Here is a 57,671-nt window from a genome sequence, read left to right as displayed (position 1 = left end):
AAATAGTGGTTATATTCACTACGACGATAGGCTACTACCCTAGCGCTTTTTAGGGGTGTACGCCTATTAGCGCTCGGTGTTGTGGCAGCTCCCGGCGGTTTCCAGATGGTTAAATTTTTAACAACTTCAGGTTCATCTTTTAATGTGTCGGCACTACCGCCTAGCACATACAGCAATAACAAAGGGAATGGAACACCTATTTTTGACGTTTTATCAACTGGTACTTCAACTACTAGCTTAGGTCCTAAGTGGGGTGATTTCGCTGTAGCAAGACCGCCTTTCCATCCTTTGACTGCGGCGGCATATGCTTCATTTAAAGGCATAATATTAGCTTCCTTTTTTCTAAATTATCTAAACTAGGGTAGGTAGAGTGATGATATTAACACCTACCCAATATCTATTAATCAACAAATAACTCAGTCGCTACCACGTCAATAGAACCGTCTGTAGGGTCTAAAAGATCATCGCTAGGGATTGACATGGAGACGCTAACAAGACCGGTAGCCATATTGCGAGTGTAACTCGTAATAACGGTTGCGCCATTGGGATTGTTTGCTGCGATAGATTGCATACGCTGAGTTTGCTCAACAAGTTCAAGTAGTTGATTTTCCATTGTGGTAGCGTTTAGTGTTTTGGGTGCAGCCATAGTTTTATTCTTACTCAAATCAATATTTAGACTATAGCAGTATATTCACTGATTGGGTGGCTTGTGTTTAATGAGTGAAATGCTACATATATGTAGCTTCTTTTATCTTAAATACAACAGCACGTTACCAGTACCAACATTACGCCCACAACATAGATAATCGCCATGGCGATCGCAGTATCGTTCCCCAATAGTTCCCGATAGTAGTGGCTCTCCCGGTAGGTGACTTAAAACCATTCTACCGAGTAAGTCTAAGTATGTAGGTAATGGTTTCCATTCCGGTCAATATCAGTTACCAACAATCATCAGATAATTAGGTTGACGTTGGGGGTTTGTTTCCTGTTTTCAGTTCTAATGACGTTCTAGTGGCTTTCTTTATAGCATCGTCAACCCAAGTCGGTTTTTTCTCAAAGTGTAGGGGTATTTTGGCTTTTGTTTTTCTGGGGTCCTGATACATTGCTAATGCACTATTTTCACCTAAATCAATTTTCGCTTGTTCAAATTTATCGATTAACTCCCAGTTAAGTATTTTAACCTCACTGATATACATTCTACTCTCTTTGATTCTTTTTGCATTTTCCCTACCGCCAAAGCCTTTTCTTTCCTCAAATGTAATAGGATAAACTATCTTAGCGTTAGTTAAATCAACCAATTCTTTACACAAAGCCTCAGCTTCATTTTTACTTGATTCATTAACAAAAAATGAGAATTTTCTGCCATTGCTCATGGTGCAAGTAACTTTAATATTGCCTTTAGTAAATGCTGATTTACTGGGTTGGGTAAATATCTTTTGCAGTCTATCCCAAGTGATTTTACTCCTATCAACTGATGGTAATTCTATTTGAATTTTTTGTAGTTTTGACCGCCTATCTTTAGTCCAATATGGCGGTTTTTTGTAGTTGTATAAAACCAAGGTTAATTGTATTTTAAGATTAGCTGATGTGCTAATTTCTTGGAAATCACCTGACCCCATAAATTGACCTATATCTCTATTTCCTAGTATTTCAGTTTGGGCTAATGTGGTTGCAATATTTTCCTGCAAATTCCTTAAAGATGATACGATTCTGAATCTCTCACCACCATTTTCTACCACAGCGTTAACTAATTGTTGCTGTCTATTTTCCTCTATTCTTTGCAGTGCAATATACTCATCTAAACCTTGAGCAACTAAGATGATAGATTCTTTGCAACTATCGCTAAATTCATCCCAGAATTCTTCGGAACTATCTTGATTCCAAATAGTGTTTATATTACCATCGTATTCTTCTGGTAATTTCTCTCTAGCTTCCCTTCTTTTTTTCCCGACACTCCATTCTTCACCTTTCTCATCACCCCCATATAGCAGTTTTTATGCGGTATTTGACCCGTTAGAACGGATAAAATGGTTCACTCTTTATTTTTGGATATTAACACAATGAATATAATAATTGCTGAATTAGCTTTATTGATAACTATAATTATATTTTCGACTTATGCGATACTTAGGGAAGATAAGATTATTGAGTCAAAACTTGACTATAACAGCGAGGTGTTGCGTATTTTACTTGATTTTATTAAAGGCTCTTTTGACAAAATCATCTGTAAATCAAGTAACAATCATCAGAACCCTAGCCGCAAAGATACCCCCAATGCTGATGATTGGCGTAAGCCCTAGTGACCCACCTAACCCATAACCCAATATCCTAAAATGACCCCCTATAGTTTCTGACTGTAGGGGGTGTCTATGTATTTTTCAATGGTAGACTACCACAGTAGACTACCACTGTTCACCCTAAATGATTTTTATGTTCATTTATGTTCAATGGTAGACTACCACAGTAGACTACCACTGTTCACCCTAAATGATTTTTATGTTCATTTATGTTCAATGGTAGACTACCACAGTAGACTACCACTGTTCACCCTAAATGATTTTTATGTTCATTTATGTTCAATGGTAGACTACCACAGTAGACTACCACTGTTCACCCTAAATGATTTTTATGTTCATTTATGTTCAATGGTAGACTACCACAGTAGACTACCACTGTTCACCCTAAATGATTTTTATGTTCATTTATGTTCAATGGTAGACTACCACAGTAGACTACCACTGTTCACCCTAAATGATTTTTATGTTCATTTATGTTCAATGGTAGACTACCACAGTAGACTACCACTGATTTATATGAATGCTCACCCTATCATGTCCACATAATACCCATAACTAAATTACCCCCAATAGGCGGCTAAGGTTTTTGGGTAAGGTGATTATGTTGGTATCGGTTTCCGCCCGATATGATTGCCAACATAGAATGGAGACTTGCTGAGGATTATGTGGGTATCGGTTCACATCTCGATAGTCTCCTCCAGCGGTAAATTTGTTTAGGGGTATCGGGTTAGTTCCGGTAGGAGATGATTCAGGTTTTGCGATCGCACTCCCAAGAATCTCCCCAGTAACAATCATGGCTTGACCCCATAGACAATCACTACAGCGATCGCACATAGGTTTACCTATAGGTCTAGTCCGCGAAAAATAACCTAACTATCAATGTACAAAGATAGATTGAGGGATTATCTACTACGGCTATCGTCTTGATTTTGAGAAACAATCCTCCCCCCAACCGGAACAGACATCTTGAGGGAAGTGACTGACGTGATAGCAGTCAATGGTGACGTTAGGAACCGATAGGCTTGCCATTGACGGGTATCACAAAGGAACTACCCTATCGCGTGTCCGGTTGGGGGGAGTGATGTGGCTATTTGACAGATTAATTAAGTTGTGCTTATTGATTAACCCGTCAATAATTAAGTTTTGTTGCTAGGGGATATGCGCTAATCGTCCCGTGTGCTAAGACTGAATGGAGTGCATATTAAGTGTAACGGTGCGACTATCGGGTTAAGTAAATCCCGGTAATCGCAGTTAGGGTAGGGGTATCGAGTTAGTAACCCTGACAGGATAGACACCACCAGGTTAGCTGATAAAAACCAATCAGTCAGCCTCACAGTAACCGTATTAGTCGCAGTCATAGCACAAAGAGACCTATGTACACCCAGGCTAATTTCCCCCTGAGTTCCCTGAGTATCCCGAAAAGGAACCATCCCAAACACCGCCCGCCCATCTGGTAAACTCGCCGCCAGGATAAACTGATCAAAAATGCCAGATCCTGTCACCCAGGGAACTGTTCCGTTAAGCTGAAACCCTCCCTCAACCTCTAATGCTGTCACCATTCGCTTTCCAGAATGTCTCAAATGAGAAAAACCAATTCCTACCCCAACGGTTCCGTATTTCATCTCAGGTAAATATTGCTCTCGGAGGGTAGAATTATCACTTAGGGATAGCATCCCCGCCGCGCTTTGATGTTGGGTCTGCAAAAATGCTAAAGCCCCAGAATAGCGGGCTATTTGTTCCGTGAATAGGGCGAAGGTTTCTGCTGTTACTGGGGCGGGTCCGACCCGTAAAGTCAGAACTCCTAGTTTCCCTAACCCCCGCCAAGCCGGCTTTAATGCTTCTGGTTGGCGATCTATTTCAGCCGCCACAGGGGCGACGGCAGTTTGTAAATAGGTGTTGGTGGTTTCCAGCAGGTCTGACGTGCTTGCTAGTAACAAAAAACTTCCTCAAACCTACACACAAACCAAAAACCTGTTACAATAGCAACCACCACAATAACCGGAGTTAAAGTGCCAAAATATGTTACACCCAGCGTTGCCACCTGGCGAAGATGGGAAAAACTCGGCGCAATTAAAGCCGTTCGTACCGTTGGCAACCAACGCAGATACATCATCGAAGAAGCCGAGAAACAAAAGCCCATTGTCTGTTATACAAGAGTCAGCACCCATTCCCAAAAGGATGACCTCATTAGACAGGCTGAATTTCTACGCAGGGCATACCCAACAGCATAAATTCTTACAGAAGTTGGCAGTGGACTCAATTTTAAACGGCGAAAATTCCTCGCTATATTGGAACGAATATACGAAGGAAATATCGGCACACTTGTCATCGCTCACGCCGATAGGCTTGTCCGTTTCGGATTTCCACTCATTGAATGGTTATGTGCAGAAAGTGGATGTTAATTCGTGGTTCTCAGGAAAAAGAGTCTCTCTCCAGAACAAGAACTCGTTAGCGATATCTTGTCCATCCTCCACTGTTTCTCTGCTCGGATTTACGGACTACGAAAGTACGAAAAACCAGCCCGTAAAGAACTTCAAAAAGAAACCCCGTCATCAGACAAGCAAGATGACTCCGAACAGATTGAGGAAGGTGAGATTGTATCCTGGTCAAGAATTACACGCTGTTTGGAAACGTTGGTTAGCTGCTTATCGGTGGATTTATAACTATACCATTGCCACTTTTAAACATGGCTATAAAGGGAGCTGTTTTGACTGCCAAAAGTTAGTCAGAGATAGTGACAAACCGGAATGGGTGAAATCTTTACCAGGACATCAATTACAGGAAGCAGTAGCCGATGCTTTCGATGCTTTTAAACAAGCTAATGCAGCCGGTGGTCAAGTCAAATTCAAGTCCTGTAGGGCACCATCTCAAATCATTAAATTCAAGGTGAATAACTTTAAAAATGGGGCTTGGTATCCCCGTTTAACTAAAGGTTTAACCTTTACTTCACCTCAAGCTATACCTAAGAATTGCCTTTATGGAACACAACTAAAATACGCAAGGGGTAAATGGTATGGTTGTTTTCCAGAGTATCAAGAGCGGGAAACAACAGAGCAAAAGCGAGTTATGGCTTTAGACCCTGGTGTGCGCTCCTTTTTGGTGGGTTATGATGGTGAATCCATTACTGATTTTGCCACTAATGATATTGGCAAAATCAATCGCCTTTGCTACCATTTAGACGTTTTAATGAGCCGGATTAGCCAATGTAAAATTAAACGAAAACGAGATCAAATGCGTAAAGCTTCTCATCGAATGCGGGAGCGGATTCGTAACCTAGTGGATGATTTACATAAGAAAGTCGCTCATTTCTTGGTTAATCACTATAAACTTATCTTTCTTCCTACTTTTAATTCTAGTCAAATGGTTTTAAAATCTCGTAGAAAGCTCAACTCTAAGTCAGTGAGAAACTTGTTAACTTGGAGTCACTACAGATTTGCTAAACATCTGATGCAACAGGCAGAAAGAAAAGGTGTTTTAGTGGTTCGTTGTAACGAAAGTTATACATCTAAAACCTGCCCCCATTGTGGTAAAATCCATGAGAAACTAGGGGGAAGTAAGGTTTTTAAATGTCCTAATTGCGGCTATACAGCACCCCGTGATTGGGTAGGCGCACGAAACATTATGCTTCGTGCTTTGCAGGCTACTGCCGTTGTCTTCCAAGACAATGCGATACTTTTTCAATCTGTGTAAAGCTTTCATAATTTTTGTACAGGTTTGAACAGGTTAAATGTAGCACACCGAACTGATTATCTACCATTGGTCAAGTCAAAATATAGCCTCAAACAATGTCTAATCCATCTGAACGCCCAGCTTTACCTGCGTCCGCCCAGCGAGTTGCTGTTGCCCTCCGTAGGGCGGGATGGATCTGTTTTTGGGCGCAGCTTGTCCTAGCTGTAATTTCTGCCATTATCCTATTTTTTGCGGCTGTAGCCGCCCAAACTACCGGCGGCGGCGGGAGTACAGCCGCCGTGACTAGCGGCGGTTTCTTTTTTGCCGTGGCTGGCTTGTTGGTGTTGGGGTTCAGTACCTATCAAGCCTATGCTTATACTCGCCTATCTAAACGCTTACGAGAGGGTAGACCGCAGCGACCTTCCCGCGCTGACACTATTAAGCAAATTCGCATTACCCTAATTAGTAATTTGGTGGGAATGACTCTCACCCTCATTGCGGCAGAGGCGATCGGTGGGATATTATTTGCTAAAGCCCTCTCTCAACCTACTTCCCAGTTAGTATTCGGAACCGGTACTGTTCGCGACTTTATCCAACCCCTAGATCTGATTGTCGTTCTCGCCAGCAATCACACCATTCTAGCCCACTTTGTCGGTATTGTTGCCTCAATTTGGTTAATTGACCAGATTTATAAGCAATAAGGGCGGGTGATATGATCGGGTGATTCCTTCGTCTCTACGGGTGGGGGAACATTTGCCAGAAACCACCCCTAGAGCATGATTTTAAATTTCTTCCATGTCAATATATAAAATTTCTTCTGGTTCAATTACTTTCGGTAAATGAGTTAAGCGATATTGGGTTCCTTTGGGAATTATGATTTCATTTTCGCTGTAAATTAAAAACTCTTTAATTGAAATGCCAGAAATATTATTTTTAATCCTGATGATTACTGGATAGGTAGAATAAGCATAATCTTCCGCTACTAACTCATCGGAGGTAAAGCTGGTCATATAGTCAATAGTATATCCGCCATTGCGTTGAATAAGTGTCAGAAAAGATTGCAGTTTTTCTAATTTACTAAAAGGGATACCACGATAAATAGTGCCTTGGTAGGGAGGCATACGGTTCACAAAATTATTAACCAGTTGAATGTCGGGGGTAGTTTTGCCTTCTCGCTCAAGGTTTTTGATGTTCATGAAGCCAGAGGGGGTTGATTTGGTGATTTTGTCGATCGCAACTTCTGCCTCAAATTGGCTCATTCCAGTAAGTTGCTGCACTTTTTGTAATAAGTTTATATTGGCTTCATTTAGAGTATTAATCATGGTAATGCTATCCTGATTTGTAATTTTAAATCAACGGAATTCCGGATTTTTTAGATAAAAAAAATCCCCCCTAATCATTGAGGATTAGTAAATGTCGCTGACTGGCAACAATTACGGAGTTGATTGAGAAGTTGATTGATAAAAAGTCAAAAGCAATCAGTCTAATTAATAAAAGAGAAGCAGACGAACTTTAAAGGGTTTTTTTTAAATTTATCAAAATCCCTAATCGGGTATTTGATGGGAAAAAGAGAGTTTGGGCTGATTACTTATACTCCTCTTTTACTAAGATACAACAATTTCTGTAGCTTATTTTACAAAAACACATTTTTTTACAAAACTTTACATGATCTCGGGGAGCCGAATTAGGGTGGTGAGATTTCTGGTGAAGCCGAGGAGAAGCAGGTTCTAAGGCTATTGGGGGAGATTTGGCGATCGAAGTATTTGACATGACACCAATGGACATTAGATAATAGGAGTTTGTGTAAACCGTAGCTTGGCGTAAGAGTCCCTTGGCTAACGTAATCGTAATAGGTGCCCAGTGGGGCGACGAAGGAAAAGGAAAAGTTACCGATCTCCTCAGCAAATCGGCTGATGTTGTGGTTCGCTACCAAGGAGGAGTGAATGCGGGTCATACCGTTGTAGTCAACGGCCAGACCTTTAAACTGCATCTGATTCCATCGGGAATTTTGTATCCTGATACCGAGTGCATTATCGGTTCGGGGACGGTGATTGATCCCAAAATATTGATTGGAGAACTAGACCAACTAGAAGAACTTGGCATTTCTACCGCCAAACTGATGATCGCTCAAACGGCTCATGTGACGATGCCTTATCACCGTTTGATTGATCAGGCATCGGAAGAACGCCGAGGAACTCGTAAAATTGGGACAACGGGCCGAGGTATTGGTCCGACCTATGCTGATAAATCAGAACGCACGGGTATTCGAGTCATTGATTTGATGGACTCGGAAAGTCTGCGATCGCAACTCGAATGGACAATTAAATATAAAAACGTCCTCCTCGAAAAACTCTATGATCTGCCCCCGGTAGACCCGGAAGCAGTGATCACAGAATATCTGGGATATGCAGAACGCCTGCGTCCCCATGTGGTTGATGCCTCCTTGAAAATTGATAATGCCGTGCGGAAACGGTACAATATTTTATTTGAAGGAGCCCAGGGAACCCTACTAGACCTAGATCATGGCACTTATCCCTATGTCACCTCATCTAATCCGGTGGCGGGTGGCGCTTGTGTGGGCGCTGGTGTGGGACCAACCATGATTGATCGGGTGATTGGTGTGGCGAAAGCCTATACTACCAGGGTGGGAGAGGGACCTTTTCCTACGGAAATGGTTGATGGCATTGGTCAGGTATTATGCGATCGCGGCGCGGAATTTGGAACCACCACCGGACGACAACGGCGGTGTGGTTGGTTTGATGGGGTGATTGGTCGCTATGCAGTGCGTATTAATGGCTTAGACTGTCTGGCTATTACCAAACTTGATGTTTTGGATGAGTTGGAAGAGATCAAAGTTTGCGTCGCCTATAATCTTGATGGTGAACGCTGCGAAGATTTCCCTAGCGATGGTCGCAAGTTTGCTCGCTGTCAGCCGATTTATGAAACCTTACCGGGATGGAAAAAATCTACGGCTGAATGTCGCGATTTGGAAGACTTACCGAAACAAGCTCTTGATTATCTCAAGTTTTTAGCAGAATTAATGGAGGTTCCGATCGCCATTGTTTCTCTAGGAGCCAGTCGCGATCAAACCATTATTGTCGAAGACCCCATTCACGGCCCGAAAAGAGCTTTATTAGATGCCAAAGGTCAGCCCGTAGAGCATCAATCTTAACCCGAGTGATCAAATTTTATGGGGTGGCGATCGCTCGGTATTTTTGGGTTAAAATATCCCTAAATTCATCACAGTTTAGTTAGTAGGAAATAATCATGGAAATTACTGTACAATGTCAGAAGCGACCATCAGGTTCTAAACCGAGAGCTTTACGCCGTGATGGTCTAATTCCCGCCGTTCTTTATGGTCATAAAGGGGCTGAATCTGAAGAACTGACCATTGATGCCAAAACCGCTGAAAATCTCATGAAAAAGGGAGCCGTGAATCATACCTTGATTCAACTGAATATTCCCGATTTATCCTGGGCTGGTAAGGCTCTGTTGCGGGAAGTACAAACCCACCCATGGAAAGGCTTTCCTTATCACCTGAGTTTTTTCTCAGTAGGAACTCTCGAGAGTGTGGAAGTCACTATTCCCCTAAACTTTATTGGCGAACCCATGGGAGTTAAAAATAGTGGGGGAATGCTTGATCTAGTAATTACTGAAGTGCAAGTCAACTGCAAGCCAGGGAATATTCCCGAAGCTATTGATGTAGAAGTTTCTTCACTAGAAGTTGGTGACGCGCTGCATATTAGTGAACTGCAACTCCCAGAGGGTGTAGAAGTTATTGCTGAGGCTGATCAAGTAGTGGCTTCAATTCTGTATCGTGGTGGCGGACAAGCTGAAGACGGGGAAGGAGAAACTGAGGAAGTTACAGCTTAATCAGAATTAGGGGCGGTTTAGACCGGGTACAAACAAGATAGATATTCCTATTTCTGTAGTCCGGAGTTAAGGAGAGAGTAGGAAACCGCCCCTACAGGATAATTATCGATAATCGATGATCAAATTAGCGGCTGATGATTTTTTCTAGCTGTGACCGATAGGATTCTGATAAACGAGGACCCCGGACTTGTACAATTTGAGAACCTAGATAATTCCCCCAGAGAGCAGCTTTCTCAGTAGTTAATCCGTTAGTGAGTCCATAGAGAACGCCACCAGCAAAAGCATCCCCCGCACCTACAGTATCAATAGGCTTAACCGGAAAACCAGAAACCGGGGTGATAGTTTTATTTTGGACAACTAAACAGCCTTGACCGCCATTAGTAATGAAAATTAGATCCGCTAAGGAAGACATTTGACGCGCACAGGCTTCTAGGTCTGTTTCTTGACAAAACCCCTTGACTTCATCTGCATTACAGAAAATCACATCAGCATATTCTGCTGATAATTGTCGCAGTTCCTCGCCGTGTCGTTCCACCAGGAATAGGTCAGAAAAGGTGAGAGCCACCTTAACATTATGGGTTTTAGCTTGTTGGAGGATATCTAAACAGGCTTGGCGGGGTTCAGGAGCATCCCAGAGATAACCTTCAACATAAACATATTTGCTCCGACGCAATGCCTCCCAATCGATATCGGCTGGAGACAGAGCAATAGATACCCCTAAATTAGTACATAAGGTGCGTTCTGCGTCTGGGGTGGTCAGGACTAAACAGGTTCCTGTGGGTCCTTGTTCTTCTGTGGCTGATGTAACCCCAAACTCAATTCCGGCGGCGGTCATGTCTTGTCTGTAAAACTCGCCGTTGGTGTCGGAACCTACTTTGGCAGCAAAATAACCAGTTCCACCACTTTGAGCGATCGCTATCATGGTATTAGCAGCAGAACCGCCACAGCTTAATTTAAGTGGGCTATTCTCCAACTCTTGCAATAAAGTACCCTGTTGGTGAGCATCCATCAGAGTCATACCGCCGCGACCCAGTTGATGAGTTTCCAGAAAATCATCTTCGACAAAGGCCAGAATATCTAATAGGGCATTTCCTACCCCAAACACATCTAAAGATTTTCCGTCCTGTGCATTTATAACCATTGTATTGCTTTAGTATTGATCAAAGTATAGGAGTTTGAGGAAGGGATTTCACCCGGCCACCTACTACGGTGGAGTCATTTTTCTAGTTGGCGATAGGCTTGAATGGCAAAAAAGAAAAACCCTACGGAACCTAAGAGGAGTAACACGGGTTCAATAAGACTGCCTGTAAAAATTTCGCTCATAGCCTTAACCTTAACTTTTTCATCGCACGATTCTGTTTAATATACCACAACCAGATTGCCGAAATCCCCGATTTTCCATAATCCACAAGCATTTGGGCTGAGTGGCAGTCCAAGTGGCCACATGGCAGATAGAGATCATGGTTGCCTTGTCGGGATATGATTTGTTGGTTGCCATTAATACCCACTAACACTAAAAAAGTTGTAGTGAGGACATTCTGGCACAAGTGTTTGGTAAAACTATGATCAATATACTGAAAGGGGGAAGCCGATGAAATTCGAGAGTGCAATACAGGAAGCCTGTTATGAGAAAATTACTACTTGGATGAGGGAACTTTACGGTAAATTTCCTTGTGCCAGACAGGATGTGCCGGGACTGGCCCTGTTTATGGGGTCAGCACTGGTGGAGGTGTTTGTTTTTCCGTGGGGAAAAGATGAGGCAATTATTAACACTCGTTCCTATGTGGTGACGGGAACAGAACTTACCCCAGACCTGATGCGGTTTCTGTTGCGGGAAAACAGCAATATGCGCTTTGGAGCCTTTGGTATTGATGATAATGGTGATGTTCTGTTCGAGCATACCATTGTGGGTTCGACCTGCGACAAAATTGAACTGGAATCTTCGGTAAATGCGGTGCTAGAAATTGCTGATGATTATGATGACAAAATTGTGGAGCGTTGGGGAGGAATGCGGGCTTTAGATCGGATTCGCTAGTATTATACTGTGGCCGATCGCTCTACCACCACCAAAATTTTATCGAAAATGTCGGGCAGAATACCCATCCTTTTTGCCAGGTGGGGATGAATGCCCGACCAGTATACTCAATCTTCTCGCCCCTATCAACAGACGGCGCGTGACCTGGCTCCGGTTTTTTGGTGTTGACACACCCCGACCCACCACAAAACCCCCGTATTTGGGGGTTTAAGGGGAGATTAGCGGAAGAAACGGCGATTCATGCGATTTCCAGTGCCGCCGTCTGCTGGGTCTAGGAAAGGTTTTAACAGAATCCCTTGGGAACGATTAGACGAACTCCTGGGAATGATGCCTTCCAGTGTACCAAGGGTTGAGCGTTCATTGACCAAAGTCAAAACGCCCTGGGTACTCTGTCCGCTGTCAGCAATTAACAAATTCTGAAAAATGCGATCGCGCACGACTTCGGCACTTTCTCCGGCCGGAACCGTCAGGACAATCCGACATTGAGGGATATCTTCCGTAGTAGCACAAACAGTGTTGTAGCCATTTTCTACAGCGGTCTGTAAAGCCACCAACCCATCAGGGCGATAGGACTCCAGACGGCTACTAATTTCCTGACAGCGACGTTGGGGAGTCCAACCACCTCCCATTTCACCAGGAACCGCCCAGGGGAAGCCTTGAGTTGGTTGGCTGACGGGATAATACATAACTGTATATTGACCGTTGACCACTTCACAGCGGAACCGGGGAATATTGGCGGTTTCTGTTTCTACTTCTACCTGGGGAATGGGAACTGTCTCCTCTTGCTGGGGAGGAATAGAGGTTTGTGTAGGGATTGGTTGTGGGTTTTGGGGAAAATTAATCCTAGGAAGACCGAGTTGATCAGTAATCTGGGACCAGGAGGGACTAAAATGGCGATCGCCTATGGACAGGGGCCTAGCTGTGGCCGCACCCTGATTGAACACCAGAGGCATGGCTAAGGATAAGCTGATCACCCCGAAAATGGGCGAAAATTTACGCCAACCAAACTTGAATTGTGTAAACATGGAATTTTTTTCCTCCTTCAGGTAAAGTAGTGATATTTTCTTAGGCAAGGTTGCAACTCATTTTGTTTACAAATATTTACAGTTGCTCAGGACTCGCGTAAAATACTCAGGTGTCAAACTTCTAAGGAGTGCAAACGATAATGTCGGAGGGCCAGAAGCTGCTGACGGTTCCCAAGGATTTCCTAGTCCCGGAAGGGGGTTTAAATATAACCCTCCTTATGTTCTTAGGGGCTATTGCGATCGTCATTAGTTCTACTCTAGGTTACTGGTGCTGGCACTGGCCTAATTGGTTCTGTTTTTTGTGTAATGTACTAGCCCTACATCTAGCAGGGACAGTCATTCATGACGCATCCCATAATTCTGCACACCGCGATCGCACCCTGAATGCAATTCTGGGACATGGTAGTGCTTTAATGTTGGGTTTTGCCTTTCCAGTTTTTACCCGGGTCCATATCCAACATCATGCCCATGTTAATGACCCAGACAATGATCCTGATCATTTTGTTTCCACAGGGGGGCCGTTGTGGTTAATTGCAGCCAGATTTTTTTATCACGAGATTTTCTTCTTCCGGCGGCGACTGTGGCGCAAGTATGAGTTACTGGAGTGGTTTTTAAGCCGTATGGTGGTCGTGGTAATTGTCGCCCTAGGGGTTCACTATGATTTTTTGGGCTATATTCTCAACTTCTGGTTTACTCCGGCTTTAGTGGTAGGATTGGCTTTGGGCTTATTCTTTGATTATTTGCCCCATCGTCCTTTTCAAGAACGCAATCGCTGGAAAAATGCCAGGGTTTATCCTAGTGCGCTCCTCAATATTTTGATTTTGGGACAAAACTACCACTTGATCCACCATCTGTGGCCGTCAATTCCCTGGTATAAATATAAACCTGCCTACGAAGCGACTAAACCTCTGTTAGATGCCAAAGGCTCTCCCCAAACCTTGGGATTGCTTAATGGCAAGGACTTCTGGAGTTTTATGTATGATATTTTCCTAGGGATTCGTTTTCACCATCACAAATCGCCTAAGTTGTCTGAATCAGAGGATTGAATCAACCAAAATGAGATCCCAGGAACAAAAACAGGAACCACAAGGGGAAACCAAGCCCAAAGACCCGGCTCCAACCGCTAAAGGGGGGAAATTTCGGGAAAATTTGGTGATTCTGGCGGTGGCTTTGAGTCTATCGTTACTAATCCGCATTTTTGTGGCTGAACCCCGTTATATTCCCTCGGATTCAATGTTCCCGACTTTGGAAATTGGCGATCGCTTAGTGGTAGAAAAGGTTTTATATAGATTCAGTCCTCCCAAGTTTGGGGATATTATTGTTTTTACGCCACCTGGACAGTTAAGGGTTCAAGGCTACACCAAAGACCAAGCATTTATCAAGCGTATTATTGGTGAACCAGGTCAACTGGTGGAAATTCGCGGCGGTAAGGTTTATTTAGATAATGATCCGATCGCAGAAGAGTATATCGCGGAACCTCCTGAGTATGATTGGGGACCGAATTTGGTACCTGACCAACAGTATTTTGTCATGGGAGATAACCGCAACGATAGCAATGATTCCCACATCTGGGGATTTTTACCCCAACAGAACATTATTGGTAGGGCGGCTTGGCGTTTTTGGCCTTGGGAACGATTAGGGCCGATCTAAGAGAAAATTTGTCTATAAGGATTATAGCCCGAAGTGGTACGGCAATTGCGACCCTTGGGGGGTACAGTAGCCGAGATTTCGGTGTTACAATCGTAGACAAAATATAGGAGCAATTCCTGGGTTAAGGAATCGCGATCGCCTGTTGTATAAAAGATTTAACCAATTATGAGTTTCTTTGAATCTGAGATTGTACAGCAAGAAGCCAAACAGTTATTTGAGGACTATCAGTCTTTAATCCAACTGGGAAGCGATTATGGGAAATTTGACCGAGAGGGCAAAAAACTGTTTATTGAGAATATGGAATCGATGATGGATCGTTACCGTATCTTTATGAAGCGGTTTGAACTGTCTGAGGATTTCATGGCCCAGATGACTATGGAACAGTTAAAAACTCAACTAGGCCAGTTTGGGATTACCCCTGACCAGATGTTCCAACAAATGCACATGACCCTAGAAAAGATGAAATCGGAACTGGAAAAACAACCTTAGATGGTTTATCCAAAAACTTGAGCCTCAGAAAATGCTGTATATGGCATTTTGGGGGCTTATTTTGTCCGCTACAAGGCTATAACCGGATTTTGGTTTGATCAGTTGTGGGTGCGATCGCTACGGTCGCCAATTTTTTGTTAAAATACGTTAAGCACCCATCCTCCCACTGACTGGTTTTAAAAAGTTACCCCTTATGACTAACGTTCCTGTAACTCGGATTCGTAATTTTTCGATTATTGCTCATATTGATCATGGTAAGTCTACCTTAGCCGATCGCCTACTTCAGCAGACCGGGACTGTCGCTGATCGCCAGATGAAGGAACAGTTCCTAGATTCCATGGATATTGAACGGGAACGGGGGATTACCATCAAACTCCAGGCCGCTCGGATGAATTATACAGCCAAAGATGGTCAGGAATATGTTTTGAATCTGATCGATACTCCTGGCCATGTGGACTTTTCCTATGAGGTATCCCGTTCTTTGGCTGCTTGTGAGGGAGCGCTGTTAGTTGTGGATGCTTCCCAAGGGGTGGAAGCGCAAACCTTGGCTAATGTCTATTTAGCTTTGGAGAATGATTTAGAAATTATCCCAGTCCTCAATAAAATTGATTTACCTGGGGCTGAACCTGAACGGGTCGCTGGGGAAATTGAGGAAATTATTGGTTTAGACTGTTCCGATGCGATCCGCGCTTCTGCTAAGGAAGGTATTGGTATTGGGGAGATTTTGGAGTCTATTGTCAAATTAGTTCCGCCTCCCAAGGATACCGTATCCGAGAAACTGCGGGCGTTGATTTTTGATAGCTATTATGACAGTTATCGTGGGGTGATTGTCTATTTTCGGGTCATGGACGGGACGGTTAAAAAAGGCGATCGCATTCGTTTAATGGCATCTGGTAAAGAATACGAAATTGATGAGTTAGGAGTATTAGCCCCCACTCAAACCCCTGTTGATGAATTGCACGCCGGGGAAGTCGGCTATCTGGGTGCGGCGATTAAGGCTGTGGAAGATGCCCGGGTTGGTGATACCATTACTATGGCTAAAAATCAGGCGGATAACCCTCTCCCTGGATACACAGAGGCTAAACCCATGGTATTTTGTGGGTTATTTCCTATTGATGCTGACCAGTTTCCCGACTTACGAGAAGCCCTCGATCGCCTCAAGTTAAATGATGCTTCTTTGTCATACGAACCTGAAACGTCTAGTGCTATGGGGTTTGGTTTCCGGTGTGGTTTCTTGGGGTTACTACACATGGAAATTGTCCAAGAGAGATTGGAACGAGAATATGACCTAAATTTGATTGTCACTTCTCCTTCTGTGGTCTATAGGGTGACGACTAATACTGGGGAAGTGCTGATGATTGATAACCCGAGTAAATTACCCGAACCTAATCACCGCGAGAAAATAGAGGAACCTTATGTGCGGGTAGAAATGATTACCCCAGAGACTTTTGTGGGTACTTTGATGGAATTAGCCCAAGGTCGGCGGGGTGATTTTCTGGATATGAAATATCTGACTATGGGGCGGACTACTTTGGTTTATGAGGTTCCTTTGGCTGAGGTGGTGACGGACTTTTTTGATCAAATGAAATCGCGATCGCGGGGATATGCCAGTATGGAATATCATTTTGTCGGCTACCGTGAGAATCCTTTGGTTAAGCTGGATATTATGATTAATAAGGATACTGTAGACTCCCTGGCGATGATTGTTCATCGGGATAAAGCCTATAATGTCGGACGGGGAATGGCGGAAAAACTCAAAGAGTTGATTCCTCGCCATCAGTTTAAGGTCCCTATTCAAGCGGCGATCGGTTCTAAGGTGATCGCTAGTGAACATATACCAGCTTTGCGTAAGGACGTTTTAGCTAAGTGTTATGGCGGTGATATTAGCCGTAAAAAGAAATTACTCCAGAAGCAGGCTAAGGGTAAAAAACGGATGAAGGCTTTGGGGTCGGTGGATGTTCCCCAAGAGGCTTTTATGGCGGTTTTAAAACTTAATCAAGATTCCTAATTTCTGGCGATGTGGTTGGGGTATCACTGGGGGGGAGTCCTGGGGCTTAAAAGTCAAAATAAATGTAGGGTAAACCACCTTCTGGGGCTAATAATAAGACCGCGAAAAAGCACAGGGGAACTAAAATTAACTTAATCGGCCAGTTAAGTTGTACTTTTAAACCCCGTCGAAATGCGGTGGCGATCGCCATGGCTATGATTACCCCAACTAGAATCCTGGCTAAATCAATTCTTTCAACTCCTAAAGCCTCCACATAAACTAGGTGGGCAAATTGAATGTCGGCGCGGGTGCCCCAAAGGTTTTGCACTACCCAAAATGAATCCTTTAAGTCAGGAAGTCTGAAGAAAATCCAAGTCCAAAAAACCATTAATTGGGTGATAAACCAACTGATAATTATACCTGGAAAAGTTAGCCAAATCCACTCTATTGATAACTGTTTAGATAGGGTGTCTGTCAGTCGGTGAATGACTAAAGCTACCCCGTGTAATACCCCCCATAAAATAAACCCCCAGGCTGCGCCGTGCCAAATTCCCGCAATTAACATGACAATTAGTAAGTTGAGACAGGTGCGCGTGAGTCCCACCCTTGACCCTCCTAGGGGAAAATATAGATAATTTCGCAGCCAGTCCCCTAGGGTGATATGCCATCGTCGCCAAAAATCGGCGATACTGGTGGTAAAATAGGGAGCATCAAAGTTTTCTGGTAAGTTTAATCCTAGTAGTAATGCTGTACCTCTGGCTAGGTCTACATAGCCGGTAAAATCTAAATAAAGCTGTAAACCATAAGCCACTGTAGCCAGCCATAAGTCGCCACTTCCAGCCCGTTGTAAGTTGTCAAAACTTAGGTCTACGAAAATACCAATGCGATCGGCAAAAATTCCTTTTTTGACTGCGCCCATAGCCAGCAACCATAAACCATCTGTGATTTTTTCTGGTGTGGGAAATTGCAGGGTTTGGAATTGATTTTTGAGATGATGATAGCGGGTAATTGGGCCGGCAATGAATTTGGGGAATAAGAATTTATAGCTGGTAAATTCTAGTAAAGAATTGGTGGGGGGTGCGCCTCTATATACATCTATTAAATAGGCGATTATTTCAAAGCAGAAAAAACTCAATCCTAAAGGTGGTACAATATAGGAACTTACCCAAACCGCTGCATCTTGAATCTGATTATTATTGAAGATACCGCCAATGATATTGAGCAGAAAAGGAATATATTTAAAGCCTAGTAATAGTAGGAGGTTGATGGTAATTCCAATCCACAATAAAATCAGGCGGCCACGGTTGAAGGAACTATTGGCAATTTGCCAGTCTTCTAAAGGCTCACCGATAGAGAGGGCTAAACCAAAGTTAAAGAAAATGCACAGTAACAGCAGGGGGATATATTGAATTTGTAGGGAGGCATAAAATATTAAACTGGCTGCTAATAGTATGATTAATCTGCCTTTGCGCCAGGGCGTTAGCCAATAAATCAGGAAGACACAAAACAGGAAGATAGCGTAATCGGTGGAGATAAAAGTCATAAATAGGGAAGTGGGAAGTTGCCATAATAAAGGCGGGTTATCTGCTCAGGGTCAATGGTGACCAATTCAGTGAATTAACCCGCCTCTTGATGAAGTTAGAAATTAACTGACATTAACGATCGCCTCTGAACTTTCGTTAGCCATGCGATCGACCGCTCGGACGGCGTAGGTTCCTGGTGAGACCCTGACCGCTGTGGTATTGCGATCGAGGACTCTCACCAACTGCCAACCATTGGTAAACTGCTGGTATAAAGCCCAAGATCGGATATCATGATCAGGAGATGGATTCCAGGAAATCATCCCGGAACTAGCTTGTAAACCCGTTGGGGGTTGTGGTGGTTCATTGTCTAGCCAAGGCATAGACGGCGGCAGAGCCGGAGTTGGGTAAACAGATGATTTAAATACCTCATTCACACCACTTTGATTATCCCGAAACATCTTCATGCTAAAAAAGATATTTCCCAGGGAAAGCTGATTAGCTTTTTGGCGAGAAATCTGGACTTGTCGCTGAAACTCAGACACAGGCCAACCATTAGCCAATTGACTCAGAAAGTTTCCCGTATAAATATGGCGCTGGAAGGGGTTATTCCGTACCCACCAATCCAATAACACCGGATAACTCTGTTGTGGGGGGTCAATGCGCCAATAGAGTTGGGGAGAGAGATAATCTAACCATCCCCTATCCATCCATAATTTGACATCAGCAAAGATAGCCTCATATTGATCCATACCCACAATTCCCGGAGCCTTTCCAGGGCGATAAATACCAAAGGGACTAATGCCAAATTTGACATAGGGCTTAATTTCCTTAATCCCCTGATATAGGCGGAATATCATCTGATTGACATTATTTCGCCGCCAGTCAGCCAGGGAGAGATTACCCCCAGCCGCTCGATAGGCGTTGTAGGTTTGTCCGTCCGGGAAAGGAATTCCGGGTTTGGGATAGGGGTAAAAATAATCATCCAGGTGAACCGCATCTATGTCGTAGCGCCGGACAACATCCATAATCACGTTATAGGTGCGGTCTTGTACTTCTTTCGCACCAGGGTCCATCCAAATTAGGTCGCCGTAGCGGTAGGCGTATTGGGGATAAACCGCGGCCATGTGATTGGGTGCAAAAGGACCCCTTTCTGAACCCATGCGGGCGCGATAGGGATTAAACCAGGCGTGGAGTTCAATATTGCGCTTGTGGGATTCTTCAATGGCAAATTGTAGGGGGTCATAGAAGGGATTAGGGGCTTGCCCTTGTCTTCCGGTCAGCCAGGTACTCCAGGGTTCAATTTGGGACTGATAGAAAGCATCGCCGGTGGGGCGAATTTGCAAGACTAGGGCGTTAAGGTTTAATTCCTGCATCCGGTTAAGGATAGCTAGGAGTTCAAATTTTTGTTGGGCTACCGATAGATTGGAAGCTGAGGGCCAGTCAATATTAACTACCGAGGCGACCCATACTCCCCTAAATTCCCGTTGATGGCTGGGTTGATTGGATTGGGGACTGTTGCTGGCGGTTTCAAAAGGGTTTGGTAGGGGAATTTGGCTGAGTTCAAAATCAGGCCCTACCTGGGTGGGGGTGGGTGGCGGTTGTGGGGGGTTGGTAATGGCGGAAATTATGCGATCGCCTGCTGCCGCACAATAGGCGTGGGTTTGGCTAAGGACGAATCCGAGAATCAGCCCACATACCCAAATGCCGATTTTTCTCTGGAGGCTAGTGATGGGTTTAACCGTGATAGATTCCCGGTAGCCCCTAAATTTGGCGAGGCGGCGCGAGTCGTTGTTGGATGTCATAGATGGATCTTGAGCAGATAATTTGGCGATGATTTTGGTTAGGATCAACAATTTATCAGATTTGGCCTTATAGTGGCTACTGGCTATGGTAATGCGATCGTCACCAATCCTGAAATAAATAGATATCCGGGACAATAGTTGGGTTCCGGTAATAATATCAGTTGATATCTGAGGTAAAATTTGCTAGAGTTCCGAGATACCTCTGGCATAAAGTCTCAGGAATTTGGAATCCTAGGGCAATAGCCTGTAGGATGGATCGGCAAACCACTAGGTGATTTTGAGGAGATGAGTTTAATGAAGTCTAAACTGTTAGGTGGGTTGTGTGTGCTGATTACAGCATTCATGCCTGTCAAAGCCTTCGCTCAAATTGGAGTTCCCACAACTCCATCAGATTTTGATATCAGATACCAGCGACCAGATCCCGAAACTGGCAGAGTAACTCCCCCCAGGTACTACAGCTTGCCCGATTTGGCTAATCCTTTTCGGACTCTCCCTTCTGCTTTCCGCTATCCGATTATGTATGAATTAGGAGTTAACCGCAACATCAGAAGTGATGCAGTAATCACCGATGAAGTATTTATTCCTAATCTGCCACCAATTCCGGCCGGCATTACCCTAGATAATATTCCCCGCGTCCGCGCTGAATATACCCGCCGGGTTGAGGAGTGGGGCGAACGGGTTCAGGAATGCAAGAGACTTGATCCCCTGATCATTAAAACTGATACCGGAAACCCCGTGTTAATTAATCAACGTTCTGCTGGAAGAATTGTTCTGAACGCTAACAATATTTCCGTTTGTCCCAGATAACAGCATCATAGATTATCCGTTGTTGCTCAGATGTTGTTGCTAATCCCCTCTTGGTATCAAGATGGGGATTATTTGTATTTGGGACAGAAAATAGACCAAAATTATGCCACCTATGGCGAGTGGAAATATTTTGAGCCATAATTGAATCATAATCGCATCCGTCTTGGTTTTCTAAGGGTCCGAAAATTTTATGACTGATCAAGTGATGACTCCTCCCTAGGTAGTCCCTAAAGGTGGCACAGGAAACCAGGGAGTCTGCCCACAAGTTCTCTGTTATCTTAATTGATTATGATATTCTCCAATCAAATCCAGGTTTTATCTGCTCCTTCGTCTCATCGAGTTAAACGTCAGTTAATGGGACGACTGATGACCCCAGATAGTCCCTTATTGGCTTTGTTTCAAGGATCTTTAGATGGGATACTGATAGCGGATAACTTGGGATATTACCTTGATGCTAACCAGGCGGCTTGCCAATTATTTGGGTTGGAACATCAAGATTTGATGGGATGTCGGATTAGTGATTTTGCTGAACCTGGCTTTAATTTTGAGGAAACTTGGCAAGATTTCCTCGACCAAGGGGAGATGCGTGGCTCATTTCGTCTGATACCACCTGATGGTGGTGTGGTGATGGTGGAGTATGTAGCCAGGGCTAATTTTTTGCCTAATTGTCATCTGGTGACTTTACGAAATGTTACGGAAATCCAAAGGCTACAAGAACAGGTAAAATCCTTGCAATCTGCCTTAGCCGCCTCTGTCTGTACTCCTGAAAAACTGCGACAGATTACGGAACAGATGGACGCAGAGTATTGTCTGCAACAAATTGGTCGCCATATTCCTGGGATAATTTATAAGTTTTGTCAAAATCTCGATGGTGGGTTTGCTTTTCCCTACAGTAGCGAAGGATTACGAGAGATTTATGGCATTGAACCAGAAGCCGTGCGGTCTGATGCTAGTGCCATTTTTAATGTGCTGCATCCTGATGATATACAGTTGGTAGAACAGTCTATTTTGGCATCGGCGAAAAATTTGACTCCCTGGCTTTGCGAGTATCGTGTAACTCACCCTGATGGTCGGTTGTTATGGTTGCTAGGTCATGCTACACCCCAGCGAGAGGAGGATGGTAGCACGACTTGGTATGGTTATATTCGAGATATTACTGAGCAAAAAGAAAGTGAAATTGCCCTACGAAGAAGCGAGAGTCAGTTTCGGAATTTGACTGAAAATCTCAATGATATGGTGTTTATTGCTGATGTGGATGGCACTTTTAGTTATGTGAGCCCAAATTTTGAAGAAACTATGGGATATCCCATTGATGAGTTGTTGGGTGGTTCTTTTGCTGATTTTGTACATAGTGAAGATGTGCTGGTTTGTGTAGATGCTTTTAATCGAGCTTTATTAGGGGAAAAAGTGCGAGGTGCTGAATATAGGGTGTTACATAAAGATAATCACTATTACTGGCATTCTACTAATGTATCGGCGATGAGAAATGATGAAGGTGAGGTGATAGGATGTTTGGGAATTGCCCGATATATTCATGACCGTAAACAGGCGGAAATGGCGGTGCGGGAAAGTCATATTCGTTTAGAAATTGCCCTAGAATCAGCTGATATTGGCACTTGGGATTGGAATATGCAAACCAATGAGTTGGTTTTATCGGAGGAACATTGGCGGAATTTTATCGGTGCTACGGAAGCGTTGGTTAATTATAATGCTAATGAGTGGACAAGTAGGATTCACCCAGAGGATAGAGAATTAGTTTATGATAATATGAATCGACATATCCGGGGAGAAATTGATATCTATGAGACTGAACATCGTTTACGATGCGAGGATGGTTCCTATAAATGGAGTTTAGGTATTGGTAAAATTGTGGAGAGGAATCGTCTGGGTGAACCGATGCGATTTATTGGAATTTATCAGGATATTTCGCAGCGTAAAGCTAATGAACTGGCGCTACAAGAACTGACTAATCAACTGCAAAAAGCTCAAAAAGTGGCGCATCTTGGTAACTGGTCTTTTGATGTGAAAACCCAAAAGGTTACTTGGTCGGAAGAGGTATTTAATCTGTTTGGTATGAGTCCGGAACAGGGTGAGCCGACTTTTGCAGAACATCTGACCATAATTCACCCTGACGATCGCTGTTTATTTCAAAATAGGGTTGCGGAAGCTAATAAGGGGATTCCCCAAAACTTTGATTTTCGGGTTGTGCGTGCTGGTGATGAGGTGGCTTATCTGAATGGTCGGATTGAAGTAGAACAGCGTGGGGATCAGGTGGTGCGGATCTTTGGGACGGTGATGGATATTACGGAAAGAGTGAAAGCCCAAGAGGAAGTTTATCGATCGCGGGAGTTGTTGCAAACTATTCTTGATGCTCTGCCACAGTCGGTATTTTGGAAGGATTATCATAGTGTGGTTATGGGGTGTAACCAGGCTTTTGCTACGGCTTTTGGTGGTGAAAATACGAGCTTTTTTATAGGGAAAACGGATTATGATTATTGTGTGAGCCGAAAAGAAGCTGAACATTATCGCGCTTGCGATCGCCAGGTGATGAATAGCGATCGACCCCAAATCAAATTAATTGAAAATAAAAGCAATGCTGATGGTAGCATGAATTGGGTAGAAACCACTAAAATACCTCTCCATGATGCCGACGGAAAGGTAATTGGTTTGGTGGGAATTTTTGAAGATATTACAGACCGGATACAGGCGGAAAATGCCTTAAAAGAAAGCGAGGCTCAGACCCGCGCTTTGCTTGATGCTATTCCTGATATGATGTTCCGCTATAGTTCCGATTATGTTTTTGTTGATTATAAGCCATCCATACAGGTGACACCGTTAATAGAACCCTCGCAATTTTTGGGTCGAAATCTCCATGAAGTCTTGCCGGAGTTTCTGGCTGTACCGACGGCTAAAGCCATTGCAGATACTCTCAACACTCAACAGATCCAGTTGTTTGAATATGACCTGGAAATGCCTGAAGGGGCCCGAAATTATGAGGCGCGGTTTGCTCCCTGTGGTAATGATGTTTTGTCTATTGTTCGAGATATTAGTGAACAGCAAGCGGCTTTAAGGGAACGCCAAAAAGCGGAACAAAAGTTGCAATCTTTGCTGAGTCGCACCCAAACTTTAAATCGGATCAGCACCGAAATTCGCAATTCTCTTAATTTAGATACGATTTTGCAAAATGCTGTCAATGCGATTTTTCAGGAAATTAAAGTTGATATTTGTGCATTTGTATGGTATAGATCCGATACCAATCCACCCTGCTTAGAAAATGTTAAGGAGCAGAAAAATCCAGGAATACCTAGTTGGATAGGGAGTTATAATATTGATAATTTTCCAAAATTATTTTATCATTTATTTCATGGAAAAATGTATCGGCTAGATGTAGTTAAGGATAGCCAAGACGAAGCCTTAAAAGAATTTTGTCAACAGTCAGGAATTGACAGTTATTTGGTGTTACCTGTGCATACTGCTGGCGGGACAATTGGAGGTTTTGAAATCGGGAGAGTTCAGAGTGATTGTACTAAGGGTTGCGAATGCGATCGCTGTTGGTTAGATGATGAAATAGAACTGCTACAAAATCTGGCAACTCAGGTAGCGATCGCCATTTATCAAGCTCAACTTTATCAGGAGTCCAAAGCCAAAGGTAAGGAATTACAAAAAGCATATCGGGAATTACAAGAAACACAAGTGCAGCTAATTCAAGCTGAAAAAATGTCGAGTTTAGGTCAATTAGTCGCAGGTGTTGCCCATGAAATTAACAACCCAGTTAGTTTTATTTACGGCAATTTAACCCACACTTCTACCTATACGGAATCTTTGTTAGAATTGATTGATACTTATCAAGAATTGTATCCTGATCCTCCCCCAGAAATTAGCGATTTAATTGAGGATATGGATTTAGATTTTATTAAGGATGATTTCCCCAAAATCATTAGTTCAATGACTAATGGAGCCTCCCGGATTCGGGATATTGTTAAATCCCTGCGTACCTTCTCCCGTTTAGATGAAGCCAAGTTAAAATCGGTGGATATTCACGAAAATATTGATAGCACGTTAGTGATTCTCCAAAATCGCGTCAATGGTAGCAATGGAAGTCCGGCAATTCAGGTAATTAAAGACTATGGAGATTTGCCGTTATTTGAATGTTATAGCAGCCTATTAAATCAGGTATTTATGAATTTACTCATTAATGCTATTCAGGCGATCGAGGAAAGACGAAATCTATTAAATACTGCGGCAAACTCTGATTATAGAGGATGTATAAACATCAAAACACGCCTCGCCCAGAAAAAGCAAATATTGATTGCCATAAAAGATAATGGTATTGGCATCAGTCCCGAACATCAAAACAAGATTTTTAACCCATTCTTTACGACCAAAGCCGTAGGTCAAGGTACAGGGATGGGATTACCAACTAGCTACCAAATTATCACCCAAAATCACCAGGGAGAGTTGAGTTTTTCATCAGCCCCAGGGGTGGGGACAGAATTTGTGATCAAGTTACCCTTGGCATAACTGCGAAGTTTGTATTACTCTATAGCACAATTTACAGAAAATTTTGGTTTTATAGGTTAAGCTATCAAAAGTTTAATCACAGACCGCCCACAATTAACTAGACCGAGGCTAGGAAAGCCTGGAAGCGCCTATCTATCCAAGTTCTGATTGAGTCAACCCTATTAACCACAGCTTACCCCATGATTATGACTCTTCCCTTGTACAACTTTGGCGAAATTATCTATCAAGGAACCCGCACCATAGTTTATAAAGGCACTAGAACCAGTGATAACCAAGCGGTAATCATCAAAGTTTTACGGAATCCCCATCCGAATTTTAATGAACTGGCTCAGTTTCGCAATCAATATACACTGGCGAAAAATCTGGAACTTTCAGGAATTGTCAAACCTTTATCTTTAGAAAATTATGGCAATAGTTATGCCTTAGTGATGCCCTATGAGGGACATATTTCTCTGAATCAGTGGCAACCAGACAAAATCTTAATTCCTGACTTTTTAGCTATAGGGTTGCAACTAGCAGAAATTCTGCACGGATTGTCTCAAGAACGGGTAATTCACAAAGATATTAAACCCGCAAATATTCTGATTCATCCCGAAACTAAAGAAATTAAATTGATTGACTTTAGCTTGGCTTCATTATTGCCAAAAGAAAATCAGACTATCCAAAATCCTAATATTTTAGAAGGGACTTTAGCTTATTTATCCCCAGAACAAACTGGCCGGATGAATCGCGGCACCGACTACCGCAGTGATTTATATTCTCTGGGAATAACTTTCTATCAATTACTGGCGGGAGAGTTGCCTTTTAATGTTGATGATCCTATGGAATTAGTCTATTGTCATTTGGCTAAAATGGCAACTCCATTACATGAGGTTAACCCTGATGTGCCGAAGGTTTTATCTGATATCGTAGCGAAATTAATGGCAAAAAATGCTGAGGATCGTTATCAGAGTGCTTGGGGACTCAAACATGATTTAGAAAATTGTTGGCAACAGTGGCAAAAAACTGGTAATATTGGCGAGTTTGCGATCGCCTCTTGTGACTTGAGCGATCGCTTTTTAATTCCCGAAAAACTCTATGGTCGAGAAAACGAAATTGAGGAATTATTAGCAGCTTTTGATAGGGTAGCTAATGGCGCATCAGAAATTATGTTAGTGGCGGGTTTTTCTGGGATTGGTAAAACCGCTGTAGTCCATGAAGTCCACAAACCGATTACCCGCCAGCAAGGCTATTTTATTCAAGGTAAATTTGACCAATTAAATCATAATACCCCTTTCTCAGGTTTTGTGCAAGCATTAAGGAATTTAATGTGGCAACTATTGTCAGAGTCTGATTTTCAGCTTGAACAATGGAAAGGTAAAATTTTAGGAGCTTTAGGAGGTGGCGGACAAGTTTTAATTGAAGTAATTCCCGAACTGGAAAAAATCATCGGCCCTCAACCTCCGGTCCCGGAATTATCTGGAACTGCCGCCCAAAATCGGTTTAATTTGCTATTTCAAAAATTTATCTCGGTCTTGACAACTTATGAGCATCCACTGGTGATATTTTTAGATGATTTACAGTGGGCAGATTTAGCCTCTCTGGAGTTAATGAAGCTATTAATGGAAGAAAAGACCTATCTACTGTTATTGGGGGCTTATCGGGATAATGAGGTGTCTCCTGTACATCCTTTTATGTTAACAGTGGAAGAACTGAAAAAAATGGGTAAAACGGTTAATACTATTACTTTAAGTCCTCTGGAGTTTGAGGACAGTAATCAGTTGGTGGCGGATACTTTAGCCTGTACGGTTGAACTAGCTTATCGAATTACGGAATTAGTTAATCGTAAAACCAAAGGAAACCCGTTTTTTATCACCCAGTTTCTCAAAGCATTATATGAGAATCAATGTATTAGCTTTAATCTCGAAAAACGCTACTGGGAATGTGATATTGCTAGAGTGAATTCCCTATCTTTGACGGATGATGTAGTTGAGTTTATGGCGATACAGTTACAGAAATTACCTAGGGAAACTCAGGAGGTATTACAGTTAGCGGCTTGTCTGGGAAATCAGTTTAATTTGGATACATTAGCAATTGTTTGTGAAAAATCACCAACCCAAGTAGCGATCGCTTTATGGAAAGCCCTATTATGCGGTTTAATCATCCCGGAAACTCAGCTTTATAAATTATATCTAGCTGAGTATAAAACGGAGTTAAACAGTATCCATACTGAAAAAGTAGAATACAAATTTTTGCATGACCGGGTACAACAGGCTGCTTATTCACTAATTCCTGAACAGCAAAAACAGGCTACTCATTACCGCATAGGACAACTATTGCTGAAACAAATTCCTCTTGAGTCTAGGGAAGATTACATTTTTGATATCATCAGTAAACTTAACTATGGTATAGCCTTAATTCCCACCCAAAAAGAACGGGATGAATTAGCCAAACTAAACCTGATAGCTTGTCGGAAAGCCAAAGCAGCTACCGCCTATCAAGCGGGTTTAGATTATACCCAGACGGGGTTATATTCACTTGGGGAAAAATCCTGGGAACGACAATATCAAATCACCCTAGAATTTTATAATTTGGGGGCGGAATTAGCTGCCTTGTCCGGTGATTTTGAGACTATGAACACTTTTATTGATGAGGTTATGTCTCATGGTAAAAAGTGGGTAGAAAAAGTGGATGTTTACCGGATTAAAATTCAAGCAAATGTGGCTCAAAATCAGCTAAGTCAGGCTATTGATATTGGTCAAGAGTTTCTGCAAAATATGGGTGTAAATTACCCAGCAAATCCCACCCCAAACGATATTAACCAAGTAGTTGCAGAAGTTATCGAACTCATTGGCGATCGCGATATTGACGACTTAGTTAACCTACCCTTAATGACAGATCTAGAAAAAATCGCGATTTTGCAGATAGCCAATAGTATGATTCCCGTCGCTGCTATCTCTCAATCTCCCTTATTTCCCGTGTTTATTTCTTTAGGAGTTAAGCTATCAATTGAATATGGCAATACATCAGCTTCCGCCTTTAGCTATAGCTGCTATGGTATTATTTGTTGTAATCTCTTACAAGATATAGATAGAGGTTTGAAGTTTGGTCAATTGGCGCTAACATTAGTGAAAAAATTAGACATCAAAACCGCAAAACCAGAAGTTACTCATGTAGTATGTTTATTTATTTTACACAGAAAAAACCATCTTAAAACCGTAGTTTATCTTCTACAAGACAGCTATAAAGAAGCCTTAGAAATTGGCAATCATGAACAAGCTGGATATTGCGCTCAAACCTTTTGCCTCAACTCATTTTGGGGTGGTGAAACTCTAGTCACCTTGGAAAAGCAGTCATCTGGATACTATAACGCTTTACAACGATTGAATCAAATAACCACTGCCAATTACTGTGGAATTTATTGGCAGTCTACTTTAAATTTATTGGGGTTAGCAGTCAACCCTCACATTTTATCAGGTGAAGCGATGGAAGAAACAGAAATTTTGCCTCGCATTACTGATAGTCATGATGTGCTGGGATTGTATATATTTTATCTATATAAAATGATGCTTTCCTATTTATTTGCAGAACTCAAATTAGCTGAAACTTATGCAATTGAGGCTAAAAAATATTTAATTGGTGGTGCTGGTATGATTAGCATTCCCGGATTTTATTTCTATGATTCCCTCACGGCTTTAGGCATTTATGCTCCCGAACATGAACAGAAATCAGAATTGTGGCAGCGTGTAGAAGAGAATCAACAGCATTTAGGTCACTGGGCATATTATGCACCAATGAATCATCAGCATAAGCTGGATTTAATCGAGGCGGAAAAATGTCGAGTTTTAGATCAAAAAGTTGAGGCTATAAATTTATATGACCAGGCAATTTTAGGAGCCAAAAAACACGAATTTATCCAAGAGGAGGCTTTAGCTAATGAACTAGCGGCTAAGTTTTATCTGAATTGGGGTAAAGAAAAGTTGGCAATGGTTTATATGCAGGAAGCCTATTATTGTTATGCGAGGTGGGGCGCAAAAGCTAAAACTGAGCAGTTGGAAAATACCTATCCTAACTTACTAAAACCTATTTTAGAAGCGACGGGATCTAATTTCACTCCTATGGCGACTTTAGCAACTGTGGTTACTCCGAGTATTTCAACTCACACATCTACATCGAGTAATCGTTCGTCGGGTTCGAGTATTAATAATTTGCTGGATTTTTCAGCGATTTTAAAAGCAGCCCAGGCCATCTCTAGTACGATTCAATTAGAGGAACTTTTGCAGCAACTCACTAAGATTATTTTGCAAAATTCTGGGGCTTCACGCTGTGCTTTAATTTTGCCTAACCCTGATGGAAATTGGCTAGTGCGATCGCTTGCTACCTCGAAAAATACCGAGAACAATACAGAAGGTTGTGGGGAACTTTTGAGCGAAACTACTAAAGTTCCGGTGAAACTGATTAATTATGTTAAAAATACTAAGAAAGTAGTAGTTATCGATAATCTGGAAACGGATTTACCTGTAATTGATAAATATTTACAGCAACGACAACCTAAGAGTGTCTTGTGTTTGCCGATTTTAAATCAGGGTAATTTAGTGGGAATTTTGAGCCTAGAAAATCGTCGGATTAGTGGTGTCTTTACGAGCGATCGCCTAGTGGTTTTGAATCTGCTTTGCACTCAGGCGGCTATTTCCCTAGAAAATGCTCGTTTATATCAACAGTCCCAAGATTATGTCGAACAAATTAAACAGTCGCAACTGCAATTAATTCAAGGTGAAAAAATGTCAGCCTTGGGGAATTTAATTGCTGGCGTAGCTCACGAAATTAATAATCCGGTCGGCTTTATTCATGGTAATATTAACGAGGCGATTAAATCCGTACAGTCTCTGAGTGAATATCTGCAACTATATCAGGAAAAGTTTGTTGATCCAGGGGCAGAAATTGCGGCTAAATATGAGGAATTAGAGATTGAGTATCATTTAGAAGATTTGCCGCAAATGCTGGAGTCAATGAAATTAGGGTGCGATCGCATTAAAGATATTAGCACCAGTTTAAGGATTTTTTCCAGAGCCGATCTAGATCATCAAGTTTCCTGCGATATTCACCAAGGTATTGATAGCACTTTGTTAATTCTCAAACATCGCCTCAAGGCTAATCAACACCGACCCGCTATTAATGTAGTAAAAAACTATGGTAATTTACCTAAAATTAAGTGTTTTCCCGGTCAAATTAACCAAGTTTTTATGAATATTTTGTCTAATGCGATCGATGTTTTAGATGAAGTCGCCATGAATTCAACCTTTGAAAGTCTCAAAATCCACCAACAAACTATTACTATTTCTACCCAAATTTTACCCGATCAAAATTCCGTAGAGATTCGGATTATAGATAATGGTTCCGGAATGCCAGAGTCACTAAAGTCTCAAATTTTTGATTATTTATTTACCACTAAAGGAGTAGGAAAAGGTACGGGTTTGGGATTAGCGATCGCTCGTCAAATTGTGGTTGATAAGCATCAAGGAAGTTTAGAGGTAGAGTCCGAAATCGGTCAAGGTTCCGAATTCTGCATCTGTCTACCGATTGATTAATCCCAGATGTTAGGTAAACATTTGCTATGATATCTATTCCTTGACTCTCCTGTTGACTAGAGAGTTTATAATTGGGGGGTAGTTTAAGATAGTTATCGGTGAGAAAGTTAATGAATGCGAATTTCCGAAAATCAACCTGGAGTTTGATAGCCATATTGGGATTAATTGCGGGTTGTGATTCCGTACCTCCGTCCATAGAGGAACCCATAGAGATCACTGGTGAAACCGTACCAACCATGGATCATGGAGGTATGGATCATGCTGATATGGATTTAGGGCCAGCAGATGAAAACTACGACCTACGCTTTATTGATGCGATGATTCCTCATCATGAAGGTGCAATTATTATGGCACAGGAAGTTTTAGGGAAATCAGACAGACCGGAATTGCAAAATTTAGCAGTAGAAATAATTCAAGCTCAAGCCACAGAAATTGCCCAAATGAGGGAGTGGCGACAAGCCTGGTATCCAGACGCACCAGATACACCAATGGCTTGGAATAATCAAATGAATCACATGATGGAAATGTCTCCGCAACAAATTAGTGCTATGCGGATGGATATGGATTTAGGCGAAGCAGATGATGAATTTGATCGGCGTTTTCTCAAAGCGATGATTCCTCATCATGAAGGTGCTTTAGTGATGGCTAAAGACTTACAAGAAAAATCCGATCGCCCAGAAATGCAATCCTTAGCGGAAGACATTTTGACCTCACAGGAGGCAGAAATTGCACAAATGAAAGCATGGCTGGAGGAATGGTAACTTAAATTGAATCTAATTTAGGGCTAGGGGTAACGGACAGATAAACTATCTATAGGCGATCGCGCTAAAATGTGATATTCTCCAATTATTTCTGAAATTCCCTTAATCACCATCCCTTCCCAGAGGATATCAATGAAACGGAAACACTATTATCTACCGGGAATTATTATGTTGCTCGGTACTGCACTCCTAGGGACAGCCCTAGCCAGGGATCTGACAGACCAACAAAGAACAGTTGTCTGCAAACTGAGAGATGTGGTTGAGGAGGCGGGAAGAGACGGTTTCGAGTTAGCATTCTGGCCCGTAATTGGCAAAGGGCCCGCGAGAGTTAGCGCACCGTTAACCCTCAGACTTGATCCTTCTATCGAGTATCTTTTTGTCGGCTATTGCGATGAAAATTGCGCCGATGTGGAGTTACGAGTCAAAACCATGAGTGGGGAAGTGCTGGAATTTGACGAAGATTTAGTCTCAGTTGTTTCCTTTGAGCCGCCATTTGAGGATGACTACGAACTATCCCTAAGAATGACTGATTGTAGTGCTGAAGATGGTTGTGTTTTTGGTATGGGTATCCTAGCGCCTCGCGGTGTGAAGGTTCCCCATTCTTCCAACCTACCTAGAGAATTAGCTCAATTTCAATTGTGTGATTGATTTACTTCGTGCCTAACTCCCGCCCGGAGAGTTGATCCGGGCTTTGGCAGTATTTGACATCAGAAACCGAGTTTTTATGAGGATGTTTGTTGATGAAGTAGTTTTGTCGGGTAAAAAATGAACCGTCAGCTTCCCATAACAAGCATCCGTGTCTCCTTGGTAAAATACAGAACAACTATCTATTATGGATATTGCCTGGTTTGAACATATTTCGCCACGACGGAATTTAAACTAAAAAGTGTCATATCTCCTTCATCTTGGGTTTCCAATATAAATCGCCTCACTAGAGATTTTAGTCCATTAATTAAATCGGAAATAGGTAATTTGACTCGATTGGCGATCTCCGATAACGCGATCGCCTCTGGTTCGTTTGCTAGTTGACTGACGATGACCATTTCACAATCACTTAATCGCTGCAACTGTTGTTCTAAGTGCCAAGATAATGATTCGTCCAACATCGGCATATCATATTGTAAAAAATTGCCAACTTTACCACCAAAAATTTCTCGAATTAGGGTAGCGATTATATTTAACCATAGTGGGTTGCCTTGATAAATATTGATCAACCTTTCCCATAGTTGTTGATCGGATAAATGATGGGAAATTAAAATATCTTTCGCTGCCATTCCCAAACCATCTAACACCAAAGTAAAAATTGGCAAATTTAATTTTTCTAGTTCTGCAATTTCTCTCGGTTTCTCCGAACTAATTAAGACGAAACAGCTATGATGGTAAACTTCGGCAACTTTTTGAAAAAATAGATGATAATCTTGACAAGCTGATTTATATTGACCCGCCCATTTACCTGGACTAAAAATTTCCTGTACGTCATCCAAGATGATCAGGCAACGATGGTGGCGCAGTTGGCTAAAAATTAGACTAATTTTTGTTTCGATTTCTATAGCTTCATCTATCTTCCATGACAGTGAAAATATTTCCAATAATTTATTTAAGATAGTTTCTAAAGTCGGCGAAAAGCGCAAACTACGATAGATGATAAAATTAAAGTTACTTTTGATTGATTCGGCAAGACTTATAGCCAGGTGAGTCTTGCCAATACCACTAACACCTAAAATAGCAACTATTTTTGCACAATTATTATGGCAATTTTGAGGATCATACTTTTCGTCAGTGACGATCCATTTTTTAAGTATAGATAATTCTTCATCACGTCCATAAAATGTAAAAATTTCCGCCGCATCACCTAAGTCGAGCTCAGGTGAATCTTGAGGTTCTGGTTTTTGCCCATAAGAAACCGGCGATCGCATTTGATCTGGAAAACAACTTACATTGTTATGAACCGTGACATGATCTCTCCCAATAACTGGTGAAATATTAGCGTTATTAGCAATGATCGCTCTGTCTAGTATCGACCTAACATTAACTTTACTAACATCTTCGCCTAATGCGTCTGCAAGTATTTTCCATAGTTCTGATGCCACGACCCTCACATAACCTTCGCTACAATCCCGTTCTTGAGCGATTTTAGCATATTTCTTTCCTTGCAGAGCTTCTTTGAGGATCGCCTCCTGCAAATCATCTAGATGTTTTCCCGTCTTGGAAAAGACTCTGTCATCAGCAAATCTTAAAATTTCATTAAGCTCCATAGCTGCTTTTATGAGTAACTTTTACTAATTTTAAGTAACATCTTATCATGCTTTGGATAACATAATATAATGTTTCATAACTAATTATCATCCCTTACCAAGTACATGAGACCATAAAATTATCAATCTTCTTATGGTATTATACTGTGGCAGTGGGGATAGGAAAGTAAGCCATATCAAATTCAAAGAATGAAATATGAAATAGTTAAAGGCAAAACCGACCCGATCAGCAACGAGCAAACCAGTAGTCTGAGCGAGACACCGCAGTGGACATTGGATGAAATTGCGTTATCAAAAAGTACCCGTGAGCAAATTAAGGAAATGATTGCTTATGTAAAAAATCGGGATAAGTTATTTGTAGAATGGGAGTTTAATCGTTTTCTCAAGACTGGTAAAGGTTTGAGCATAAATTTTTTTGGACCATCTGGTACGGGTAAAAGCATTACTGCTGAAGCCATTGCTCACCAATTGGATATGAACATTATTAAAGTGAACTATGGCGAGCTAGAATCAGAATTAGTGGGAGGAACATCCAAAAATATATCCCAGGTCTTCCAAGAATCGGAAAAAAGCCATAGTTTATTATTCTTTGATGAAGCTGATGCTGTATTGAGCAAAAGAATTTCAAATTTATCTCAAGCCGCTGATTATGGAGTCAATTCAGCCAAAAGCACATTATTGACCCTAATGGATAAATTTAATGGTGTGATTGTTTTTGCTACCAACCTGTTTGAAAATTATGACAATGCTTTTTTAAGGCGGATCATATTTAATGTAGAATTTCTCGTACCTGATTTAGAAATGCGGACTCAACTCTGGCAATTTCATTTATCTAAAAATGTTCCCAAAACCATTAGTTACGAGAGGGCGGCGGAAATCAGCGAAGGTTTATGCGGGGGTGATATTAGAAATATCACAATTAAACTTGGTCTAAAATTGTTAGTTGGTAAAGCTCAGGCTATTGACGAGTCTATCCTCATAGAGGAAATCAACAAATATAAAACTATCAAGCTGCATCACCAAAAAATCAGTTCTGATAATTTAGCTAGGATAGAAACCAGATCGACTTCAAATTTAAGAGAGGAATAAATCATGGCTATCGATCCAATCAGTTGGACTATTATTGCTGTCACTATCCTTGGAGCAGTCAGTCCTTATTGGAATGAAATTAAAGCTTGGGCTAACCGTGCAGTGGCTCAAATACTAGATACCATCAACCAAGCTGTTGAAGTAGTTACAGATGTAGTAATTTATTTGTTAAAGGAAAAAAATAGGTATTATAAACAGGCTAAAACTTATATTATGAACATTAACAATAAGGAGTATCGGTTTGCAATTGTCACAGAAAGCATAGAATTGTCTGACATTCCCGAAGAGTTTCGACAACAGCTTGAAGAGAGAGCTAAAATAAAATTGATGACAGCAAAAACTTAATAAAAACATCTATGTACAGCCACCAAAAACATATCTGAATAATTTTGATTGCTTTAACTTACCGATTGAAAATCATAGGTCAATTAATCAATGCCAGAACCTCAAGAAACAGTCGCATATCAATGGCAGCGACTCGTCAATAATGTCAGAAATTTACCCAAGCGAATATCTCAAGCCATTCAAGGTACTCCAGAGACCGAAATATGGTCAAGTCTTGAAAATCAAACTTTAGATTTCGATTTGCTGGAGGATCACCTCAAAGAGATACACAGAATCGTTAAAAAGGATGGATCTGATATATTAGGAACCCGTTTAATTTTAGATGAACGGCAAAACTTAATCGAGATCAAAATATATAGTCGAAAAGGAGAAAAAAATTCTCTTTTTACTAACCATGTGAAAATCAACAGTATGAAAAATATTCCGCCGGATATTATGGAGGAAATACAAAGTAAAGGTCGCGTTGAATTAACTATTCATCTAATGATATAAGAGTGCCAGTTTATCTTTTTTTCTGCACCATCATAGCCAAAGTTTTGTCGCGTTTTTGCTGTCCTATTTACCGTATTTTCATCGATGTAAACTCTCCAATTAATTTTTGAAAATCAGAACATTTATCAATTAAGCTAAAAATAACATCGCCACGCCGAAAATGGCGACTAATGCCCCTAAAAAGGCGCGGAAACTGATAGTTTCTCCCATGGCTATGGCGATCGGTAACACAAACAGCGGACTGGTAGAAGTGAGAGTTTGGGCAATTCCGGCGGCGGTAAATTTGAGGGCGGTTTGCTGTAACCAAATCCCCAAATAAGTGCCGAAAAATGTCGCGACAATAATGATTCCCAACACGCGCCGAGACTGCAAAGGTTTGACTAAGGCGAGGGGAGATAACCGCTGAATTGGTAGGGCTAAAACCAGGACGGCCACACCGCCTAAAATTCTTAATAAGGTACTCCACAGGGGACTGATGCCGCTTTGGGTGAGTGCCAAATGGGATAAAATGGCTCCGGTGGACTGGGATAAGGCGGCAATGCTGCCAAACACTAAGCCGCGATTTAATCTTAGGGGTATTCCGAGGGTTTCGGGCGCTTGTTCGGTAATTACCCAGGCGATACCTAACACGGTGATAAAGATGCCTCCCCAGGCGGTGAGAGAGAGTCTTTCCCCCAAAAATATGAAGGCAATTAATGCGGTTAGGGGAGGGGCGAGGGTTTCTAGCAGCAAGGCGCGCCGAGGACCTAAACAATTGAGGGTGGTAAAAAAGGCGGTGTCTCCGATACCTATACCGATGATGCCGCTGAGGGGAAGTAAGCCGAATACCCAGGGGGAAAATTCGGGTAATTCACCCCCTGACTGAAAGGTGATGGTGAGCAATAATAGACCGATCGCAATTCCGCCTTTAATGAGGTTCAAACCCAGGGGCGGGATTTTGGTGCCGACATTAGCATAAATCACTGATGCGATCGCCCAAAATAACGCCGCCACTAGAGCCGAAATTTCCCCGGGAAATTGGGTCAATATCATCCTTCCCCGGTAATCGATAATCCTTCCACCCAAACCCGAGGAGAAACGCCGCCATCTGTGAGTTTAACTTCTGATTCCACACAGACAATAGACTTGAGTAGTTGTTTAATATCTCCAGCCACGGTAGCGGACTCAATACTAATGCGATCGCCTCCTTTAATCATCCAACCATCAAAGGGTAAAGAAAACGAGCCTTGTATAGATTGTACTCCCGAATGGAGGGCGTGCAACTCATCAATCCAGATCACATTATCAGCAGTATTAATGTTGTAGGATTCGCTATTTTCACCTGTCCCCGGAGCCACACAAAAGAAATTCGGACTCACCGACACTTTCGCCCCCATATTACCATTACCGGTAGGTTGAGCATTCAGGCGGCGGGCGGTAATGGAACTATGGAGAAAATGAGTTAATATACCCTCCTTAATTAGTGCCACTTCTCCCCTCGGTGTTCCCTCACTATCAAAGGTAGTCGCTGCGATATTTGTCTGGTGCAATTCGTAATCACTAACCGATAACATCGGAGAAGCGATCGCCGTCCCAATTGATTCCACCGTAGACAAACTCTGGCGATCCAAGACATTTTGGGCATTAAAAATATTAGAAAACCCCGCCAATATACTCAAAAAAGCCTCTGGAGAAAACATCACCAAATAGCGCCCAGATTTAATCTTTTCATAGTTCAAATGGCTGATAGTTTTCTGGGAAGTTTCCTGTAAGCATCCCTCAATATCCAACCCTTCCAAGCTACGACCCAAACGGTAAGCACCCGCACTGCGAGGCTTTTTACCATCTTCTTCAGTCTTGCTATATAGATAAATCGAGGCATAAGAAAGATGTTCTTGTCGTAAAGCCCCCTCGCTGTTCACATAAAACCGGACTAAATCCCGTTGTGACAGCCCATTATAGGGAACCCCCACAATGGCAGGATGGCTATTTAATAACTTATTTTCCGCCTCCAGTAAAGTTTCTAACAGCGTATCCATAGGGGCTGCTTCCGCAGTGCGATCGCCCATGTCTTCTACCGGAGAAGTAGCCAAAGGACTAAAATCCGGGATATGTTCTTTCGCGCCAAAGCTACTAGCTTCCGATGCCGTTTGCAAAGCCAACTCCAAACCCTTGGGGGTCGTGTCATTAGTAGAAGTCACCCCCAGAGTGCCATCCTCATTCCAGACCCTCACCATAATACTAGAACGATTCGACGCTTTCACCTGTTTAGGAACCCCTTGATTAACCTGAGCGCTACTCGATTCTACCGTCGCACCAAACACATCAAACTTGCCGATTCCCAATTTACTCGCCGAATCTTTAACTTCACTAATCAAACTGTCAGTATTCATCATCTAATTAATCGCTGTTTTTTCTAATTACTGTTTCACCAAAGCAACTCAAATTCCCAGAACATTGTCGAACCGGGTTAAGGGAAGATCGAAAAATTGATCACACCCGCCACCCGACCCAGCAATTTATCTTCCTCCCACAGTAATACCATCAACCTTAATATGAGGTTGTCCGACCGTCACATAGATGCTACCGCTGACCGAACCGCAGAACCCCGCCGCCAGTCCGATATCCTGGGAAGACATAGAAATATTGTTCATAATTTCCGTAGCGTAACCGATTAAAGTTGCACCCTTGAGAGGCTTAGTAAGTTTACCATTTTCGATGAGATAAGCCTCTTCCACCGCAAAGTTAAACTTTCCGGTATCGCCGACACTACCGCCACCCATTTTTTTACAGTACAAACCGCGATCGACTGATGCAAATAGGTCATCAACAGAATACTCACCAGGCGCAATATAAGTATTACGCATCCGGCTGGCTGGTGAATAGGTGTAGTTTTGGCGGCGACCGCTTCCGGTTCTGGGATTTCCCGTGCGTCTTTCCCCAGCGCGATCGCACAGAAAATTTTTCAGGATACCATTTTCAATTAAGAGAGTACGCTGGGCAGGCATTCCCTCATCATCCATATCGATAGTGCCAAATGCCTGCTCCGACAGACCCTCATCCCAAGCCGTCAGATTTTCGTGGGCAATTTTCTCACCCTTCTTATCAGCAAAAGGAGTTGTTTTCGTTTCAATAGCGGTAGTTTCCAGTAAATGCCCACAGGCTTCGTGGAAAATCACCCCACCGAAGCGGTTAGCCATCACCACAGGATAATAGCCAGACTCGACATAATCCGCATAAAGCATTTTACCCGCAGATTCTGCCATATCTTCCGCATCAGTTTCATAGTCCCAAGTCCGCAACCAATCCGGGCAACTGGTACTACCGCCACGTTTACTGATAGAACAGCGATGTTCGCCATCTGCACTAATTATCGACGAAACCTGAGATTGAGTCAATCGCACATCCCGCGCAAAAGTACCATCACTACAGGCTACCAGAACCTCTTGCCAATCTCGGAAATAGGACGAACGCCGAGATTGAACGTGGTTAGCCTTTTTGAGTAGTTGAGCGTTAGCTGCCAACAGGATATCGCCCATCTCTTGCATCGAACTACATTGAGCCAGCCAGCTTTCTTTGCCCTTAGAGGTCGCGTAATCCCGCAATAGTTCCAAATTGACCGAAGGCACAAATCCCACTGCTCCAGGAAGCTGTAAACCCATGATGGATAAGGCTTTTTCCAGGGCTGCACGCAAGCCGCTAAAGGATAAATCATTGGTACTCACATAACAATCTGCATTTCCCTTAAATACGCGAATACCCGCCCCTAAAGACAGACTTGGGGAAACCCCGGTAATGCCGTCATCTTCAGCCAAGCAACTGATCACATTATTGCGCTCTAGGAAAAATTCTACCAGGTCAGCCCCAGCAGCGCGTCCTAAGCCTAGGAGGGTAGACAGGGGCGCTTCCCAACTGTCATCAAAGCGGTCCAATAGGGGGGAGTAGGTCAGGTTAGGGAGTTCTTTGGTTAGGAGTAATGTACTATTCTGCATAAATGATGGTTTCGGCTGATCACTGTATCCATCTTATTATTAACCATTCTAGTTGTGACTGGTGAGTTCGGACTTCTGGGTTGCACTCAATGGGAGACGCTTGTTAAGCTATTAGTTAGCAGCGCCTCGCCAAGTTATTGTCAATTTGAGCAGGAATTGGGCTGAGTCTAGCCAGCCTTCAATAGCCTGATGGTCTGATTATGGCTTTGGTCTGCTTTGGTATCGATAAATTCCCCGATCACTGTAACTTTGTAAACGGAGGAGATGGTTCTGTGTCAACCCAAACCGTAGAAAAGACTTCCACAAATCGGAAGTTAGCACCACGCTATCGGGTTCTGCTCCATAATGATGACTATAACCCCATGGAGTATGTGGTACAAGTGCTGATGAGTACCGTTCCCGGCCTGACTCAACCCCAAGCTGTTAGTATTATGATGGAGGCTCACACTAATGGCTTGGCTTTGGTGATTACCTGCGCCCTCGAACACGCTGAGTTTTATTGTGAAACTTTAAAAAATCATGGCTTGACCAGTACCATAGAACCTGACGAGTAGTGGTAGACTGCTCTGATGGAAGATAATTTCAGCTATATTGCGATCGCTTGTTTAATCTCTCTCACCTAGTCCGCCGCCCTGTCCCGGTTCGGTTGGGGCTGTTTGTGGTTCTATTGCTGCTAATTTGGCTTCCCCTGGCTATTCCCATTTATTGGCTAGGGGGCGACCCCAATTGGGTGAGTATCATTACCCTAGTTTTGCTATATTGTCAGTTTGTGATTTTACTGCAATGGTGGGGAAAATCGGTTTATGGTCAGCCTCGTTATTTGCGGGTCTGTGGTCTGGAAATTAGTCGCCGCAGCGGTGAGGGTTTGTTAATTGGTTTAGGCTTGGGTTGGGTTGGGGTTCTGGGAATATTTGCGATCGCTACTGGGTTCGGCTGGCTCAAGTGGCAACCTTTCCCCGCCAATTTTCCTATAATTATCATTGAGAGTTTATTGGTATCTTTGGGGGTAGGATTTGCTGAGGAGTTGTTATTTAGAGGTTGGCTACTAGAAGAATTACGGCGGGACTATTCCCCCGTCAAATCTCTCTGGGTGAGTAGTGTTATATTCGCCCTACTCCACTTTATCAAACCTTGGGAAGAAATTTTGCGAACCTGGTTACAATTTCCGGGTTTATTGCTATTAGGGATAATTTTAGTTTGGGCAAAAGATGTCACCCGCACCCCTAATCATCCTCATGGTTCTTTGGCGTTAGCCATAGGCTTACACGGCGGTTTAGTTGGTGCTTATTATATCATAAATGTGGGAGAATTAACCATGAATTTAGGAAAAGTTCCCCCCTGGGTGACTGGCATTGATAGCAACCCCTTAGCCGGGTTATTGGGGTTACTGGGTTTAGGGGCGATCGCCATCATTATCCGACAGCTTAACCCCAGTGCTACCAAGCCGGATCAGAATACAGATTAATAGTCATTTTTTCCCTTCCGGCTGGTACAGAACTAATACAAGAGCAGATAATTTCTCCATCATCTAATTCCACCTCGCAGGCGTGACAGGAACCCATTAAACAGCCCGTCGGAATCGAAACTCCCGCGCGGTTAGCCACTTCTAATATAGGTTCTCCTGGTTCAGCTTCCACAGTCACATTATCCGGCAAAAATTCGATTTTCATAGTTAGTTAGTCTCCATGAGAATTTGCAAGTTGTTAATCAATCAAATTTGGACTAATTCCCCATAATATGAATTACCAGTTCTCGATAGGAGCCACGGCGGCGATGTTCCCAGAGATATAGTCCTTGCCAAGTTCCCAATACTAGCCGTCCTTGGGAGATGGGAATTTGCTCAGATGTATTAGTTAAAACACTACGAATATGGGCAGGCATATCGTCCGGTCCTTCCGCGCTGTGGATGTAGTAATCTCCTTCTGGCACTAATTTAGACAGGAAATTTTCCAGGTCTTCTAACACATCAGGATCAGCATTTTCTTGGATAATGAGACTAGCAGAAGTATGGCGGATAAATACCGTACAAATACCCGTTTGGATCTGAGATTTTTCTACAGCTTCCTGAATATAACGGGTAATTTTAGCCAAAGATTTCCCCTGGGTCTTAATTTTCAGAAAGTGTTGATACTGATTCATACAACCATCTCCATATTGACATCATCTCCGGTTTAAAGGCGCGGCGATTCCTAATAGGGGCGGGTTTATACGCGCGACTATTTCCAGCAGGTTATTGGTGAACCCCTCCCGTACAATTCAGGGACGGACAAATCGAGCTTTCCGCCTCCGAAGCCGCAGCACGAAAGCAAGTTTAGCTAAAGGTCCCCCGGTGGAAAACTGGAATTTCCGCGTTAATTTTCACCTTGTGGCTGGAGATACGATCTAGTGTGTCCCACTTTAACCCCGATTATGTTAATCTTGAACTTATGTTACAGCCTATACCTAGATTATATTGTGGCATCACTATCAATCAGCCTAAAAGGTGGGTCAGAAGGGAATTATCGGGTTATTATCGGCATTTACCGCCTCTGAGCCACCCTAAAGAGCCACCTATTATGGATCAACCCTAACCGCTAAAGAGTGCGTCAGTCAATGTTTCTCCCAACTCCACCCAACTCCGATCCGTTAGTCTTTACCCTTGGTGTTAGCGCCATGATTAGTATGGTCGCCAGTTTGACCTTAGTTAGATGGCGAAAACCCGAAAGCCTGGAAAGAATAGACATTATCAAGGGCGCGCAGTCTTTCCTACAGCAGATGGGTTGTATTGTGATTGTACTATCTTTAGAAGGCAAGATTGTCGAGTGGAATCATGCCGCCGAGGAAATTTCCGGCTATCGACGGGAGGAAGTGATAGATCGCAATTATTGGATGCTATGTCTACCAGAATCAGTCCGTGATGGGGTGAAATTCCGTTATCTGCAAGCGATCGCCACTCAACAGCAAGTTCATGTACATCATATCCTATTGGGTAGTGACCGACGACAACAGCAAGTTCATTTCCAAATAGTTCCTTGGCGTAATTATTGCGGAGAAATTCTAGGTGCGATCGTCACCGGGGAACCCGTAGCCTGTAGTCCCGACGGTTCATGTGAACAAGAATTAGAATGTGAACGACTACAACAACTGATATCCTACCTTCCCCTACCCATCGCCATGTTTGATACAGAAATGCGATACCTGGCTTATTCCGAGGGATGGATTAACCATTTAAAGCCAGAGATGTACTCATTAATTGGTTTAAGTCATTATGATGTATTTCCCAACGTAAACAATGACTGGAAATTAGCCCATCAAAAAGCCTTACGCGGCGAAAAATTGTCGAATTTAGAGGATTCATGGACTCGCGGAGATGGTTCTCTGATCTATCATGGTTGGACTGTAGGTCCTTGGTATCGTAATTCTGGAGAAGTTGGGGGAGTAATTCTAGTCATTATTCCCTTAAATAATCTAGTCGAAACTCGCAACGCTGCTTTAGATGCCGTTCAATTTAAGTCTCGATTTTTAGCGCAAATGAGCCATGAAATTCGCACTCCCATGAGTGGAGTTTTGGGGATGGTTGAATTGTTAATGCAAACTCATCTCACACCCCAACAAAAAGATTACACCCAAACCATTTATCGCAGCGCTAAACATCTATTAACTGTAATTAACGAAATTCTGGATTTATCTAAACTAGAAGCCGGAGAAACTCACCTAGAATCCCATGACTTTGATTTACAAGATTGCCTAGAAACCGTAGTGGATCTGTTGGCGGTTAAAGCTGAGGATAAACAACTAGAACTAATTATTTTGTTACAACCGAATCTTCCCCGATATTTAAAGGGTGATGGGATGCGTTTACAGCAGGTTCTAATTAACTTAGTCAATAATGCTATTAAATTTACCAAATCCGGTCATATTATTATCAGAGTGACTCCCAGAGTAATTAGTCAAGATCACATTAATATTTACTTTTCCATAGAAGATACAGGAATGGGGATTTCTGATGAACTTCAACCCCAATTATTTCAGCCTTTTTCCCCTGCTAGTTCCGCCACTAATCGTCAATATGGTGGCACGGGATTGGGTTTATCAATCTGTCAGCACTTAGTGAATTTAATGGGTGGTGAAATCGGCGTTAATAGTCAACTAGGGAAGGGTTCAATTTTCTGGTTTACCGCCAATTTTTTACCATCAGAATTACAGGATATTTCGATTCCAAAACAATTACAAAATCTGAGTTTATTAGTGGTGGATAGTAGTAGTTTAGTCAGGCAGTCAGTTAGCTGCATAACTAAGCAATGGGGTATACAAGTAGATACAGCAGAGACCTCTAAAATAGCCTTAGATAAATGGCATCATCAACAGGCTAAAGGTTCCCCATATCATCTGATTCTCATGGATTTAGAGTTGCTAGACCGCCATGGTGCTAAATTACTAGGACAGCTTTATAAAACCTCTAGTAATTCGCAAACTCAGCTAATTTTAATGAGTGGTATCAGTCAGCGAAATCGCGCCGAACAGGTTTTAAATTTAGGGAATTTTGTATATTTAGTTAAGCCGATCGCACCCCTGCGATTACTGCGAAGTTTTGCCAAAGCCCTGGAACTTGATATCCCGAATTTAAACCATCACCTTGATAAGTCTTGGGATGATTTATTGATGCGATCGTCCTTTCCCGAAATTCCCAAAACACCATGTTGTCATCTCTCGCAAAATAACGATAAACTGAAGGCTTCTATACCTCTAAAAATTCTCCTGGCTGAGGATGACTTAGTTAATCAGGAAGTGGTTTTAACTCAACTGCAACAACTGGGTTATGTCGCTGATGCTGTGTCGGACGGAGAAGCGGTTTTACAACATTTAGAAACACAGCATTATGATTTAATCTTAATGGATTGTCAGATGCCTATTTTAGATGGTTATGAAACTACAGCCAGAATTCGCGGTAGCCAAAACTCCCAACGACCTCCTATTATTATCGCTTTGACTGCTAGCGTAATGCCTTCCGATCGCGATCGCTGTCTACAAGTGGGAATGGATGACTACATCACTAAACCTATTGATTTACAGGCTTTAGTCAACGTGATTAATCGTTGGGTTCCGGTTTGTCTGGAAACCCAAAATCAAACACCCACCACAGCCAATCATCAGCGACATTTAGATAGTCCGGTTGATTGTCCGGTTGATAGCGATCGCCTCAATAAGTTATTTAAGGGAAAAACCGAGTATAAGTATCGTCTGTTAACCACCTTTATCCATCAAGCACAACAACGAATTGACACTCTCAATAAAGCGATTAATACCTCGAATTTTGCCGAAATCAAACAGCAAGCACACGCCTTGAAAGGGTCTAGCGCCAATGCTGGTATCTTCCACATTCCCGCCATCTCTCAGGAGTTAGAAAACCTCGCCACCCAACAAAACCTCGAAGCTATCCCACCCCTAGTTAAACAGCTTCAGCATCACCTCGACTTGGTGAAAGACTTTGTGGAAATGATGAAAAATCCATAAGCGATCGTCTTCTGCGTCCCACCTGATAATTGAAAATTGTAGGGGCGCGCCTCCCCTGTCAATTCAATTCCCCACCCGGCTCTGAATAAACCCGCCCCACCCGGTCATTAATTATTAATTGTAGGGGCGGGTTCTGCTGTCAATTCAATTCCCCACCCGGCTCTGAATAAACCCGCCCCACCCGGTCATTAATTATTAATTGTAGGGGCGGGTTCCGCTGTCAATTCAATTCCCCACGAGGATCTGAATAAACCCGCCCTCCGGGTTCCGCTGTCAATTCAATTCCCCACCCGGCTCTGAATAAACCCGCCCCACCCGGTCATTAATTATTCATTATTAATTATTAATTATTAATTGTAGGGAGGGACTGACGCACCTGTGTTAATTAGCTTTTGCTAATCTCAGGGAGAATTAAATTTTCACCCCCCGAATAGAATCATCTAACAACTCCATAGGATGCTTGAGAGTAACCCGCTTTCCTTGTAATTCCAGATGCTTCTTAATTTGCAAAGAACACCCTGGGTTAGCCGAAGCAATTACAGTCGCCCCAGTATTGAGCAGATTTTGTACCTTTTGCTGTCCCAACTCATCCGCCACTTCTGGCTGTAACATATTATAAACCCCGGCGCTACCACAACACAAAGCCGCATCAACAGGTTCTCGCAATTTCACCCCAGGAATTTTGGTTAATAACTCCCTCGGTTGACTGCTAATTTTTTGTCCGTGTAACAGGTGACAAGCATCCTGATATACAATAGTTAAATCCTCCCCTTCCACCAAAGGAGATAAGTGCGCCGTTAACCCCACTTCCGCTAAAAACTCCTGTACATCGCGGACTTTACCTGCAAATTCTTTCGCCTTGTCTCGATATTCGGGATCATCCCTCATAATGTGACCATATTCTTTTAAAGTATGACCACAACCGGCGGCATTAATAATAATAGCATCAACCCCAGTGTCGGCAAAACTATCAATCATTTGTTTAATCAAAACATGGGATTGTTCCGTTTGTCCTTGGTGTTCAGGAAGTGCGGCACAACAGCCTTGAGATTTAGGGATAATCACCTCGCAACCATTAGCCGTTAATACCCTAGCGGTGGCTTCATTTACCGGAGAGAAAAATAGCCTTTGTACACAACCTAAAATCATCCCGACTCGATAGCGTTTTTCCCCTTGTGCGGGAATGACTGTGGGTAAATTGTCCTGAAAAGCACTAGAGTTAATTTCCGGCAAAATTGATTCCATCGCCGCCAGTCTGGGGGAGATTTTGGGCAATAATCCGGTAGACCGCACTAGGTTTTTAATCCCCAATTTTTGATATAAATACAGGGGAACTAACAGAGGACGCAGACGGTCGGGATAGGGAAATAAGCTGAAAATCAATGTGCGAATTAAGCGATCGCCTAAATTTCGGGGAACATTTCTTTCCACCTGGGGACGGGTGGCGGCGATGAGACGGTCATATTGAACCCCAGAAGGACAGGTGGTCACGCAGGCTAAACAACCTAAGCAACTATCAAAATGTTCGCTGGTGGCTTTAGCAAGGGGTGCTTCTCCCTTATTAATAGCATCCATCAGGTAAATTCTACCCCTGGGGGAGTCCATTTCTTTACCTATTACCCGATAACTAGGACAGGTGGCTAAACAAAACCCACAATGAACACAGGTATTAATTAAGTCTGGCGGCGGCGGATTATTCTTGTCAAATCCGGGAAAATTTGCCGAGGGTTCTAGGTGGGGGTTTTGGTCTAAAAAGTTGCTTTCTTTCGCGGGAATTTGATTTAAATTAGCCTCGGAAGACTTATCAAAAGTTTGCATCTTAAAATGGTATGAATGATTAAACTACGGAGTGAATTCGCCTAAACAATCCAGAAGTTAAAGACCAGCAATAAATCGCTGATGATTCAGAAGATTTTGGGGGTCAAATTGCTGCTTAATCTTAGCCATGAGGTCTAAGGCGTTTCCCCGGTATCCCCAAACTTCTATTTGTTGTTTAATGGTTAATGGTGCTTCTAAAACCGACAGGAAACCACCTTGATTATTACACAACTGCCGCAGATTTTGCAACGGCTCTGGTTGAGTCTCATCAAATCGCATTAATCCCAAACCACTGCTACCATGAATGACGGCGGGAGTTTGACATTTCGCCAAAGTGGTGGCTGCGTCCGTGGGAGTGATACCGACTTTACAAATAATGCGATCGCCTTGGGAACCTTGCCAAATTTGCTGTTTTAATTGCTGCCAAAAATCTCCGTCATTTTCCCGAATTATAGTTGAGTTTAAATTGAGTTGATTACCGACTTCTACCAGGCGATCGCCTTGTAGTTCCACACTTTCCCGGATACTTTGAAATCTGACAGCCAAACCCATGGATTTTTTCCCAGAGAGGCGAGCCACTAATTCCGGGGAAATCAAATCCATAGCCACCGGAGTCAAAGCCGAGGCTAAGATAGTTGCAAAACAGGTAGCGATCGCATCTGAATCTCCTGTTAACAGGACCGTATGGGATGCTTCTAAACAGGGATATAAACGCAGGGTAACTTGAGTAATAATGCCCAAAGTTCCGTAGGAACCGGTTAGCAACTTCATCAAGTCATAACCCGCGACATTTTTAACTACCCGACCCCCAGCTTTAGCAATTTTACCATCAGACCGGACAAAAGAAATTCCCAGCAGCATATCGCGGATACCTCGATATCGATGACGCAGAGAACCACTATCTCCAGTAGCAATAATTCCGCCAATAGTAGCATCATCCTGATAGCAGGGGTCAAAGCCTAGGAACTGTCCCTGTTTAGCCAAAATTTGCTGAAGTTCCCGATATCCCATACCAGCTTCTACCGTTACAGTCAGGTCTCCCACCGCGTGTTCAACTAAGCGGTTAATTTTCTGGGTACTAATAGCAATAGAGGGGTTTTTCACCGGGTTTCCCCAGGTAATTTTGCTACCTTTCCCCAAGGGTAAAATTCCTAACTGATGCCGTGCCGCATAGGTGATTATTGCAGCTAGTTCCTCCTGAGTGGGGGGATACAGAACGCATTGGATAGCTGAACCTGGGGCGATCGCTGCTTCCAGGTTAGCACGGACAGATTGATCCAGGTCGTCCCAAGTACATAGGTTACTGTTGGCGGCGACGGTGGCTATTTCCTCTAAGTTCAGAGGTTTTGATGTCTGGGATAATTCCTGACTAGCTATAGACATCGCACAGATTGAGTGATTTTACACTTCACTATAGCAGTTTTGCGAAAATCTGCACAACTGGCTAACTCAATTCCCGATCATTCTAGTCTCGCTGTGTATGAAAGCGCCCATAGGTTGATTAATATAGACTTTCGCGCCGTTTTCATTCCCACCAGCTATATACTATTTGAGTATAATATATATTTGGGCAATAATTTCCATCAGCAATTATCCTTAATTTTCCCCAAGCTGATTTCCCGAGTGGGAGTTGTAGGTTAGGTTACTACACCCCATCCAGCAGCCATATATATGTCCCCACAGATTCCCCTTAATTAAGACTGATAATCTTGCCATAGTTGGGCAAATGCTATTTCCATTTGTGCTGAGTAAGTGCGGCTATTCAAGAAATTAGGCAACGAATAATGAGGCATTTTTTGTTGAATTTTTTGGCGAGTTTCCTGACGAAATTCTGCACTATTACCCAGGGATACACTCAACTTAATATAAGTCAATTCATCATCAGCAATAAAATCCCACAATCCCAACTCTTTCATCAAAGCAGCACCTTGTCGAGAGCGCAAATAATTACCTTCCCAAGTTACTGTAGGTAAAGCCACTTCTAGGGGTTCAACTAGGGAATTAGCACCCGCAAAAGGGTAAGAGTCCAAATAAACATCTGCTAGTTTTAACACAGCTTTCACTTCCGCACGGTTCGGCAAATTATTCAACAAAATCAATCGAGATGCTGCCACATTATAGACCTGGAATCGTCTATGTAGATTATGGATAAAAGGTATAGTCGCGTATATCTTTGACCAACTCGAGCCAAAGGGATATAATAGCAACACCGAATTAGGTACAGACGCTAAAATTTTTGCCCAAGTATCCCTCAAATTCGGAATAATTTTAAAAAAGTTAGCCCCGGAAACAAAGATAATTGATTCTTCAGGAATCCCTAGTTTTTGGCGAGTAATTTCTCGGTTAGTCTCCATAGGTTCCCAACTATAATTAAAAGCAAAACCAGTCCCGGGAATTAAGACTAATTTTTCTTGATAGTGGCTCGCAGCATCAGGGGGTTCTGTCAAAGTTCCAGAAATATAATAATCCATATTTTTGATTCCTGTGGTCATAGGAGAAGCAAAATAAGTAGCTTGTATTCTGGCTAATCTATGTAAGGCTAGTAAAATTATCGGTTGTGCTGCTGTCGTTAAAATTGAGCCCACAAAAAGAATATCTAAATTATCATCAAGTATTACCGCAACTTGTTCTCGGATTCCCTGGGGAAGTTCCACCCATTTATCAACAAGATTTTTACAATATTCTTCCATAGGTGTTTGTGTCTCATTAAGAACATAAACAATTACCTCAAATTTCTCTCTATTCAGAAATTCAAATACAGGAATCGTCGTAAATGTTTCCGAAGTTCCATCAAAATTTGATTTTAAAATTCCGATCCGAATCCGGGAGCGATTAGCCGGTCTTCGTGGCAAATCAATATCTAATTTATGACCAGATTTTTCCAGCAAAATCGACAATATTTTTGCCCTTTTAACCGCTAAATTTTTGAGATTTATTTCGGCAAAATATAAAGGCATAAAATTAAATAAATCCCCTAGATATTTAGCAATATCAAACCAAAGTTTGGAAACGCTTTCGGCGGCAATTTTCTGCTCAATTATATTAACCATGTGAGAAATATAATTGGTATAAATTTCGATGTCTTCGGTGTTTTGAAAAACTTCAGGTAATTCTAACATACACTCTAAGAAGTCATTAATAAACCATCTAGGTAGAGCCATAGCATCATAATTAATCATGAACTGATAGGCTGGCTTGTATAGCATCAAAACCAATAGATATCTGAGAGCATTTGATGGGTGGAATTGTTCTTGATTAAACTGTGATAATATTCCCCGACAAAAATCTTGCTCATGGTCAGTTAATGGCTCATATTTAATGCCACTATTAACCAAAATTTTATGGCTTTTCCCTAAGTGGCTATGGTAACAGTCTTTGAGAGATTCTGCTGTCAACCAAAACTCCGCTATTTTTTGACGATATTCTCGCAGTTTAGTTAAAGGAAACTCCCAATAAATATGGTTTTGATAGTCTTGTACTGTTTGACTAACCAAACCCAAAAACTTCTGCGAATTTGGATGTAGTTGCTGTTCAATGGATTTTTGATATAGTTGAACAATCATTTTCTCTAATGATGTAGCTTTTTGTAACAATAGTTCTCGGGAAAATTGACTCGGTAAGTCGGCTACAGCATCCAGATTTTCTAAAAGTTCAAAATAGTTATTTGACGAAACCTGAAACAGCAATTTTACCAAAGGATGATCTTCAGGTAAACTCTTGAGTATTTGGGGATTATAAATTGATTTTAGCACCTTTCCGCCTGCGGGAATATCCGCAAGTCCTAATTTAGAATTTAATAAATTGACCAAAATATCTGGATGTTTAATCAAGCTATTTATATTAACTAAAATACATTGGTTATCATGCCTTTTATAAAAATCCAGGAGATGCAAATTATAATATCGCCAAATTTTTAAACATGATTCAGGATGGAGTTGAAAAAAAGGAATATTGAGACGCAAAATAGAATCCATAACATCCCAAGGATATCGATAGACCAAAATATAATAAGATTCCGGAATAATCTGATGCCAAAAATCCAAGAGCAAGGTAGTGCGTGGATCTTTCCAGCCCCAAATTTTACCGGGAGTTTTTCGAGATGCAATTAATTGTTCAGCCATAGTCAGGTAACTGGTGATTTGATATTGATTTAGCCATTCACTATCAGTCCATCCCCAATCAGGAAATCCGGTTTCATCACCTCGACAACAACTAGCTAAAAGTTGACGCTGAAAAGTCAAAATTTCCACATCTTCAAAATATCCTTTAGGATTAGCATAATCTCCTTTCAGAAGATGAGAACCTAAGTCTACACCCATCGCCGCTAAAAATGATGCGGTTAGGGAAGTTCCAGAACGGTGCATTCCGGTAATAATTAATGCTGAAATATTTGTAAGTGACATGAACTTATGATAATTTTACTAGTACATATAATTTATTATAACCACGATTTTTGCTAGATCACATCCCCGAATATTAGAATATTTATTAACAATAATTAAGTTTTATAAATAAACATTAATTTTTTCACCAAAAGGCACAGTTTCAAAAGTGATTGTTAGACTGTAATTGTACGGACTTATTTTACAAGGATAGATTATGGGTAGGCTAATACGAGGTACTGATGGCAATGATACCCTGGTTGCTAGTTCTGGGGATACCCTAGAGGCTTTAGCAGGGAACAACAGTTTCAGCATCTCCGCATATAGTTTCACCGGGAATGTATTTCGCGGTGGTGACGGAGATGATAGCTACATGATTAGCTATGGTCGTTTTGGAATAGATCAAGCTGGTAGTCGTATCGAAGACAGTGGTGGACAAGATACCCTAAGCATCGAAAGTAATTTGAGACCAGGAACTCCCATTGAGCTAAATTTAGATGGATTTTTAGCAGGAGTGGTGGGGGTAGCGCGACAAGACCAAAATCTGCTACTAGACCTCAATCGAGATGGTGAATTTTCCCCTGAAGATGATTTAGTAGTGGTAGACTTTTTCAACGCTGCTGGTACTGGTGCGGGGACAGGTTTTATTGAAACCGTAAATGACTTACGGGGACAACAGATAATTAACCAAGTTCCGGTTCTCGGTAGTGACACGGTAACTGATGGCCCTAATATTATCACTGGTACAGATGATGATGATACCCTGTTCGGAACCAACAATAATGATAGCATCCTCGGTCTGGGGGGGGAACGATCGCCTTGTTAGTACAGGTAAAGGTAATGATACCCTCCTCGGTGGTCCGGGAAATGATACTCTCGTTGGTGGGTTGGGGGATGATTTCCTGCGCGGCGGTCCGGGAAATGATAGTTTAGTGGCTGGTGCGGGAAACAATAGGCTTTTCGGCGATGGTGGTAATGATACCCTGGTTGGTAGTTTTCTGGGTGAAAATACCCTTAGTGGAGGTGCTGGGAATGACTCAATTGTGGGTTATGAAAATGATCTGGTCTTAGGAGACTCTGGTAACAATGTTCTGATTGCTGCATCTTCAAATGTAACTCTTGAAGGTGGTTCGGGTAATGATACTCTCAGAATCTCCACATATAGTTTCACCGGGAATGTATTTCGCGGTGGTGACGGAGATGATAGCTACATGATTAGCTATGGTGGTTTGGGAATACTTCAAGCTGGTAGTCGTATCGAAGACGGTGGCGGACAAGATACCCTAACCATCGAAAGTAATTTGAGACCAGGAACTCCCATTGAGCTAAATTTAGATGGATTTTTAGCAGGAGTGGTGGGGGTAGCGCGACAAGACCAAAATCTGCTACTAGACCTCAATCGAGATGGTGAATTTTCCCCTGAAGATGATTTAGTAGTGGTAGACTTTTTCAACGCTGCTGGTACTGGTGCGGGGACAGGTTTTATTGAAACCGTAAATGACTTACGGGGACAACAGATAATTAACCAAGTTCCGGTTCTCGGTAGTGACACGGTAACTGATGGCCCTAATATTATCATTGGTACAGATGATGATGATACCCTGTTCGGAACCAACAATAATGATAGCATCCTCGGTCTGGGGGGGAACGATCGCCTTGTTAGTACAGGTAAAGGTAATGATACCCTCCTCGGTGGTCCGGGAAATGATCACTTATCTGTCATACGCGGTAACAATTTCTTAGATGGAGGTCCGGGAAACGATCGCCTCGTCGGTGGTGTCGGTCATGATACTTTAATCGGTGGCGCAGGTCGCGATATCTTAATCGGTGGTAAAGGTAACGACTTTTTAGATGGAGGTCCGGGAAATGACCGCCTGAATGGTGGTCCCGGTAACGACACCCTCAACGGCGGTCCGGGTCGGGATATTCTCACTGGTGGTCCTGGTGCTGATGTCTTTGTGTTCCAGTTTGGAGAATCGAGGGTAGCTGCTCCTGACCGGATTACCGATTTTGAAATCGGTACTGATAAAATTGACCTGCTGAACCGACGCGGACGCGATATCGGTGCCCCAGATAATTTTACCCGCGCTCGAAATAACAATGCTCCTACCTTGCGTAGGCTTGTTAATCAGGTATTTCGTAATGCTGATGGCGGACAACCCGGACAACAAGAATTAGCACCTAATAGCGCCGTATTCGTCAGAGCAACTAATCCCGATATTCGCGGTACTTATTTGGTCATTAATGATAATGTTCCTGGTTTTCAGCCTCAGAATGATTTGGTGATTAATATCACTGGATATACTGGAGATTTACCGGGGTTCGGCGAGATTCCGCTTGAGGATTTCTTTGTGATTTAATTGTTCCGCTTGGGGGATAATTTCTATCCCCTCAAGTTCCTGGTTATATCCAGGTGGGGTGGAATTTCGGTTCCGCCCTGCTGCTTAGATATTTTGGCAAAGATACCGATTATATAATTATCAGTCAAGTTCAGGGATTTGTCAATGAAAAATATCATTTCTTTTAATAATTTAAACGTTGACGTTATCTCTAAAAAAAATTATAATGGTTGTTATGGGAAAAGGCGATCGCCTTTACCATCTCATCTGGATGAAATATATATAACTACCAGGTAAAATATCATGGACAACACCCAAGAAGTATTAGATATTTGGTGGCTGGACTCCCTGGAATCTCTGAATCCCCTACCAGCACTGGGATTCATTGGGGATGTATCGGTCGAACCACTGACAGCAGCAGCAGAAATACAGACGGCATTAACTAAGGTTAATCAACAATTAACAGAGTTTGTCGCCTCGGCTAGTTTTGCAGCCGATTTACAAACCGCTTTCGGTGCATATACGGATGTGGAATTGGGTAAAACTATTATAGAGGCTTTGGGAGACGGTAGCCAACTCCCAGAGATGATAGTAGTTTCAGCGGAGTTGATGAATGGTGTTAATGGCGGTTTTGACTCCCTCACGGGTACGGTGTATTTATCTGATGCCGTAATTAACAGTGAGAAACTGGTGGATGTTGTTACCGAAGAATTCGGACATTATCTCGACTCCCAATTGAACGAAATCGACTCCCCTGGAGATGAGGGAGAGTTATTTATGCGCCTGGTGAATGGGGAAGTGTTGAGTGAAGCTGATATCACCCTGTTAAAAAATCAAGATGATGTTGTAAATATTCTGGGTGGTTTGGTGCAAGTAGAGGCGAGTCAGGATGTTTCTTTTAGTGAGGCTACTAACTTCGATGTTGGCAGTTCCCCTTATGCTATTACTGTAGGGGACTTCAACCGAAACAGAAAGCTAGATTTAGCTGTAGCCAACTACTCTGGTAGTAACGTCTCACTATTATTAGGAAAGGGAGATGGCACTTTTGATTTGAGTGATACTAATTTGACTGTGGTGGATTATCCTACGCTGATTGCGGCGGGAGATTTGAATGCCGATCGCAATTTAGACTTAGTAGTTATGAATCAAAGCACGAGTTCTAATAACTATACAGTGTTAGAAGGCATTGGTTCTGCCAGCTTCTTTGGGGACAACTTTAACACCGGAAGCGAGTCGGGTGCGGGTGACTTTTTACTGGTAGACTTAGATGGCGATCGCAATTTAGACTTAGTAGTTATGAATGAAAGTTGGAGTTATTCTGACCAGATATCAGTGCTATTAGGAATTGGTAATGGTACCTTTAGCAATGCCACCAACTTTAATTCTGGTGAGGCCTATCCTTATGTCATTGCAGTGGGAGACTTTAACGGAAACCGGAAGTTAGATTTAGCAGTAGCAAATGGTTGGAGTGGCGCATCAGTCCTATTAGGAGACGGAAATGGTGGCTTTGGTGAGGCTACCATGGTTGATACTGGAGGTCCTGCTTATGACATTGCAGTGGGAGACTTCAACAATGATGGTAATTTAGATTTGGTAGTGACCGACCACAGCAGTCAAGCATGGATGTTATTAGGAAGGGGAGATGGTACTTTTAGGAACTCTGTTGGTTTTCCGGCTGGAAGTTCTCCTAAAGCCATGGCGGTGGGAGACTTCAACCTTGACGGGAATTTAGATCTGGCAGTGGTCAACTCTTCCTGGGATGGTCAAGTATCAGTATTATTAGGCAGAGGTAATGGTACTTTTATGAGTCCTGTTAGTTTTGCTGTCGGTAGGTCTCCTCGGGATATTGCCGTCGGTGACTTTAACGGTAACGGACTCGATGATTTGGCGGTAGTAAATGGGTCTGGTAATAACGTATCTATCCTCCTCAATACCACATTATCTGGTAGCCCTATTAAACCCAATATTACCATCAGAGATACCAATGTCAAAGAAGGCGATAGTGGTCAGACAAATGCTCGTTTTGTGGTGACATTAGATAATCCTAGCAGTGAGAGAGTAACAGTTAATTATGCTACCGCTGATGGTACGGCTACCCTGAGTGACCGAGACTATCGACACACCACCGGAAGGCTGATATTTAGCCCCGGTCAAACCCGCCAAGTCATTAATGTTCCCGTGTTGGGAGATACCAAAGTCGAACCCGATGAAACCTTTACGGTGAACCTGAGTAACCCTGAAAATGCAGAATTAGCAAGGCGACGCGCTACCGGAACTATTCTGAATGACGATGATGATGATTTGCCGCAAATCACCATTGCAGACACGGAAATCACAGAAGGAAATAGTGGTCAGACTAATGCGAGTTTTGTGGTAACATTAGATAATCCTAGCAGTGAAAGGGTAGTGGTTAATTATGCTACCGCTGACGGTACAGCCACTGTCAGGGACCGAGACTATCGAGAAACCACCGGACAACTAATATTTAGGCCCGGTCAAACCCGCCAAGTTATTAATGTTCCCGTGTTTGGAGATACCAAAGTCGAACCTGATGAAACCTTTACCGTCAACCTGAGTAACCCTCGAAATGCGGCATTAGCAAGGCGACGTGCTACCGGAACTATTCTGAATGATGATTATAATGATTTGCCGACAATCACCATTGCAGACACGGAAATTATAGAAGGAAATAGCGATCGCACCAATGCTCGTTTTGTGGTGAGATTGGATAGCCCTAGCAGTGAAAGGGTAGTGGTTAATTATGCTACCGCTGATGGTACGGCTACCGCTGGGGAAGACTATCGACGCACGAGGGGAAGGCTGGTATTTCGCCCCGGTCAAACCCGCCAAGTCATTAATGTTCCCGTGTTTGGGGATACGGAAGTCGAACCCGATGAAACCTTTAGGGTCAACCTGAGTAACCCTCAAAATGCGGCATTAGGACGGCGACGTGCTACCGGAACTATTCTGAATGATGATTCCCAGGGGGGTAATGACGATCGCTTTTCTAATGCGGTAAACCTGCGTACACTCACCGGAGAAATTGTCAGGAATGACCGCATTGGCTATGTAGTAGGAGGCGATCGCAATACCGATGACTATTACCGCTTTGACCTCAATCGTGAAGGTACTGTGAGAATCAACCTTGATGACCTATTTGCCAATGCTAACCTGCAATTGTTGGGTAGTGATGGTGAGTTGATATCCCAGTCTAATAATCTAGGTAAAAACCCCGAAACTATCACCGCTAGAAGACTTGAAACCGGAACTTATTATGTGCGGGTATTTCCCCACCTGGCGGCACGGACTGAATACAGATTGAGTATTGACTTGGTTTAGTTAAATGATGTGGGGTGGGGATGTTTAACCCCACCTCCTCACCGCCAACCCTAGAAATGGGGGTGGGGGGTGAAAACCCCTATATATAGGGCGGCACGGATTTCCATTCTTTAATGGTAAGTCAAGTCATCGGATTTGTCAA

45 protein-coding genes and 1 pseudogene (1 of these 46 running past the window's edge) are annotated in these 57,671 nt (G+C 42.6%); 26 read left to right on the top strand and 20 right to left on the bottom strand.

Annotated features, from left to right (window positions below; translation table 11 throughout):
- From NLZ44_RS23540 to NLZ44_RS23525, 4 genes are all read right to left on the bottom strand, one after another.
- On the bottom strand, positions 1-323 hold the 5' portion of the coding sequence (locus NLZ44_RS23540; protein ID WP_493751347.1) for a hypothetical protein. Its footprint begins 328 nt before the window's first position; only the first 323 of its 651 coding nucleotides appear in the window; its start codon is at positions 321-323; its stop codon lies beyond the left edge, outside the window.
- Between the two features lie 77 nt (positions 324-400).
- A complete protein-coding gene (locus NLZ44_RS23535; protein WP_493751346.1) occupies positions 401-646 on the bottom strand; it encodes a hypothetical protein in 246 nt (81 codons plus the stop codon).
- 102 nt (positions 647-748) lie between these two features.
- Positions 749-883 carry a hypothetical protein gene (locus tag NLZ44_RS23530; protein ID WP_493751121.1) on the bottom strand — a complete coding sequence of 45 codons (135 nt, stop codon included), beginning with the start codon at positions 881-883 and terminating at the stop codon, positions 749-751.
- A gap of 76 nt (positions 884-959) precedes the next feature.
- Positions 960-1,739 (bottom strand): hypothetical protein, encoded by a 780-nt coding sequence (locus tag NLZ44_RS23525; RefSeq protein ID WP_493751345.1) that lies wholly within the window; start codon positions 1,737-1,739, stop codon positions 960-962.
- A 321-nt stretch (positions 1,740-2,060) separates the two neighbouring features.
- On the opposite strand from NLZ44_RS23525, the gene NLZ44_RS23520 reads away from it, so the two are divergent.
- A complete protein-coding gene (locus NLZ44_RS23520; RefSeq protein ID WP_493751344.1) occupies positions 2,061-2,300 on the top strand; it encodes a hypothetical protein in 240 nt (79 codons plus the stop codon).
- A gap of 552 nt (positions 2,301-2,852) precedes the next feature.
- Here the strand turns inward: NLZ44_RS23520 and NLZ44_RS23515 are convergent.
- On the bottom strand, positions 2,853-3,131 hold the full coding sequence (locus NLZ44_RS23515) for a hypothetical protein (protein WP_493751343.1): 279 nt from the start codon (positions 3,129-3,131) through the stop codon (positions 2,853-2,855).
- Between the two features lie 329 nt (positions 3,132-3,460).
- A complete protein-coding gene (locus NLZ44_RS23510) occupies positions 3,461-4,234 on the bottom strand; it encodes an acyl-CoA dehydrogenase family protein (protein WP_493751342.1) in 774 nt (257 codons plus the stop codon).
- Positions 4,235-4,306: 72 nt separating this feature from the next.
- Between NLZ44_RS23510 and NLZ44_RS23505 the strand changes: the two are divergent.
- From NLZ44_RS23505 to NLZ44_RS23495, 3 genes and pseudogenes are all read left to right on the top strand, one after another.
- A pseudogene (locus NLZ44_RS23505) lies at positions 4,307-4,855 on the top strand (IS607 family transposase); the annotation flags it as partial.
- Between the two features lie 7 nt (positions 4,856-4,862).
- Complete coding sequence (locus tag NLZ44_RS23500; protein WP_493751341.1) at positions 4,863-5,987, top strand: RNA-guided endonuclease InsQ/TnpB family protein; 1,125 nt, start codon at positions 4,863-4,865, stop codon at positions 5,985-5,987.
- A 95-nt stretch (positions 5,988-6,082) separates the two neighbouring features.
- On the top strand, positions 6,083-6,667 hold the full coding sequence (locus NLZ44_RS23495; protein WP_493751340.1) for a DUF3611 family protein: 585 nt from the start codon (positions 6,083-6,085) through the stop codon (positions 6,665-6,667).
- Between the two features lie 81 nt (positions 6,668-6,748).
- On the opposite strand, the gene NLZ44_RS23490 is transcribed toward NLZ44_RS23495, so the two are convergent.
- On the bottom strand, positions 6,749-7,288 hold the full coding sequence (locus NLZ44_RS23490) for a hypothetical protein (protein ID WP_493751339.1): 540 nt from the start codon (positions 7,286-7,288) through the stop codon (positions 6,749-6,751).
- Positions 7,289-7,797: 509 nt separating this feature from the next.
- Here NLZ44_RS23490 and NLZ44_RS23485 point away from each other — a divergent pair.
- Both NLZ44_RS23485 and NLZ44_RS23480 read left to right on the top strand, forming a co-directional pair.
- Complete coding sequence (locus NLZ44_RS23485) at positions 7,798-9,138, top strand: adenylosuccinate synthase (RefSeq protein ID WP_008051860.1); 1,341 nt, start codon at positions 7,798-7,800, stop codon at positions 9,136-9,138.
- A gap of 95 nt (positions 9,139-9,233) precedes the next feature.
- The gene (locus NLZ44_RS23480) at positions 9,234-9,839 is read left to right on the top strand and encodes a 50S ribosomal protein L25/general stress protein Ctc (protein WP_493751338.1); all 606 of its coding nucleotides are present in this window, start codon (positions 9,234-9,236) and stop codon (positions 9,837-9,839) included.
- 124 nt (positions 9,840-9,963) lie between these two features.
- On the opposite strand, the gene NLZ44_RS23475 is transcribed toward NLZ44_RS23480, so the two are convergent.
- The gene (locus tag NLZ44_RS23475) at positions 9,964-10,980 is read right to left on the bottom strand and encodes an adenosine kinase (protein WP_315664080.1); all 1,017 of its coding nucleotides are present in this window, start codon (positions 10,978-10,980) and stop codon (positions 9,964-9,966) included.
- 450 nt (positions 10,981-11,430) lie between these two features.
- Here NLZ44_RS23475 and NLZ44_RS23470 point away from each other — a divergent pair, with 450 nt between their 5' ends.
- Positions 11,431-11,874, top strand: a complete 444-nt coding sequence (locus NLZ44_RS23470) for a T3SS (YopN, CesT) and YbjN peptide-binding chaperone 1 (protein WP_006622096.1) — start codon at positions 11,431-11,433, stop codon at positions 11,872-11,874.
- A 218-nt stretch (positions 11,875-12,092) separates the two neighbouring features.
- Here the strand turns inward: NLZ44_RS23470 and NLZ44_RS23465 are convergent, their stop codons facing one another.
- On the bottom strand, positions 12,093-12,899 hold the full coding sequence (locus NLZ44_RS23465) for a COP23 domain-containing protein (RefSeq protein WP_493751337.1): 807 nt from the start codon (positions 12,897-12,899) through the stop codon (positions 12,093-12,095).
- Between the two features lie 140 nt (positions 12,900-13,039).
- Between NLZ44_RS23465 and crtR the strand changes: the two genes are divergently transcribed.
- The 4 genes from crtR (at position 13,040) to lepA (ending at position 17,046) form a co-directional block, all read left to right on the top strand.
- The gene (gene crtR, locus NLZ44_RS23460) at positions 13,040-13,945 is read left to right on the top strand and encodes a beta-carotene hydroxylase (protein ID WP_493751336.1); all 906 of its coding nucleotides are present in this window, start codon (positions 13,040-13,042) and stop codon (positions 13,943-13,945) included.
- 10 nt (positions 13,946-13,955) lie between these two features.
- Positions 13,956-14,549, top strand: a complete 594-nt coding sequence (gene lepB / locus NLZ44_RS23455; protein WP_008051867.1) for a signal peptidase I — start codon at positions 13,956-13,958, stop codon at positions 14,547-14,549.
- Positions 14,550-14,714: 165 nt separating this feature from the next.
- The gene (locus tag NLZ44_RS23450; RefSeq protein ID WP_006618001.1) at positions 14,715-15,038 is read left to right on the top strand and encodes a DUF1825 family protein; all 324 of its coding nucleotides are present in this window, start codon (positions 14,715-14,717) and stop codon (positions 15,036-15,038) included.
- A 193-nt stretch (positions 15,039-15,231) separates the two neighbouring features.
- Positions 15,232-17,046 (top strand): translation elongation factor 4, encoded by a 1,815-nt coding sequence (gene lepA / locus NLZ44_RS23445; RefSeq protein ID WP_006622093.1) that lies wholly within the window; start codon positions 15,232-15,234, stop codon positions 17,044-17,046.
- Positions 17,047-17,092: 46 nt separating this feature from the next.
- Here lepA and NLZ44_RS23440 read toward each other — a convergent pair whose 3' ends face one another.
- Complete coding sequence (locus NLZ44_RS23440) at positions 17,093-18,568, bottom strand: MBOAT family O-acyltransferase (RefSeq protein ID WP_493751335.1); 1,476 nt, start codon at positions 18,566-18,568, stop codon at positions 17,093-17,095.
- A gap of 102 nt (positions 18,569-18,670) precedes the next feature.
- Positions 18,671-20,401, bottom strand: a complete 1,731-nt coding sequence (locus NLZ44_RS23435; RefSeq protein WP_493753065.1) for a glycoside hydrolase family 10-like protein — start codon at positions 20,399-20,401, stop codon at positions 18,671-18,673.
- A gap of 243 nt (positions 20,402-20,644) precedes the next feature.
- Between NLZ44_RS23435 and NLZ44_RS23430 the strand changes: the two genes are divergently transcribed.
- The 5 genes from NLZ44_RS23430 to NLZ44_RS23410 all read left to right on the top strand — a co-directional run bounded on the left by NLZ44_RS23430 (position 20,645) and on the right by NLZ44_RS23410 (position 32,654).
- Positions 20,645-21,157: a hypothetical protein gene (locus NLZ44_RS23430; RefSeq protein ID WP_493751334.1), complete on the top strand. Its 513-nt coding sequence runs from the start codon at positions 20,645-20,647 to the stop codon at positions 21,155-21,157.
- Between the two features lie 288 nt (positions 21,158-21,445).
- Positions 21,446-25,678, top strand: coding sequence for a PAS domain S-box protein (locus NLZ44_RS23425; RefSeq protein ID WP_493751333.1), 4,233 nt, complete (start codon positions 21,446-21,448; stop codon positions 25,676-25,678).
- 179 nt (positions 25,679-25,857) lie between these two features.
- Positions 25,858-31,245, top strand: coding sequence for an ATP-binding sensor histidine kinase (locus NLZ44_RS23420; protein WP_493751332.1), 5,388 nt, complete (start codon positions 25,858-25,860; stop codon positions 31,243-31,245).
- Between the two features lie 110 nt (positions 31,246-31,355).
- Entirely contained in the window at positions 31,356-32,006 is a 651-nt protein-coding gene (locus NLZ44_RS23415) for a DUF305 domain-containing protein (protein ID WP_046321714.1), read from the top strand.
- 132 nt (positions 32,007-32,138) lie between these two features.
- Complete coding sequence (locus NLZ44_RS23410) at positions 32,139-32,654, top strand: hypothetical protein (RefSeq protein ID WP_006622086.1); 516 nt, start codon at positions 32,139-32,141, stop codon at positions 32,652-32,654.
- A gap of 182 nt (positions 32,655-32,836) precedes the next feature.
- Here the strand turns inward: NLZ44_RS23410 and NLZ44_RS23405 are convergent, their stop codons facing one another.
- A complete protein-coding gene (locus NLZ44_RS23405) occupies positions 32,837-34,261 on the bottom strand; it encodes a helix-turn-helix domain-containing protein (protein ID WP_006622085.1) in 1,425 nt (474 codons plus the stop codon).
- Between the two features lie 189 nt (positions 34,262-34,450).
- Between NLZ44_RS23405 and NLZ44_RS23400 the strand changes: the two genes are divergently transcribed.
- The 3 genes from NLZ44_RS23400 to NLZ44_RS23390 all read left to right on the top strand — a co-directional run bounded on the left by NLZ44_RS23400 (position 34,451) and on the right by NLZ44_RS23390 (position 36,187).
- Entirely contained in the window at positions 34,451-35,350 is a 900-nt protein-coding gene (locus tag NLZ44_RS23400; protein ID WP_046321713.1) for an ATP-binding protein, read from the top strand.
- 3 nt (positions 35,351-35,353) lie between these two features.
- Positions 35,354-35,695 carry a hypothetical protein gene (locus NLZ44_RS23395; RefSeq protein ID WP_493751331.1) on the top strand — a complete coding sequence of 114 codons (342 nt, stop codon included), beginning with the start codon at positions 35,354-35,356 and terminating at the stop codon, positions 35,693-35,695.
- 90 nt (positions 35,696-35,785) lie between these two features.
- Positions 35,786-36,187 (top strand): hypothetical protein, encoded by a 402-nt coding sequence (locus tag NLZ44_RS23390; RefSeq protein ID WP_493751330.1) that lies wholly within the window; start codon positions 35,786-35,788, stop codon positions 36,185-36,187.
- Positions 36,188-36,316: 129 nt separating this feature from the next.
- Here NLZ44_RS23390 and NLZ44_RS23385 read toward each other — a convergent pair whose 3' ends face one another.
- The 3 genes from NLZ44_RS23385 to NLZ44_RS23375 all read right to left on the bottom strand — a co-directional run bounded on the left by NLZ44_RS23385 (position 36,317) and on the right by NLZ44_RS23375 (position 40,158).
- Complete coding sequence (locus tag NLZ44_RS23385; protein ID WP_493751329.1) at positions 36,317-37,219, bottom strand: DMT family transporter; 903 nt, start codon at positions 37,217-37,219, stop codon at positions 36,317-36,319.
- On the bottom strand, positions 37,216-38,562 hold the full coding sequence (locus NLZ44_RS23380) for a TldD/PmbA family protein (RefSeq protein ID WP_493751328.1): 1,347 nt from the start codon (positions 38,560-38,562) through the stop codon (positions 37,216-37,218). Before NLZ44_RS23380 ends, NLZ44_RS23385 begins: the two co-directional genes overlap by 4 nt.
- A gap of 123 nt (positions 38,563-38,685) precedes the next feature.
- Complete coding sequence (locus NLZ44_RS23375; protein ID WP_008051892.1) at positions 38,686-40,158, bottom strand: TldD/PmbA family protein; 1,473 nt, start codon at positions 40,156-40,158, stop codon at positions 38,686-38,688.
- Positions 40,159-40,430: 272 nt separating this feature from the next.
- Between NLZ44_RS23375 and clpS the strand changes: the two genes are divergently transcribed.
- Both clpS and NLZ44_RS23365 read left to right on the top strand, forming a co-directional pair.
- Positions 40,431-40,712 (top strand): ATP-dependent Clp protease adapter ClpS, encoded by a 282-nt coding sequence (gene clpS, locus NLZ44_RS23370; RefSeq protein ID WP_008054756.1) that lies wholly within the window; start codon positions 40,431-40,433, stop codon positions 40,710-40,712.
- 47 nt (positions 40,713-40,759) lie between these two features.
- Complete coding sequence (locus tag NLZ44_RS23365; RefSeq protein ID WP_493751327.1) at positions 40,760-41,623, top strand: CPBP family intramembrane glutamic endopeptidase; 864 nt, start codon at positions 40,760-40,762, stop codon at positions 41,621-41,623.
- On the opposite strand, the gene NLZ44_RS23360 is transcribed toward NLZ44_RS23365, so the two are convergent.
- Both NLZ44_RS23360 and NLZ44_RS23355 read right to left on the bottom strand, forming a co-directional pair.
- Entirely contained in the window at positions 41,595-41,828 is a 234-nt protein-coding gene (locus NLZ44_RS23360; RefSeq protein ID WP_006622076.1) for a 2Fe-2S iron-sulfur cluster-binding protein, read from the bottom strand. The two genes, NLZ44_RS23365 and NLZ44_RS23360, sit on opposite strands and share 29 nt — an antisense overlap.
- A gap of 52 nt (positions 41,829-41,880) precedes the next feature.
- On the bottom strand, positions 41,881-42,297 hold the full coding sequence (locus NLZ44_RS23355) for a secondary thiamine-phosphate synthase enzyme YjbQ (RefSeq protein WP_493751326.1): 417 nt from the start codon (positions 42,295-42,297) through the stop codon (positions 41,881-41,883).
- Positions 42,298-42,750: 453 nt separating this feature from the next.
- Between NLZ44_RS23355 and NLZ44_RS23350 the strand changes: the two genes are divergently transcribed.
- Entirely contained in the window at positions 42,751-45,651 is a 2,901-nt protein-coding gene (locus NLZ44_RS23350; RefSeq protein WP_493751325.1) for a response regulator, read from the top strand.
- Positions 45,652-46,062: 411 nt separating this feature from the next.
- Here the strand turns inward: NLZ44_RS23350 and NLZ44_RS23345 are convergent, their stop codons facing one another.
- Both NLZ44_RS23345 and NLZ44_RS23340 read right to left on the bottom strand, forming a co-directional pair.
- Positions 46,063-47,469 carry a (Fe-S)-binding protein gene (locus NLZ44_RS23345; protein ID WP_006622073.1) on the bottom strand — a complete coding sequence of 469 codons (1,407 nt, stop codon included), beginning with the start codon at positions 47,467-47,469 and terminating at the stop codon, positions 46,063-46,065.
- Positions 47,470-47,526: 57 nt separating this feature from the next.
- Complete coding sequence (locus NLZ44_RS23340; RefSeq protein WP_493751324.1) at positions 47,527-48,852, bottom strand: FAD-binding oxidoreductase; 1,326 nt, start codon at positions 48,850-48,852, stop codon at positions 47,527-47,529.
- A 12-nt stretch (positions 48,853-48,864) separates the two neighbouring features.
- Here NLZ44_RS23340 and NLZ44_RS23335 point away from each other — a divergent pair, with 12 nt between their 5' ends.
- Positions 48,865-49,110 carry a hypothetical protein gene (locus NLZ44_RS23335; protein WP_493751323.1) on the top strand — a complete coding sequence of 82 codons (246 nt, stop codon included), beginning with the start codon at positions 48,865-48,867 and terminating at the stop codon, positions 49,108-49,110.
- 53 nt (positions 49,111-49,163) lie between these two features.
- Here NLZ44_RS23335 and NLZ44_RS23330 read toward each other — a convergent pair whose 3' ends face one another.
- A complete protein-coding gene (locus tag NLZ44_RS23330) occupies positions 49,164-51,872 on the bottom strand; it encodes an O-linked N-acetylglucosamine transferase family protein (RefSeq protein WP_493751322.1) in 2,709 nt (902 codons plus the stop codon).
- Positions 51,873-52,068: 196 nt separating this feature from the next.
- Here NLZ44_RS23330 and NLZ44_RS23325 point away from each other — a divergent pair, with 196 nt between their 5' ends.
- From NLZ44_RS23325 to NLZ44_RS23315, 3 genes are all read left to right on the top strand, one after another.
- A complete protein-coding gene (locus NLZ44_RS23325) occupies positions 52,069-52,677 on the top strand; it encodes a hypothetical protein (RefSeq protein ID WP_493751321.1) in 609 nt (202 codons plus the stop codon).
- On the top strand, positions 52,634-54,211 hold the full coding sequence (locus NLZ44_RS23320) for a bluetail domain-containing putative surface protein (RefSeq protein ID WP_493751320.1): 1,578 nt from the start codon (positions 52,634-52,636) through the stop codon (positions 54,209-54,211). The genes NLZ44_RS23325 and NLZ44_RS23320 overlap by 44 nt, the downstream gene beginning before the upstream one ends.
- A gap of 282 nt (positions 54,212-54,493) precedes the next feature.
- Positions 54,494-57,529 carry a Calx-beta domain-containing protein gene (locus NLZ44_RS23315; protein ID WP_493751319.1) on the top strand — a complete coding sequence of 1,012 codons (3,036 nt, stop codon included), beginning with the start codon at positions 54,494-54,496 and terminating at the stop codon, positions 57,527-57,529.
- Positions 57,530-57,671: the final 142 nt, after the last annotated feature.

It is taken from the genome of Arthrospira sp. PCC 9901 (genome assembly GCF_059013425.1).
This window is presented reverse-complemented; position numbering and strand designations above follow the sequence as displayed.

What these genes read in the sequence shown, in the direction of transcription:
- NLZ44_RS23535 (WP_493751346.1), bottom strand. Translation starts at nt 646, where the DNA reads ATGGCTGCACCCAAAACACTAAACGCTACCACAATGGAAAATCAACTA.
- NLZ44_RS23530 (WP_493751121.1), bottom strand. Translation starts at nt 883, where the DNA reads ATGGTTTTAAGTCACCTACCGGGAGAGCCACTACTATCGGGAACTATT.
- NLZ44_RS23520 (WP_493751344.1), top strand. Translation starts at nt 2,061, where the DNA reads ATGAATATAATAATTGCTGAATTAGCTTTATTGATAACTATAATTATA.
- NLZ44_RS23515 (WP_493751343.1), bottom strand. Translation starts at nt 3,131, where the DNA reads ATGTGCGATCGCTGTAGTGATTGTCTATGGGGTCAAGCCATGATTGTT.
- NLZ44_RS23500 (WP_493751341.1), top strand. Translation starts at nt 4,863, where the DNA reads ATGACTCCGAACAGATTGAGGAAGGTGAGATTGTATCCTGGTCAAGAA.
- NLZ44_RS23495 (WP_493751340.1), top strand. Translation starts at nt 6,083, where the DNA reads ATGTCTAATCCATCTGAACGCCCAGCTTTACCTGCGTCCGCCCAGCGA.
- NLZ44_RS23490 (WP_493751339.1), bottom strand. Translation starts at nt 7,288, where the DNA reads ATGATTAATACTCTAAATGAAGCCAATATAAACTTATTACAAAAAGTG.
- NLZ44_RS23480 (WP_493751338.1), top strand. Translation starts at nt 9,234, where the DNA reads ATGGAAATTACTGTACAATGTCAGAAGCGACCATCAGGTTCTAAACCG.
- NLZ44_RS23475 (WP_315664080.1), bottom strand. Translation starts at nt 10,980, where the DNA reads ATGGTTATAAATGCACAGGACGGAAAATCTTTAGATGTGTTTGGGGTA.
- NLZ44_RS23470 (WP_006622096.1), top strand. Translation starts at nt 11,431, where the DNA reads ATGAAATTCGAGAGTGCAATACAGGAAGCCTGTTATGAGAAAATTACT.
- NLZ44_RS23465 (WP_493751337.1), bottom strand. Translation starts at nt 12,899, where the DNA reads ATGTTTACACAATTCAAGTTTGGTTGGCGTAAATTTTCGCCCATTTTC.
- crtR (WP_493751336.1), top strand. Translation starts at nt 13,040, where the DNA reads ATGTCGGAGGGCCAGAAGCTGCTGACGGTTCCCAAGGATTTCCTAGTC.
- lepB (WP_008051867.1), top strand. Translation starts at nt 13,956, where the DNA reads ATGAGATCCCAGGAACAAAAACAGGAACCACAAGGGGAAACCAAGCCC.
- NLZ44_RS23450 (WP_006618001.1), top strand. Translation starts at nt 14,715, where the DNA reads ATGAGTTTCTTTGAATCTGAGATTGTACAGCAAGAAGCCAAACAGTTA.
- lepA (WP_006622093.1), top strand. Translation starts at nt 15,232, where the DNA reads ATGACTAACGTTCCTGTAACTCGGATTCGTAATTTTTCGATTATTGCT.
- NLZ44_RS23440 (WP_493751335.1), bottom strand. Translation starts at nt 18,568, where the DNA reads ATGACTTTTATCTCCACCGATTACGCTATCTTCCTGTTTTGTGTCTTC.
- NLZ44_RS23430 (WP_493751334.1), top strand. Translation starts at nt 20,645, where the DNA reads ATGAAGTCTAAACTGTTAGGTGGGTTGTGTGTGCTGATTACAGCATTC.
- NLZ44_RS23425 (WP_493751333.1), top strand. Translation starts at nt 21,446, where the DNA reads ATGATATTCTCCAATCAAATCCAGGTTTTATCTGCTCCTTCGTCTCAT.
- NLZ44_RS23420 (WP_493751332.1), top strand. Translation starts at nt 25,858, where the DNA reads ATGATTATGACTCTTCCCTTGTACAACTTTGGCGAAATTATCTATCAA.
- NLZ44_RS23415 (WP_046321714.1), top strand. Translation starts at nt 31,356, where the DNA reads ATGAATGCGAATTTCCGAAAATCAACCTGGAGTTTGATAGCCATATTG.
- NLZ44_RS23410 (WP_006622086.1), top strand. Translation starts at nt 32,139, where the DNA reads ATGAAACGGAAACACTATTATCTACCGGGAATTATTATGTTGCTCGGT.
- NLZ44_RS23405 (WP_006622085.1), bottom strand. Translation starts at nt 34,261, where the DNA reads ATGGAGCTTAATGAAATTTTAAGATTTGCTGATGACAGAGTCTTTTCC.
- NLZ44_RS23400 (WP_046321713.1), top strand. Translation starts at nt 34,451, where the DNA reads ATGAAATATGAAATAGTTAAAGGCAAAACCGACCCGATCAGCAACGAG.
- NLZ44_RS23395 (WP_493751331.1), top strand. Translation starts at nt 35,354, where the DNA reads ATGGCTATCGATCCAATCAGTTGGACTATTATTGCTGTCACTATCCTT.
- NLZ44_RS23390 (WP_493751330.1), top strand. Translation starts at nt 35,786, where the DNA reads ATGCCAGAACCTCAAGAAACAGTCGCATATCAATGGCAGCGACTCGTC.
- NLZ44_RS23385 (WP_493751329.1), bottom strand. Translation starts at nt 37,219, where the DNA reads ATGATATTGACCCAATTTCCCGGGGAAATTTCGGCTCTAGTGGCGGCG.
- NLZ44_RS23380 (WP_493751328.1), bottom strand. Translation starts at nt 38,562, where the DNA reads ATGATGAATACTGACAGTTTGATTAGTGAAGTTAAAGATTCGGCGAGT.
- NLZ44_RS23375 (WP_008051892.1), bottom strand. Translation starts at nt 40,158, where the DNA reads ATGCAGAATAGTACATTACTCCTAACCAAAGAACTCCCTAACCTGACC.
- NLZ44_RS23360 (WP_006622076.1), bottom strand. Translation starts at nt 41,828, where the DNA reads ATGAAAATCGAATTTTTGCCGGATAATGTGACTGTGGAAGCTGAACCA.
- NLZ44_RS23355 (WP_493751326.1), bottom strand. Translation starts at nt 42,297, where the DNA reads ATGAATCAGTATCAACACTTTCTGAAAATTAAGACCCAGGGGAAATCT.
- NLZ44_RS23350 (WP_493751325.1), top strand. Translation starts at nt 42,751, where the DNA reads ATGTTTCTCCCAACTCCACCCAACTCCGATCCGTTAGTCTTTACCCTT.
- NLZ44_RS23345 (WP_006622073.1), bottom strand. Translation starts at nt 47,469, where the DNA reads ATGCAAACTTTTGATAAGTCTTCCGAGGCTAATTTAAATCAAATTCCC.
- NLZ44_RS23340 (WP_493751324.1), bottom strand. Translation starts at nt 48,852, where the DNA reads ATGTCTATAGCTAGTCAGGAATTATCCCAGACATCAAAACCTCTGAAC.
- NLZ44_RS23330 (WP_493751322.1), bottom strand. Translation starts at nt 51,872, where the DNA reads ATGTCACTTACAAATATTTCAGCATTAATTATTACCGGAATGCACCGT.
- NLZ44_RS23325 (WP_493751321.1), top strand. Translation starts at nt 52,069, where the DNA reads ATGGGTAGGCTAATACGAGGTACTGATGGCAATGATACCCTGGTTGCT.
- NLZ44_RS23320 (WP_493751320.1), top strand. Translation starts at nt 52,634, where the DNA reads ATGATAGCATCCTCGGTCTGGGGGGGGAACGATCGCCTTGTTAGTACA.
- NLZ44_RS23315 (WP_493751319.1), top strand. Translation starts at nt 54,494, where the DNA reads ATGGACAACACCCAAGAAGTATTAGATATTTGGTGGCTGGACTCCCTG.